A 55,334-nucleotide genomic window follows, 5' to 3' on the forward strand; every position below is an offset into this window, starting at 1 on the left:
GGCGCGCCGACGCCGGTGAGCGCGAGCCCGGCGGCCGGGGCGGCGGTGGCCGCGGACATGATGCCGGAGACCCTGGCGACGCCGTCGACGGTCTGCACGTACCAGGCGTCGTTCTCCGGGGTGAAGGCGTCGTCCGGTCCGCCGAGGACACTCCTGGCCGCGGCGGCCGCCTCGCGCAGGTGCTTGGCCGTCAGCCGCCGGGCCCGGTTCGTCACCGCGGCGATGGCGTCGTCCAGGCGGGCGGCGCGGTCCACCCGATCGAGGTAGGCGGCCTGGCGTTGGGCGTACTCGGGGTGACCGACGTCGTGCGGGATGGCGGCGGCCGCGGTGGTGAGCGCGTCCTGGGCGTCGGCGAGCTGGCCGTTGAGCTTCCTGGCGGTGGTCTCCAGGTTCTCCGCGGTGTCCTGGTTGGCCTTGAGCTGCGTGGCCCAGGTGCCGAGGGCCTCGGCGACCGCGCCCATGGACTCGATGCCGGTGCCCAGCGCCATCGGCAGGTCATCGCCGTGGTCGCTGAACTCCTCGGCGGCCGCGCCGCCCCAGTCGGCGTCGTCGGTGATCTCGCAGGCCCGCTCCAGGCGCGGCACGACGGTGGCCGCGGTGCTGATCGCGCGCGCCAGGGCGACCAGCGCGGCCTGGACGGCCGCGAGCTCACCGGGGGCGGGGTCGAAGCCGAGGGCGGGGAAGGCGCGGGTCATCGGGGGACCTCGACCATGGCGCGCAGCCGGTACTCGTTGGCGTCCTCGACGAGCTGGTAGTTGGCCAGCGCGGCGCGGGTGTTCTCCGCCGCGCGGTCGATCTTGTCGCGCATGTCGCCGAGGTTGGTCCGCCACTGGTCGATGACCTCGGTGACCGCGGCGGACAGCGCGGCCGGGCCGAGGTCGCCGGCGGAGTCGCCGAGCAGGCCGATGACGGCGGTGACCTCGGCGGCGCAGGCGTTGAGCTCGCCGACCCTGGCCGCGATGCCGGCCTCGTCGACGACGTATCCGTCATCCATGGTGATCCTCTCCGGTGGGGGTCGGGCGGTGGTCGGATCTGTGGTCGGACAGGCGAACACCACGCCAGAGTGAACGGCCGCCCACCCGTTCGGGGAAACCGTCACTGCGCACCGGGGCAAACCGACGGCACGCCCCGACAAACCCTCCTGTTGAATAGGGCACCGTGACGGAAGACGAACTGGACGACCTGGTCGTGCACATGTCCGATGTCGGGGTCCGCCGCGGCACCACCAACCTCCTCGCCGGGGTGAGCTGGAGCGTCGAGCTCGACGAACGCTGGGTGATCCTCGGGCCAAACGGCGCCGGCAAGACCACGCTGCTGCGCCTGGCCGCCGCCGAGCTGCACCCGACGACCGGGCGGGTCCACGTGCTCGGCGAGCGTCTCGGCCGGGTCGACGTGTTCGAGCTGCGCCCGCGGATCGGCTTCTGCTCGGCGGCGCTGATCCAGCGGGTGCCGCCCCAGGAACGCGTGCTGGACGTCGTGGTCAGCGCCGGCTACGCGGTGCTCGGCCGCTGGCGGGAGGACTACGACACGCTGGACACCGGCCGGGCCACCGAGCTGTGCAAGGCGCTGGGCATCGCGCACCTCACCGAGCGGGAGTTCGGCACGCTGTCCGAGGGTGAGCGCAAGCGGACCATGATCGCCAGGGCGCTGATGACCGACCCGGAGCTGCTGCTGCTCGACGAGCCGGCCGCCGGGCTCGACCTCGGTGGCCGCGAGGACCTGGTGTCCCGGCTGTCCGAGCTGGCCCGCGACCCGGACGCGCCGGCCACCATCCTGGTCACCCACCACGTCGAGGAGATCCCGCCGGGGTTCACCCACCTGCTGTTGGTCGCCGACGGCGCCGTGGTCGCACAGGGTCTGCTCGACGACGTGCTGACCAGTGCGAACCTGTCCGCCACGTTCGGCCAGGAGCTCGAGCTCGACCGGCTTGGCGACCGGTACTTCGCACGCCGCCGTGCTGGCGACTAGGTTGTGTCCGATGGGTACTGGTCAGTAGGGAGGCGTTTGCCGTGGGTGAGTTCGTCAGACTTGAGGTGGACGGCGGTGTCGGCACCATTCGGTTGGCCCGCCCCCCGATGAACGCGCTCAGCAAGCAGGTCCAGGAGGAGATCCGGGCCACCGCCTTCGAGGCAGGCGAGCGCGACGACGTGCGCGCGGTGATCGTCTACGGCGGCGAGAAGGTGTTCGCGGCCGGCGCGGACATCAAGGAGATGGCCGACATGTCCTATGTGGACATGTCGAAGCGGGCGGGTCGGCTGTCCTCGGCGTTCACCTCGGTGGCCAGGATCGCCAAGCCGACGGTGGCCGCGGTGACCGGCTACGCGCTCGGCGGCGGGCTGGAGCTCGCGCTGTGCTGCGACCGGCGGGTCGTCGGCGACAACGCCAAGGTCGGTCAGCCGGAGATCCTGCTCGGCGTCATCCCCGGCGCCGGCGGCACCCAGCGGCTGGGCAGGCTGGTCGGGCCGAGCAGGGCCAAGGACATCGTCTACACCGGACGCTTCGTCGACGCGACCGAGGCACTGGCGATCGGACTCGCCGACGAGGTCGTCGCCCCGGACGAGGTCTACGCGGCCGCCCGGCGGTGGGCCGAGCAGTTCGCCACCGGCCCGGCGCGGGCGCTGGCCGCAGCCAAGGCCGCCATCGACGGCGGTCTGGAAAGTGACCTGAACAGCGGGCTGCGGTTGGAGAGCGAGCTGTTCGCGGCGCTGTTCGGGACCGAGGACCAGCGCGACGGCATGCGTTCGTTCATCGAGAACGGCCCGGGAAAGGCGACCTTCAGTGGCAAGTGATCCCGCTCCCAACCCGCACGCGACGGCTGCCGAGGTCGAGGCGGCCCGGTCGGATCCCAAGCTGGCCAACGTGCTCTACCACGACTGGGAGGCCGGCACCTACGACGAGAAGTGGTCGATCTCCTACGACGAACGGTGCATCGACTACGCCGTCGGCCGGTTCCGCGCGGTCGCCGGCGAGCAGGAATGGCCCTACCCCAAGGCGATGGAGCTGGGTAGCGGCACCGGGTTCTTCCTGCTGAACCTCATGCAGGGCGGGGTGATCAAGCAGGGCTCGGTCACCGACCTGTCGCCCGGCATGGTCGAGGTGGCGCTGCGCAACGCCGAGCAGCTCGGTCTCGACGTCGACGGCCGGGTCGCCGACGCGGAGCGGGTTCCCTACGACGACAACACGTTCGACCTCGTCGTCGGGCACGCGGTGCTGCACCACATCCCCGACGTGCCGGCCGCGTTCCGTGAGGTGCTGCGGGTGCTCAAGCCGGGTGGGCGGTTCGTGTTCGCCGGGGAGCCGACCAAGATCGGCGACCGGTACGCGCGCAAGCTCGGCCAGCTGACCTGGTGGCTCACCACCAACATCACCAAGCTCCCGCCCCTACAGCGTTGGCGGCGGCCGCAGACCGAGCTGGACGAGTCCTCCCAGGCCGCCGCGCTTGAGGCGATCGTCGACCTGCACACCTTCGACCCGACCGACCTGGAGCGTGTCGCGGTCGAGGCGGGTGCGCGCGACGTGCGGGCGGTGACCGAGGAACTGGCCGCGGCGCTGTTCGGCTGGCCGGTGCGGACCTTCGAGGCGGCCGTGCCCCAGGAGCGGTTGACCCTGGGCTGGCGGCTGTTCGCGTACAAGGCGTGGCTGCGACTGTCCTGGTTGGACGAGAACGTGCTGAGCAAGGTCGCGCCGAGGGATCTGTTCTACAACGTGCTGGTCACCGGGACCAAGCCCTGACCTACGAGTTCACCTCGGCCGATGTCGCGTTCCTGCGCTCACCCGCTGGGGACGCGGCACTGGCCGAGGTCGACCGGCTGGCGCTGACGTCGGCCTCGTACCTTGCCGACGTCGGCACTGCCCGGCGGTTGCTCGGCGACCGCGCGGGCGCGGTGCTGGAGACCGTGCTGTTGCGCCGCCGCGCGGTGTCCAAAGTGGATGATCCGGGGCGGTGGTTGTTCACCGACACCGCGCTGCAGCAGGCGACCCCGGCGCCGGTGGCCCGGTTGCGGGCGCGCCGGTTCGCCGGCCGGGACGTGCACGACCTGACCTGCTCGGTCGGCGTCGACCTGGCCGCGCTGGCACGGGTGGCCGACCGGTGCGTCGGGTCGGACCTCGATCCGGTGCGGCTGCTCATGGCCCGGCACAACGTGCCGAACGCGACCCTGGTGCGCGCCGACGCGCGGCACCCGGTCACCAGGGGCACGGCCGGGTTCGCCGACCCGGCTCGACGCGATTCGACGGGCCGGCGGCGGTGGCAGGCGGGTGACTTCGTGCCGCCGCTGGACTCGCTCGCCGCCGCCTGGCCGGGCGACCTCGCGGTGAAGTGCGCGCCGGGGATGGACTTCGACGCGCTCGGTTGGCCGGGGGAGGTGGAGCTGGTCTCCCTCGACGGCCAGGTGCGGGAAGCCTGTCTGTGGACCGGATCCCTTGCCAGCAGGGGAGTTCGCCGGCGGGCGACGGTACTGCGCACCGGCGGTCCTGAGTGGACGGTCACCGACGCCGACCAGGACGACTGTCAGGTGACCGAGCCGGCCGAGTGGCTGGTCGATCCCGACGGCGCGGTGGTGCGCGCCGGTCTGGTCCGCAACTACGCGGCCAGGCACGGACTGTCCCAACTGGACGAACGGATCGCCTACCTCACCGGCGAGCACCCGCCGCCCGGCGTCCGCGCGTTCCGGGTGCTGGAGTTCGGGCACTACAGCGAGAAGGAACTGCGCCAGACCCTGCGCCGCCGCGAGGTCGGCCGGCTGGAGATCCTCGTCCGCGGCCTGGACGTCGACCCGAACACCCTGCGCCCCCGCCTGAAACTCAAGGGCCCCCACGAGGCGACCGCCGTCCTCACCCGCATCGGCCGCACCCCAACAGCCTTCATCTGCACCGCCGAACTGCAGTGAAGGGTCCCTTCGCTGCACACTGGTGCGATGAAGGACGCCTTCATCGCATGTGCGGGCGCCGGGTTAGTCGGCTGAGCTGAGGCGTTCCAGTAGGAAACCGCGGACCGCGTCCAGGTCGGCGGTCAGCGCGACGTCGACGAGGCGGTCGCCGCGGTCGCCGGTCGCCTCGCGCGCGCCGACCGTGCGCCGGTCGGCGATCACCGCGCCGCGCGCGGGACCCTGGCCGCACTCGACGTCCAGCGGCAACGCGGTGGTCGTCAGGATGCCGGGGCTGATCGCCTCCGCCATGGCCACCGCGTCGTGCAGCACGGTGCCGTCGCGGCCGAGCGCGCGGCGGTAGTGCTCCCGGTAGGTCGCGGTCAGGCCGACCAGCGTGCTGCCCCGAGGACCGCTGGCCGCCAGCCGGTCCAGCCACTCGGTGTCCACCGCGCAGCGATGCGTCAGATCCGTTGGCACCAGCACCGTCGGCACCTCCTCCTCGACCAGCACCCGCCTGGCCGCCTCCGGGTCGCTCCACACGTTGAACTCGGCCGCGGCCGTGACGTTGCCCTCGGCGATGGCCCCGCCCATGATCACGATGCGCTCGATCCTGGCCGCCAGCGACGGATGCACCGCGAGCAGCAGCGCGATGTTCGTCAACGGCCCGATGGGCACGATCGTCACCGGCGAGTCCGCCTTCTCCAGCAGCGACGCCATGAGCGTCACCGCGTCGACCCCCGCCAGGCCCGTTGCCCGCTCCGGCAGCGTGTCCGACCTGCCGGACAACCCGTCCTGGCCGTGCACATACCGGGCGCGGTGGGGATGGGGGAAGGCCAGCGGCCGGTCGGCCCCGGCGGCCACCGGCACGTCCTCGCGGCCGTAGAGCGCCAGCACCCGCAACGCGTTGCGGGTCGTCATGGCCAGTCCGACGTTGCCGAACACGGTGGTCACGCCGAGCAGGTCCACCTCGGGGCTGGCACACGCCAGGGCGATGGCGAAGGCGTCGTCGATGCCAGGGTCGGTGTCGATGATCAGTGCGGTCACGTGTCGCACGGTAGCGGGCAGCGCAAATTCCGTGACCGGCGTCGGCTACGGTCACCTGCCATGACGTCGATGTGGGGATCGCCGGTCGCCGACCGGTTCCGCGGTTGGCAGCGCTCTCGGCGGGATCCGAACCAGGCCAGGTTCCTCACCGTCGACTCGCTTCGCTGGGTGATCCGCAACCGCGCGTGGACGCCGTGGTACCTGGTGCGCTACTGGCGGCTGCTGCGGTTCCGGCTCGCCAACCCGCACATCGTGTTGCGGGGCATGGTGTTCCTCGGCAAGGACCTCGACGTGCACTGCCGTCCCGGCTACGGCCGGATGGAGATCGGCCGGTGGGTGCACATCGGCGACGGCAACGCGATCCGCTGCCACGAGGGCTCGCTGCGCATCGGCGACAAGGCGGTCTTCGGCCGGCAGAACGTGATCAACTGCTACCTGGACATCGAGCTCGGCGAGGCCGCGCTGGTCGCCGACTGGGTCTATATCTGTGACTTCGACCACGTGACGGCCGACATCAACCTGCCGATCAAGGACCAGGGCATCGTGAAGTCGCCGGTGCGCATCGGGCCGGACACCTGGCTGTGCACCAAGGTCACGATCACCAAGGGCAGCCGGGTCGGGCGGGGGAGCGTGATCGGGGCGCACGCCGTGGTGAAGGGCGATGTCCCCGACTACGCGGTCGCCGCCGGCATCCCGGCCAAGGTCGTGCGCGACCGGCGAACGGCCTACGAGGCGGATGCCCGGCGCCGGGCGGCGGTCGCGGACATGTCGCGCAAGGCCTCCGCCGCCCTGCGCCGAACCCTGGGCAGCGGTTAGCCCTACTGGACGGTCCGGGCCTGCCCCGCACCGTTGTCGGCCGGTTTGGGCGAGGGCCCTGAATGCCCCATTCAGGACGGTGAACGTCGCCAATGCCTCATTCAGGGCATTGCGGCCGGGACGGTGCGGAGGGTTAGCTCGCCAGGGGTTCGACGGCCAGGTAGGCGCGGTAGTCGCTGAAGTGGCGGGTGTAGATCTCGGCGCCGTCGCCGAGCGGGCCGTCCACCTCGGTGACGTCCACCAGGTGGCGGAAGCTCCAGGTGATCAGGTCGCCGGTGTCGTCGGGGTAGGTGGTCTCCCGGGACTCCGCGTGCTCGCGGGCGCGCTGGGCCGCGTGCTCGGCCGAGTCGGCCGCCAGCAGTGTCACCGTCTCCTCGAACAACGGCGCGTGGTCGGGCCGTGAGCTGCGCACCTCGTACATGAGCACGGCCGCGAACATCCTCGTCATCGCGATGGTCCCCTTCCCCCGATCGGTCTACGACCACGACCGTAGGCCGAAACGGACGCTCAGGCCATCGGGAAACACCCCTAGTCGACCAGGAAACTAGTCGTGGAACGCGTTTCCGGTGGCGATCTTGGGTCGACCGAGCACCGGATGTGTACGGACGGTAGCGCAGCGGTACACCGATGCGGTGGCCTCGGCGATCGTGGTCCAGTCGAACTCCCGCGCCAGCCGGGCCTTGGCCGCCCGCGCGCGGCGGGCCGCGGCCGCCGGATCGGCCAGCACCGCCCGCACCGCGCCGACGATCCCCGGCACGTCGCCCGGCGCGATCGACAGGCCCGTCTCGCCGTCCACCACCAACTCCGCCAGCCCACCCGCGGTGGAGGCGACCAGTGGCGCGCCGGCGGCGGCCGCCTCGAGCGCGGCGATGCCGAACGGCTCGTAGCGACTGGGCAGCACCACGACGTCCGCCGCCGCGAGCAGGGCGACCAATGCGCGGTCCGGCAGGTGCCCGACGAAGTCCACCGCGCGGCGAACCCGCAGCTTGCGGGCCTGTTCGACCAGTGCGCTCGCCTGCACGCCCCGGCCGGCGAGCACCAGCCGGGCGCCCGGGTGGTGGCGGCGCAGCCTGGGCAGCGCGGTGAGCAGGTCCGGCACGCCCTTCTCCCATTCCAGCCGGCCGAAGTACACGACCAGCGGCCCACCGGCCGGCCGGTGGCGCTCCCGCGCGGCGCGCACGGCGGCGGGGGAGACCCGCCAGCCGCGGGGCTCGATGCCGTTGTGGATCACGCTGATCTCGGCCGGCTCGAGCTCGAACAGCTGGGCGACCTCGGTGCGCATCGCGGTCGAGCAGGTGATCAGCCGATCGGCCCGGTTGGCCAGCCACCACTCCACCGAGTGAACTTGTTGGTTCAGCCGTTGGGACAACCAGCCGCTGTGCCGGCCGGCCTCGGTCGCGTGCACGGTGGCCACCATCGGCACCCTGGTGTGCTCGGCGAGGGTGATCGCCGGGTGGGTGACCAGCCAGTCGTGCGCGTGCACCACGTCCGGCCGCCAGCCACCATCCACAAGGGACAGGCCGGCGCGGATCATGCCGTGCCCCATGGCCAGCGTCCAGGCCACCAGGTCGTGCTCGAACAGCAGGTGGGTCGGGTCCTCGGCCACCCGGATCACCCGCACGCCCTCGACCACGGTGTCGGTCGTCGGGTGGGTGAGCGCGTCGGTGCCCGCCTCGTGCCGGCACAGCACCACGACCTCGTGCCCGAGAGCGGTCAGGTGCCTGGCGAGCGCGTGCACGTGCCGGCCGAGCCCGCCGACCACGACCGGCGGGTACTCCCAGGACAGCATCAGGACTCGCAGCCGGCTCATGCGCACAACCCCCTGGCGTCGAGTTGGCCGAACGGGCCGTCGGTGGCGCGCAACCGCGCCGCGCGGTGCACCGCCCGGTCGTGCTGGCCGGCGCGGATCATGCCGGCCAGTTCACCGAAGCGGTCGCCGTGGATCTTCGCCCGGCGACGGGCGTAGTCGGCGGCGGAGTCCTTGGTGACCATGAACGCCCAGTCGCTGGACAGGGTCAGCAGCGCCTCGCGGACCAGCTGGTCGCGGGCCGGGTCGCGGTGGTCGCGCGCGCCCGCCGGCAGCGCCAGCAACTCGTCCTGCACCGCGGCGCCCTGCGCCACCAGGTCCGACACCTGCTCGCCGTCCCAGACCCGCCAGTCCTTGCCCGATCCCCACGACGAGCTCGGCAGCTCCACCGCCGGGCCGACGTGCCCGGCGTCCACGGCGCCGCGCAGGGTGCTCACCCGCACGCCCACGTCCGGCAGCGCGTCGAGCACGGCCGCGAGCCAGGCCGGTCCCTCGTGCCACCAGTGGCCGAACAGCTCGGTGTCGTAGGCGGCCACGACCAGACCCGGCCTGCCGTGCCGGGCGCGCAGCTCGCGCAGCCGACCGACCACAGTGGACACGAAGTCCTCGGCGTGCCGGCGGATCGCACCGGCAGCCAGTTCCGGCTCGTAGGGCCGTTTCCGTTCCGGCGGCACGTGCTTTCCGGTGACCCGGGAGGGTTTCAGGCCGGTCGGGTGGTCGAAGGTGTGGAAGTCGCGGTAGACCGGGTCGCCGGGGTAGCCGGCCTTGGGTGACCAGACGCGGTAGGTGACGTCGAGGTCCCGGCCGAAGCAGAGCACGTCGGAGTCGCCGACCGGGCGCGCCTCGTGGGTCTGGCCGTGCAGCGCCGGGCCGTCCACCAGGAACCGGCGCACGCCCTCGGCGGCGTAGCCCTCCTCCATGCCGGGGGCGTAGCCGCACTCCGGCGCCCAGATCCCCTGGGGCGCATGGCCGATCCGCGCCCGGGTGTCCGCGAGCCCGGTGCGCAGCGCGAACCGGCGCAGCGGCGCGCGCAGCAGTGGCTGGAACGGGTGGGTCGCCGGGCCGCCGAGCAGCTCGACCACCCTGGCGTCCACCAGTTGGCGCAACACCGGGGAGAAGCCGTGCCGCCAGCGGGTCTCGAACCGCTCGATGGCCCGGGTCGCGGCGCGGTACTCGGCGGCGGCGACCTCGCGCAGCAGCGGGTCGGCGCCCCGCCACCGGCCGGCCGCGTGCTGGGCGCGCAGCGCCCAGTTGCCAAGCCAGTCGTGCATGCCGCGTAGCGCGTAGGGATCGTCGAGCTGCGCGGCGAGCACCGGGGTGACGCCGAGGGTGAGCACGTCGCGACGGCCGTCGTCGGCCAGGCGTTGGATCAGCTCGACCACCGGCAGATAGGAGTGCGCCCACGCCTGGTAGAGCCATTCCTCGCCGACCGGCCACGCGCCGTGGTGGGGCAGCCATGGCAGATGACTGTGCAGCACCAGGCAGAAGGTGCCCTCGTCGGTCATCGGCGAACCGCCACGGCCACGATGTCCAAACCGGACTCCAGGTCCTCGGTGGTCAGCTCGAAGTCCGCCGCCGTGACCCCGGCGACCGCCGCGCGCAGCTCGGCCGGCCACGGCGCGCCGGCGACCGCGACCGCCACCTGCTGGTCGATGATCGACCCGCCGAGCCGGGCCTCCGCCGCGCGCAGCGCGGGACCGTGCCGGAGCACGCCGAGGTACTCCAGGTCGAAACCGCTGTCCAGCACCAGGTCCGCCAGCTCCACCGGCGCGAGCTCTCTGGTGTGGAACGGGTTGAGCGGGGTGTCCCGGCCGGGGGAGAAGGTGATCCGGTTCGGCGTGGTGATCAGCAGCCGGCCGCCGGGTGCGAGCACCCGTCGGCACTCCAGCAGGAAGCCCTCCTGGTCCCAGAGGTGCTCGATCACCTGCAGGTTGGCCACGATGTCCACAGTGGACGTACGAACCGGCAGCCAGGCGAGGTTGCCGCGCACCGCGCGCACCCTCGGATAGGCCCGCGCGACATGGGTGGCCGTCAGCACGTCGTAGTCGAGCCCGAGCACCAGCCGCGCGTCCCGCGCGAGCAGGTCGGCGCCGTAGCCCTCGCCGCACCCGGCCTCGAGCACCACCGCGTCCACACAGTACGACCGCAGCGCCTCGTACGCGGCCTCATGTCGGCGGAACCAGTAGTTCTCCTCCGGCACGCCGGGAACGGTGCGTTCGCCGGTCAGGGGCAAGGGCTCAACTGGCTCAACCACCACCGCGGCAGGTTACTACGCGGTAGCCAGACCGCTACGTCGGCGAGATCGAGATGCCGACCGCGCCGGGCCCGACGTGTACCCCGATGGTGGAACTCACCTCGGTGATCGTGACCTCGCGGGTGTCCGACAGTCGCGGGCGCAGGCGGCTGAGCACCCGGTTCGCCCTGGCGAGGGCACCGAAGTGCTCGATCGCCACGTCGACCGGACGGCCCTGGGCCCGGCGGACCGCGGTGTCGACCAGCTTGCGCAGGGCGCGTTCGGCGCCGAGCACCCGGTCCATCGGCGCGACCTGTCCGTTGACCATCGTCAGCAGCGGCTTCAGCGACAACGCGCTGCCGAGCATGGCCGCGGCCCCGCCGATCCGGCCGCCCCGGCGCAGGTACTCCAGCGTGTCGACGTACATCAGCTCCACGCTGTGCTCCAGGCGCTTGGCCAGCGTGTTGATCACCCGTTGGGCGCCGCCGCCCGCGCCGGCGGTCCTGGCGGCGGCGAGCACGGCGTAGCCGAGGCTCATCCCGGCGGTGCCGGAGTCGATCACGTGCACCGGGATCCGGGACCGCTCGGCGGCCCGCCGGGCGACCTCGTAGGTCTCGGACTGCCGGCTGGAGATGTGCACCGAGACCACCTCGTCGGCGGTGCGCGCGGCGTGCTCGTAGGCCCAGATGAAGCCGGCGGGGTCGGGTGGCGCGGTGGACACGTCCAGGTCCTTCTCCAGCGCCTTGACCAGGAGGTCCTTCGGCACCGCCGGCTCGGCCCGCAGCTGCTTGCCGATCCGGATCTGCGTTGGCACGACCGTGATCCCCCACTGGGCCGCGAGCGACTCCGGGATGGAGGAGGTCGAATCAGTGACCAACGCGATACGGCCAGGCATGTAAACGAGAGTAACTCACCCATTCGGGTGAGCGCGGTCACGACCAGGTGGGTACCTCTGCGTGACGAGGTACGCTACTGGCGAGTAACATGCGGGTGGTCAAGGACACCGTGCCAACGCGTGGCCAGCATGGCACTGTCAGGCAACACTCGTATTCTTCGGTCGCGCATAAGCCGGATGGGCTCGTCATCGGGAGGTCGGAGCAGACCCATGCCAAACATCGTCGTGTTGGTCAAACAAGTGCCGGACACCTATTCGGAGCGCAGGCTCAGCGAGGCGGATCACACGCTTGACCGCGACTCGGCCGACGCGGTGCTGGACGAGATCAACGAGCGGGCCATCGAGGAGGCGCTCCTGATCAAGGAGGCGCACGACGGCGAGGTCACCGTGTTGAGCGTCGGGCCCGACCGGGCAACCGACGCCATTCGCAAGGCACTGTCGATGGGCGCCGACAAGGCGGTCCACGTGGTCGACGACGCGCTGCACGGCTCGGATCTCCTGCAGACGGCCAAGGTGCTGGCCGCCGCGATCGGCACGGTCGAGGACGTCGACCTGGTCATCGCCGGCAACGAGTCCAGCGACGGCGGCGGCGGCGCGGTGCCCGCGATCCTCGCCGAGCTGCTCGGCTACCCGCAGCTCACGCACGCCCGCGAAGTCACCGTCGATGGCACCACCATCAAGGTCACCCGCGAGACCGAGGAGGGCCTGACCCACCTCGAGGCGAGCCTGCCCGCGGTGATCAGCGTCGGCGAGAAGATCAACGAGCCGAGGTACCCGTCGTTCAAGGGGATCATGGCGGCCAAGAAGAAGCCGGTCGAGACCCTCGCCGTGGCCGACCTCGGGGTCGACGCCGGTGAGGTCGGACTCGGCAACGCGTGGTCCACGGTCCTCGAGGCGGCGCCCAAGCCGCCGCGCGAGGCCGGGCAGCGCGTCGAGGACGACGGTGCCGGCGGCAGCAAGATCGCCGAGTACCTCATTGGCCAGAAACTGATCTGAGAGGAAGAGGAACGATGGCTGAGGTCCTGGTCCTCGTCGATCACGTGGACGGCGAGGTCAAGAAGGTCACCCACGAGCTGCTCACCGCGGCCCGCGCGCTCGGTGAGCCGAGCGCGGTCGTGGTCGGCGCCCCCGGCGACGCCGCCAAGCTCGGCGAGGCGCTGGCCGCCTACGGCGCGGCGAAGGTCTATGTCGCCGAGTCCGACGACGCGGTGAGCTATCTGGTCACCCCCAAGGTCGACGTGCTGGCCGCGCTGGTCGCGTCCGCGTCGCCGGCCGCGGTGCTGGTCGCCGCGAGCGCGGAGGGCAAGGAGGTCTCCGGCCGCCTGGCCGCCAGGGTCGGCGGCGCGCTGCTGGTGGACGTGATCGACGTGGCCGGCGTAGGCGACGAGGTCACCGTCACCCAGTCCGTCTTCGGTGGCGCGTTCGTCGTGCAGGCCAAGGCCGCCAAGGGGTTGCCGGTCATCTCGGTGCGTCCCGGTGGGCTGGAGGCCGAGCCCGCGCAGGGCGCGGCCGTCGAGGAGGCGGTCGAGGTCCCCGCGGTCGACCAGGCCAGGTCGGCGAAGATCACCGGCCGCGAGCCCGTCGTCGGCGGCGACCGGCCGGAGCTGACCGAGGCGTCCGTGGTCGTCTCCGGTGGGCGCGGTGTTGGCAGCGCGGAGAGCTTCGACGTGGTGGAGAAGCTCGCCGACGTGCTCGGTGCGGCGGTCGGCGCCTCGCGCGCGGCGGTCGACTCCGGTTACTACCCGGCGCAGTTCCAGGTGGGGCAGACCGGCAAGACGGTCTCGCCGCAGCTCTACATCGCGCTCGGCATCTCCGGGGCCATCCAGCACCGGGCCGGCATGCAGACGTCCAAGACGATCATCGCGGTGAACAAGGACGCCGAGGCGCCGATCTTCGAGATCGCCGACTACGGCGTGGTCGGCGACCTGTTCAAGGTCACCCCGCAGCTGACCGAGGAAGTCGCGAAGCGCAAGGGATAGCCAAGGTTCACCGGCGCGTCACGGTTATGGGCACGTGAGGTTTGCCGGGCGCCGCGTACACAAGTGGGCATGACGCAGGCCCAGTTGCTGGTCAGCACCACAGGTGATGGATCGACGCGGCCCCGGTACTCACTGCTCATGGCGCGCGGTGGGGAGGAAGTCCTTGCCGCGCAACGACTTCGATATCGCGTGTTCGCCGGGGAGCTTGGCGCGAGACTGCGCACCGAGGTCCCCGGCGTTGACGAGGACGCCTTCGACGAACACTGCGACCACCTGGTCGTGCGCGAGGACCGGACCGGCGAGATCGTCGGCTGCTACCGGATGTTGCCGCCGGAGCGGGTCGCCGCCGCCGGGATGTTGTACTCCGAGACCGAGTTCGACTTACGGGCGATCGCCCCGCTGCGGTCCGCGCTGGTGGAGACCGGCCGGTCCTGCGTGCACCCGGACCACCGGACCGGCGCGGTGGTCAGCCTGGTGTGGGCGGGCATCGCGCGATATCTGTTGCTGTCCGGGCATCGCTGGCTCGCCGGCTGCGCCTCGGTCTCGCTGGCCGACGGTGGCTCGCTGGCCGCCGGGGTGTGGGAGACCGTGCGGCACAAGCATCTCGCGCCATCGGCCTACCGGGTGCGGCCGTTGCGGCCGTGGGACCCGGCCGGGGTGGAGCCGCCGGCCAAGGTGGTGCTGCCGCCGCTGCTGCGGGGCTACCTGCGACTCGGCGCGTGGGTGTGCGGGCCGCCGGCGATCGACGCGGACTTCGGGGTCGCGGACATGTTCGTCCTGCTCGGCCTCGACCGGGTGGACCAGCGGTACCTGAGCTACCTGCTCGGCGAGCAGGCATCATGACCAGCCACGGGTGGTTCCCGCGGTCGCCATGCGGGCCGGGCTGTCTGGCCGGTGGAGAGCCGACGGTGGCCAGGATCTGGTACCTGGCGCGGTTGACGGCGGTCGTGCTGGTGGTGCTGGTCAGCCTGCTGGTGGTGCCGTTCCTGGCGCTGATCGGCAGTCGTGGCCGGGAGTTCGTCGTGCGGGCGGTGTTCCGGTCGGTGCTCGCCGGGTTGCGGATCCGGCTGCGGGTGTCCGGTTCGGACGGTCTGGCCGCGCGCGGCCGGGGCGTGCTCGTGGTGAACAACCACACGTCGTGGCTGGACATCGTCGCGGTGAACGCGGTCCGGCCGATGCGGGCGCTGGCGAAGTCGGACATCGCGCGCTGGCCGGTGCTCGGCTGGCTGGTGTCGGCGGCCGGTTCGGTCTACGTGAACCGGGACAGCCTGCGCTCGCTGCCGGCCACGGTCGCCGACCTGTCCGACGCCCTGCGGGCCGGCTCGATGGTGAACGCCACGCCGGAGGGCACGACCTGGTGCGGCCTGGCGACCGGCCGCTTCCGGCCCGCGGTCTTCCAGGCGGCCATCGACGGCGGCGTGCCGGTGCTCCCGGTGGCCCTGAGCTTCCGCCTGCGCGACGGCTCCCCGACCACGGCCCCGGCCTTCATCGGCGAGGAGACCATCGTGGACTCCGTCCGCCGAGTGGCCCGCCTACGCGGCCTGGTCCTCGAGGTCAACGTCCTCACCGAACTGGCCCCCGGCCGCGCCCCCGACCGCCAGACCCTCGCCACCCTCACCGAAACCGCCATCACCCAAGCCCTCCACCCCCACCCCATCCCCCACCCCCGAGCCCAGCCCGCGAGTCCAACGCTCCCACCCCGCGAGTCCAACCCTCCCGCCCCGCGAGTCGAACGCTCCGACCACGCGAGTCCAACGCTCCCGTAGCCGTGCCGGCGTGATAATTGCCACGTTCGCCCGGCTCGGCGGGCTCCGCCGCTGGTGAACAGGTGTGCCGGTCAGCTCCCGACCAGCCGCGCCTGGCTCGTGACCGAATTTCACCAGCGGCGGACTACGCTTGGGACCCGATGACTTATCTAGACCACGCGGCCACCACGCCGATGCTGCCCGAGGCGGCCACGGCGATGACCACGCATCTGAACGAGGCGTTGCTCGCCAGGGGCAACGCCTCCTCCCTGCACACCTCCGGCCGCCGCGCCCGGCGGCTGGTGGAGGAGTCCCGCGAGGAGATCGCCGCCGCCCTCGGCGCCCGGCCGTCCGAGGTGGTCTTCACCGCGGGCGGCACGGAGGCGGACAACCTCGCCATCAAGGGCATCTACCTGGCCAGACGGACCCCCGAGCGGCGCCGGGTGCTGGTCTCGGCGGTCGAGCACCACGCGGTGCTGGAGGCCGCGGAGTGGCTCGTCGAGCACGAGGGCGCCGAACTCACCCTGCTCGAGGTCGACGGGTTCGGCCGGGTGCACGACGACACGCTGCGCGCGGCCATCGCGGGCGACCCCGGCTCGGTGGCGCTGATCAGTGTCATGTGGGCGAACAACGAGGTCGGCACGGTCAACCCGATCCGCGAGCTGGCCACCACCTGTGCCGAGCACGGGATCCCGTTCCACACCGACGCCGTGCAGGCCGTCGGCGCGATCCCGGTCGACTTCGCCGCCTCGCGGGCCAGCGCGCTGGCGATGTCCGGGCACAAGCTCGGCGGGCCGTTCGGCGTCGGGGTGTTGCTGCTGGGGCGGGACGTGCCGTGTGAGCCCGTGCTGCACGGCGGCGGGCAGGAGCGCGAGGTGCGGTCGGGCACGTTGGACGTGACCGGCATCGTCGCCATGGCCGCCGCGGTGCGCACGGTGACCGCCGGCCGGGAGGTCGAGGCGCGGCGGCTCGCCGACCTGCGTGACGAGCTGATCCACGCCGTGCGCGCGGTCGTGCCGGACGTGATCCTCAACGGCGACCCCGGTCAGTCCGATGTGGACGGAGCACCGTCGCGGCTGCCGGGCAACGCGCACTTCACTTTCCCCGGCTGTGCCGGGGACAGCCTGCTGATGCTGTTGGACGCCAAGGGGATCGAGTGCTCGACCGGGTCGGCGTGTACCGCCGGGGTCGCGCAGCCGAGCCATGTGCTGCTCGCGATGGACGTCCAGGCCGACCTCGCGCGCGGCTCGTTGCGGTTCTCCCTCGGCCACACCTCGACCCGGGCCGACGTGCGGGTGGTGGCCAAGGCCATCGGACCGGTGGTGGCGCGGGCGCGCAACGCCGGTCTGGTCGGCGCGCGCAAGCGGGTGGAGGTCTCCGCGCGGTGAGGGTGCCCGAGCGTTGGACTCGCGTGTCCGGAGCGTTGGACTCGCGGGGTGGGCGTGGTGGACTCGCGGGGGTGGGGGTAGGCGTGCGGGTGTTGGCGGCGATGAGTGGTGGGGTCGACTCGGCGGTGGCGGCCGCGCGGGCGGTGGCGGCCGGGCATGACGTGACCGGGGTGCATCTGGCGTTGTCGGCCAAGCCGGGGACGTTGCGGACCGGGGCGCGGGGGTGCTGCACGGTCGAGGACGCGAACGACGCGCGGCGGGTGGCCGACGTGTTGGGGATTCCCTTCTACGTGTGGGACTTCGCGGAGCGGTTCGACGAGGACGTGGTGGCCGACTTCGTCGCGGAGTACGCGGCGGGGCGCACGCCCAACCCGTGCCTGAAGTGCAACGAGCGGATCAAGTTCGCTGCGCTGTTGGACAAGGCGGTCGCGCTGGGCTTCGACGCGGTGTGCACCGGGCACTACGCCCGGCTGTCCGTTGTGGATGGTCAGCCGGAGCTGCGGCGCAGCGCGGACGACGGCAAGGACCAGTCCTATGTGCTCGCCTCGCTTCGGCCAGACCAGTTGCGGCACGCCATGTTCCCGCTCGGCGGCTCGGTGAAGGACGAGGTGCGGGCGGAGGCGGCCGCCGGCGGGCTCGCGGTCGCGGAGAAGCCGGACAGCCACGACATCTGCTTCATCCCCGACGGCGACACCAGGGCGTTCCTCACCCGCCGCCTCGGTGAGCGGCCGGGCGAGCTGGTCGACGACGAGACCGGTGCGGTCCTCGGTGCCCACTCCGGGGTGCACGGGTTCACCGTCGGCCAACGGCACGGGCTTGGACTGCGGGTGCCGGCGCCGGACGGCCGGCCGAGGTACGTGCTGTCCCTGGAACCGGTCTCCGGCTCGGTGCGGGTGGGCAGCGTCGAACGGCTCGCGGTCCGCGAGATCGTCGCCGAGCGTCCGATCTGGCCCTCCGGCGACGAGCTGGCCGGCGAGGTCGACTGCGTCGCCCAGGTGCGCGCGCACGGCGGCACCGCGCCCGCCACGGCGTCGGTCGTGGACGGTCGGCTGGTGGTGCGGCTCACCGGCGAACTGCGTGGGGTGGCGCCCGGCCAGGCCGTGGTGCTCTACCGGGAGGACACCGATGGCGACGTCGTGCTCGGCAGCGCGATGATCGCCGCCACCAGCTGAGCCGGTTGCTCAGTCCGCGCGGTGGACCGGGACGTCGTAGCGCTCGAAGCTCCGGTCGGCGGTGAGGATGGTCAGCTGGTCGAGCTGGGCCTGGGCGATCAGCAGCCGGTCGACCGGGTCGCCGTGGTGGCGCGGCAGGGTGGCCACGTGCAGCGCGTGCCGGTGGGTGACGGGCAGGCCGCGAACGCCGTTGGCGCGCATGCGTTCCGGCACGTAGCTCGCCGGCGGGACGGGCAGTGGCAGCGTGCCCAGCGCGTACTTGACCGACATCTCCCAGGAGCTCGCCGCCGACAGCAGCAGGTCGTTGTCCGGGTGCTTCACCATGGCCATCGACTCGTCGTTGAGCCGCTCCGGGGACACCTGCAGCCACAACCAGGGCTGTGTGTCAATCAGCACCCTCATCGGCGGAACTCACCCAGGACGTCGGCGGGCAGGGGTGCGTCGAAGTCGGCGGGCAGGGTGAACAGGCCACGGTCGCGCCCGAAGACCCTGGCCGGGCCGCGCTGCACCGGCACCAGCCTGGCCACCGGTTTTCCGCCGCTGCTGATGACGATCTCCTCGCCGGCGGCCACCCGCCGCAACAGCGCGGACAGGTTGGTCTTGGCCTCGTGCACGCCTACCTCGTCCACGTCGTCCACGGCCCCAAAACTAAACTAAGTCGTGGACTAAGTCCACAGCGTCCGTCCAGGTCACCAGGTGGACGGCTATGCTCGCCGGCATCGCCGTTCTAGTGGGGAGGGACCGGTTGTGACCGAGCTCCTGCTTGTGCTACTTCTGCTCGCGCTGATCGGGGTGGGCGTGGTGCTCTGGCAACGCGCTCGCGCCAACCGCAAGCCCGTCGCGGCCGACGCGCCGGCCAAGCCCGTCGACCCGCTCGCCGACCACCAGGGCGTCACCGACATCCGCACGGTCCGCGCCGGCGACATGATCGACTACGGCGACAAGCTGTACTTCGTTCGGGGGTCGCTGCGGCTCACCGAGAGTGGTTACACCTGGTCAGAGCACTTCCTCGACGACGCGCGCGGCAGTCGCCTCTGGGTGTCGGTCGAGGAGGACCCCGACCTCGAGGTGTACTTCTGGCAGGAGACCGACCTGGTCGACGCCCCCGGCGGCAAGACCATGGAGGTCGGTGGCGTCACCTACACCAAGGAGGAGGACGGCACCGCCAAGTACACCTCCGAGGGCACCACCACCGTCGCCGAGCGCGGCAGCGTCGAGTACGTCGACTACGAGGGCCCGGACGGCAGGGCGCTGAGCTTCGAGCGGTTCGACGGCGGCAAGTGGGAGGCCGGGCTCGGCGAGGAGATCCCGCTGCCCGCGCTGCGCGTGTACCCGGCCGGTAGTGATCGCACGTGAGAGCTCGTCTGAACACCCCGTTCGCCGACTCGCGAGCCGCTGACCTCAGCCTCGCCTACGGTCTGCGCCCGTTACCGGCGCTGGGCACCCACCTGGTGCGGCTGCCCGGCATCGCGCTCGAGCTACGGGTGCTCGGCGCATCGCACCAGGTGGTCGTGGGGGAGTGGTCGGAGACCGTGGCGTGCCTGCCCGACCGGGACGGCGCGCTGCCCGCAACGCGGGAGTCGGTCGCCGACGGCCTGCGCACGACGTTCGAGGCGCACTGCCACCAGCTGGACCAGGACGCGCTCGCGGCCGAGGTCGCCGAGATCGTGCGCGCCTGCGAGGCTGACGAGTACGCGCTGGTCGGGGAGTTCCCCGGGTCGCGGCTCGCGGTCACGGCGCTGCGTGCCTGGCCGGTGTCCGGTGGCGCGGCCTGGCGGACCTGGCACGCCTATCCCCAGGCGGGTGAGCTGGTGGAGACCGTGAGCGTGGTGAGGGCGGCATGACGAGACGCACGAAGTTGTTCATCGCCGGAGGGCTCGGCGGTGTCGGGCTGATCGTGTTGGTGGTCGCCCTGCTCAGCAGTGGCGGCATTCGCGGGCACCTGGACGACAACTACCGCAAGGTGTCCGCCAACGGCGGCTCGGTCGTGTACTCGTCGACCAGCAAGCCGAAGGCGGTGTACGAGTCGATCCGCTCGTCGGTGAAGCCGGCGGACGTGCAGGTCGACCCGCAGGGCTACTTCATGCGCTACTCCGACGACATCGTGGCGGTCACCGCGAGCGGCAACGGCTCCCGCATCTACCTGGACGACGAGCGGCGCGGCTACGCGCACTGGTTCCCGTTCGTGGTCGGTGTGTGGGGCACCGGGAGCGGGTCCGGTGAGGGCATCCGCGGCGGTGGGCCGGGGGCCGGGAAGTGAGGCGGGCGCTGGCGGGAGTGGCGATCGCGGCGGTCGCCGGGATCGTGCTTCTCGCGGCGCCGGCCACCGCGACCGCTGATGTGATCTTCGACCAGGCCGACGCGGACGAGTTGGTCGCGACGCTCGCGGAGGCCTACGAGGCGCAGGGCGTCTGTTACGGCTGGCAGATCGATGTCGACAACGTCGGCATCCCGGAGTCCAGCTCCGGCTCGAACTTCGGCGCGGGCACCTCGTTGCGGGACGCGAGCGAGCGGAGCAGCTGCGACGCGACCATCGAGTTCCAGGCGAGCATCCGGTGGACCAGTGAGTCCTCGGAGTCCGAGGACTCGGCGAGCTACCAGGTGGAGAGCCTGCCATCGGGGCCGACGACCGCCGACCTGGACAGCCTGGAGCTGATCAGCGAGGACGGCCTGGCCGGCGACAACGTGGACCTGGACGTGTACAAGGCGGTGTCCGCGCTGCCGCTGCTGGCCGCGGACGCCGGCGTGGCCCAGCCGCTGGAGGCGAGCCCGGCCCCGGAGACGGCGGCGCAGGCCGGTGGCGGGGAGGCCACGGGCTCGCCCGGCTCGGACTTCCTGCGGCAGGCCGGTGGCGCGCTGCTGTTCGCCGCGGTGCTGATCCTCGGCGGCGGGGTGTTCGCGTACTGGGCGCTGCGGTCGTCCTCGGCGCGGCGGCGGGCGGCGAGCGCGCCGGTGGAGGCGGGCGGGCCGCCGGAGTACGTGCCGCCGGAGTGGTACGACCAGCGGACCGCGCCCCCGAACACCGGCCCGACCCGGCCGGGCGCCCGGCCTGACCGGCCCGGTTCTGGTCGGTCGCGGACCCCGAGTCGGTCCGAGCCGCCGGCCACGTCCGGTCAGGACAAGCCCGACACGCCGGAGCAACCGCCGGCCACACCGCCCGCACCGGACAGCACCACCGAGCCCGCGCCGGGCCAGCGCCCGAAACCCGAGAGCACACCGGACGGCCACGTGGCCGACCCCACGAACCCCGAGACCCGGCCCGACGAATAGGAGCCACCCACCCATGTCCGACGTCTTCTCCGAAGTCGGCATCGCCGCCACCTACGGCCTGGTCGGCCTGGTGCTGATGGCGGTCGGCTTCGTGCTGGTCGACCTGCTCACCCCGGGCAACCTGCGCGAGCAGGTATGGGTCCAGCGCCACCGCAACGCCGCCATTTTGCTGGCCAGCAACCTCATCGGCGTCGGCATCATCGTCGCCACCGCCATCGCGGCCAGTGAGAACGACTGGGCGGTGGGCATCGTGTCCACGCTGGCCTACGGCCTGCTCGGACTCGTCCTCATGGGACTGTCCTTTGTGGTCATCGACGCGGTGACGCCTGGCCGGCTCGGCGCCATCCTGATGGAGGAGCAGGACCACCCGGCGGTGTACGTCAGCGGCGCGTCGCACCTCGCGGTGTCGGCGATCGTGGCCGTGGCGATCATCTGAGCACAGCGCCGATCGCCACCGCACGACCATGACCAGGCCAGCCAGGAGCACCCGCGCGATGCGTGCCGGGCTGCTGTTCGCCACCTTCGCCTGTGCGGCCTGCGGTCTGGTCTACGAGCTCGCGCTGGTCGCGCAGGGTTCCTACCTGCTCGGCGACTCGATCACCCAGGCCTCGGTGGTCATCGCGACGATGGTGTTCGCCATGGGCATCGGCTCGTTGGCGGCCAAACCGTTGCAGCGCCGCGCGTTGGCCAGCTTCGCGGTGGTCGAGGCGGTGCTCGCGCTGGTCGGCGGGCTCTCGGTGCTCGGCCTGCACGCGGCGTTCACCTGGCTGGACCTGTACTGGCCGGCGTTGATCGTGATCGCCATGCTCGTCGGCCTGCTGATCGGCGCGGAGATCCCGTTGCTGATGACGCTGCTGCAACGGATCCGCCGCCAGGACGCCGGTTCGGCCACCGCGGACCTGTTCGCCGCCGACTACGTCGGCGCGCTCGTCGGCGGGCTGGCGTTCCCGTTCCTCCTGCTGCCGCTGCTCGGCCAGACAAGAGGCGCGCTGGTGGTCGGCATGGTCAACGTGATCGCCGGCTCGTGTGTGGTGCTGTTCCTGTTCGCCAGAACCGTGTCCAGGCAACGCCGGCTCGCGGTGGCCGCCGGCACGCTCGCGGTGCTCGCGGTGCTGGGCATCGCCTTCGCCGGCAGCGACGCGTTCCTGCGCTACTCCCGCGACGTGCTCTACGACGACCCGGTGGTGCACGCGGAAACCTCGGCATACCAGGAGATCGTGCTCACCCAGTCGGCTCCGCTCACCGGCGGTCCGACCGACACCCGGCTGTTCCTCAACGGCGATCTGCAGTTCTCCTCCATCGACGAGTACCGCTACCACGAGGCACTCGTGCATCCCGCGCTCGCCGGGCGGCGGGAACGGGTGCTCATCCTCGGTGGCGGCGACGGGCTGGCGTTGCGGGAGGTGTTGCGCTATCCGGATGTCCGCGAGGTGGTCGAGGTCGAGCTCGACCCGGCGGTGCTGCGCCTGGCGAGCGACGACCCCCGGCTGACCGACCTCAACCGGCACTCGCTCGCCGACCCGAGGGTGCGGGTCGTGCCCGCGGACGCCTTCGCCTGGCTGCGCGACACCGAGGAGCGGTTCGACGCGGTGATCGTCGACATGCCGGACCCCGACTCGACGGCCACCGCGAAGCTGTACTCCCAGGAGTTCTACCTGCTGACCCGGCGCGCGCTGGCCCCCGGCGGGCGGATGGTGGTGCAGGCGGGTTCGCCGTACTTCGCGCCGAGGACCTTCGACTGCGTGCTGGCTTCGATCCGCGCGGCCGGTCTCGGCGTGACCCCGTACCACGTCTACGTGCCGACCTTCGGCGACTGGGGCTTCGCCCTCGTGCAGGACGGCCCCGCGCCGCCACTGCGCATCGACCCGCCGGCGCCGCTGCGGTTCCTCGACCGGCCGAGCCTGGACGCGGCCACGGTCTTCCCCGCCGACCGCCGCCCCGACCCCGCCGCCCAACCGTCCACTTTGGACGACCCGAGGGTGCTGCGGCTCACCACCGAGGAATGGCGCCAGTACTAGCCGCCCGCTCCGGAGTTTCGGCTTGCTTTCGGAAAATCGCCGGAAGTTGGGGGTGGTTTCACGTCAGGAATGATCTTTTTGGTGGGTTGTTTTCGCTGGTGTGGCGGTTTTCAGTGGGTGTTCCAGCGGGTGGCAAGTATCGGGAATTAGGTTGTTGACCTAACGAATGGTTACCCCGCATACTCCGGCCAGCATTGCTGTTCGTACTTGGGTTATCGCGCAGTGTGGCGCAGGGAGGGAACAGCCATGATCGGCAGGACAGCGTTGTTCGCCGGGATGGTGGCCGCCGTGACGGCGGCCACGCTGGTCACGATCGCCAGTCCGGCAAGCGCGGCGACCACGCTCGGCGCGGCCGCGGCAGAACGCGGCAGATACTTCGGGGTGGCGGTCTCAGCCAACCGGCTCGGCGAATCCGACTACGTGACCGTGCTGAACCGGGAGTTCAACAGCGTCACCGCCGAGAACGAGATGAAGTGGGACGCGCTTGAGCCCAACCGCAACCAGTTCAACTGGGGCAACGCCGACCGCGTGTTCAACCACGCCCGCGGCCAGGGCATGGCCGTGCGCGGCCACACCCTGGTCTGGCACTCGCAACTGCCCGGTTGGGTCAGCGGACTGGACACCAACAACCTGCGCTCGGCCACGGTCAACCACATCAACCAGGTGATGGGTCACTGGCGCGGGCAGATCACCGCGTGGGACGTGGTCAACGAGGCGTTCGAGGAGAACGGCAGCCGGCGCAACTCGGTGTTCCAGCAACGCCTCGGCGACGGCTACATCGAGGAGGCGTTCCGCGCGGCCGACGCCGCCGACCCGAACGCCAAACTCTGTTACAACGACTACAACATCGACCGCTGGGACTACGCCAAGACCCAGGGTGTCTACCGGATGGTGCAGGACTTCAAGTCCCGCGGCGTGCCGATCGACTGCGTCGGCTTCCAGGGGCACTTCAACAGCGGCAACCCGCTGCCGAACAACTACCACACCACCCTGGGCAACTTCGCCAACCTCGGGGTCGACGTGCAGATCACCGAGCTGGACATCGCGGGCTCCGGCCAGACCCAGGCCGAGCAGTTCCGCGGCGTCACCCAGGCCTGCCTCGCGGTGGCCCGGTGCAACGGCATCACCGTCTGGGGCGTGACCGACAAGTACTCCTGGCGTCCCGGCGACACCCCGCTGCTGTTCGACGGCAACTACAACAAGAAGCCGGCCTACGACGCCGTGCTGTCCACATTGAACGGTTGACCGCCGGTCCGGCCTCCTGACCGCCGAGCCGCCACAGCTCCGCCGCCGGCACGACTCCCGCCCGTGCCGGCGGCGGACCACTCAGGACACCACCGCGACCCGGGGTCGCGACCGGGCGGGCGTGAGCCCGGTCAGCACGCCGGCGACGATCAGCGCCCCGGCCGCCAGCTGCACCGGGGTGATCCGCTCGCCGAGCAGTACGGCGGCCGAGCCCATGCCGAACACGGGCACCAGCAAGGAGATCGGCGCGACCGTGGACGCCGAGTAGGTCCGGATGAGATAGCCCCACACGCCGAAACCGAACACCGTGGCGATGACGCCGACGAACAGCACCGCGCCGGCCGCCGGCCAGCTGACCGTCCGCAGCGCCTCCCAGCCGCGCGCGGGCCCCTCGACCACCGCCGACAGCGCGAACAGCGGCAGCGTGGCCAGCGCGCTCACCCACACCATGAACCGCAACATGTTCGGCGGGCTCGCCCGCCGGGTGGCGACGTTGGACAGGCCCCACAGCGCGGCCGCGCCGAGCACGAGCAGGAACGCGCCAAGCGGGCTGGTCGCGCCGAGGTCCACGGCGATCAGGCCGACGCCGGCGAGCGCGCACGCGAGCCCGGCCACCTGCCGGCGGCTGAGCCGCTCACCGAGCAGCAGCACCGCGAACACCGCGGTGAAGATCGCCTGGGTCTGCAGGACGAGTGAGGACAGTCCCGGTGGCATGCCGATGGACATCCCGGTGAACAGCAGGCTGAACTTGAGGACCGCCAACGTGAGCGCGACCAGCGCCACCCACCGCCACCGCACGCCGGGATGGCGCAGGATCAGGATCGCCGGCACCGCGGCCACCAGGAACCGCAACGCGGAGAACAGCAGCGGCGGAAAGTGGTCCAGACCGATCTTGATGACGACGAAGTTGATGCCCCAGATCGCGGCCAGACCGAGCGCGAGCAGCAGGTGTCGGGGTGCCATGGAGCCAGCTCACCCGACCGCCGAGACGGAGCACAAGTGCCAGGCCGCGGAGTTCTCCACCCAGCTCGCGCTCGTCGCCGCCGGGCTCGGGGTGGCGGTGGTGCCCCGGCCGGCCGTCGGTGTGGTGACGGTCGAACCGCCGCGGTCCCGCCGGATCTTCGCGGTGTGGCTGGCCGAAGCCGCCCGGCGACCGTCAGTCAGCGCCTTTGTGGACACGTTAGGCCGACAGTGGGCGCCGCGCGGCGGCCGGTGACCCTGCGGTTGTGCTCGCTGGGCCATCCCGGTCACGCTGTGGATTAGTTGTCCCGCAGGCGGTTGCGGCCGTCTATGATCCGTTGACCGTGACCGTTGTCCGATCGGCCGACCCGCAGGCCGAAGTGCTGGCTGGCTTACGGCCGTCAACGGCGCATTTCCTGCGGGCCGAGCTCACCGCGCCGTGGGGTGTCGCCCTGCCGGCGTACGGGCAGCCGACCTTTCTGTTCGTGGCCGCCGGCCGGTGCTGGCTGCGCGGGTCGGGCGATGGCCGGTGGCTCATGCCCGGCGACCTCGCGGTCGTGCCGCACGGTGGCGCGTACCGCATCGGCGACCAACCCGACCGCCCGGCCGACCACCTCGCCGGGTTGGCCCGCCGGCAACTCGGCCGGCGTTCCGCCGCGCTGCGCCACGGCGGGGGTGGCGCGCCGTCGCTGCTGTTGTGGGGTACCGCGGTGCTCGACCAACCGGATGAGCCACTGGTGGCACAGCTCCCGTCACTGATGGTCCTATCAGGACAGTCGGCCGGGTCGCTGGCCGCCGCGATCGCGCACGAGGCCGCGAACGCCACCCCGGGCGCGGAGACGGTGGTCTGCCGGCTGCTCGACGTGCTGATCGTCTACGCCATCCGGATCTGGCTGCGATCCGCGCCACACAACGGCTATCTCGGCGCGCTGCGCGATCCACACCTTGGTCCGGTGCTGGCGCGGATGCACCGCGACCCCGGCGGCACGTGGTCGGTGGCGACCATGGCCGCGACCGCCGGGCTGTCCCGGTCGGTGTTCGCCGAGCGGTTCACCGCGACCGTCGGCCGCACGCCGATGGCCTACCTGACCGAGATCCGGATGCGGATGGCCACCGTGCTGTTGACCGACGGCCTGTCGCCAGGCCAGGTGGCCGCCCGCGCCGGCTACGACTCGGTGGCCGCGTTCTCCCGGGCCTACAAGCGCACGACCGGCTCCTCGCCCGCGGTCATCCGCCGCGCCGAGCACGCGTGAGTCAGGCCGGCGTCCAGTCGGTGTTGGCCCCACACAGGATCAGGCAGGGCAGCGCGGCGTCGACGTGGCCGGCCAGCCACGCGGCGAAGGGCACCGCGCCCGCGGGCTCGACCGCCACCCGGAACTCCTCCCACAACCGGTCCCGCGCGGCCAGGATCTCCTGATCGCTCACCACCACCGGGGTCGCGGCCCGGTGCAGGATCGCGAACGGCAGTTCGCCGACCCTGGTCGCGCCGAGCGCGGAGGACGCCACGGAGTCCACAGTGGAGTCGACCGGCCGGCCGGCCGCCACCGCCGCGTGCAACGCCGCGCAGCCAACGGGTTCCGCGGTCACCACCGGCCGGCCGCCGGCGCCGAGCACGGTCCCGGCCGCCAACCCGCCGCCACCGACGGCGACCACCACGCAGTCCACATCGGACGCATCGGCGACCGCCTCCGCCGCGCAGGTGCCCTGCCCGGCGATCACCAGCGGGTCGTCGTAGGCCGGCACGTAGCGCGTGCCGGGCGCGCTCGCCTCGGCCAGCGCGGCGGTCGCGGCCTCGGCGTAGGTGGTTCCGTGGCGGATCAGCTTGGCCCCGGCCGCCTCGATCCGCCTGGCCTTGGCATCGGGCACCGTCCGCGGCACGTACACCGTGGCCGGCAGGTCGATCGCCGAGGCGGCGGTGGCGACCGCGAGACCGTGGTTGCCACCGGACGCGGTCACCACCCGCTCCGGCGTCGGCCCGCCGAGCACCGCGTTGAGCGCGCCCCGGAACTTGAACGAGCCGGTGCGCTGGAGCTGTTCGAGCTTGAGCACCACCGGCCGGCCGTCGACGGTCGCGCGCAGCAGCGGGGTGCGGCGGGCGTGCGGCGCGATCCGCTCGGCGGCGCGGCGGACGTCGGCCGGGCCGGGCAACGGCGGTTGGGCGTGGGGCATCGTGACATCCTCGTGGTCAGGGAGGTGACAGGTGTGCTCGATGTGGTCGCGTTCGGGGTCGCGTGGTGGCTCGGGCTGTACCTGATCGCCCGCGACCCGACCAAGCCGACCCTACGCCGGGCGGGTGCGGGGCTGCTGAGCTACGCGCTGGCCATCGTGGTCGACGGGCTGGGCGAGCACGGCCCCGCGCTCGCCGCGGCGCACGCGGTCCTGCTGAGCCTGCCGGCGGTGCTGTGGACGGGGGTGCTGATCCGGCTGTCGCTCACCGAGGACGAGCCGGCCATGGTCGACCGCTGGTGGTGGCGCGGGCTCGTGCCGGTCACGGTCGTGCTCGCCGCGGTGGCCGGGATGACCGGCGGGGTGGCGCTGGTCGTGCTGGCGGTGACCGTGCTGGCACCCCTGTGCTGGCGGCTGGTCCACCTCGTGCGCCGCCGGGCCGCCGGCACGCTGCTGGTCGCGGTGTTGCTGGTCGGCCTCGCCGCCGGGCTGCTGACGCTGGGCCTCGGCGTGCTGCCCCGGCCGTGGCTGCTCACCGCCATCGGCGTCGACCTGGTCGCGCTCGGCCTGGTCGTCGCCGTGTCCGACAGCTTCGACGAGGGCCAGACGCTGCGCCGCGACATGCTGCACTCGCTGCTGCTCGCCGGCGGCACGGCGGCACTGTTCGGCGGGCAGGTCGGGGTGGCGATGCTGCTCACCGGCGCCTGGCTCGCGCCGCTGTGCCACGGCGTGGTCGCCGCCGCGATCGCGGTCCAGGTGCTCGCCCGCCCCATCCAGCGGGCCACCGACCGGCTCGCCCTGCCGGCCGGCATGCGGGCCGCCCGCGCCGAACTGCGGGAGGTCGCCGACGCCATCCCGCGCCGCGACGAGACGGTCGCCCTGGCCGAGTTGAGCGACGCCGAGTTCACCCGGCTCACCCGCCGGGCGCTGAGCCACTACGGCGACCTCGGCAAGCTCGTGTCCAGCCCGCTGACCGCGCTGACCGCGATCGACGAGCGGCGGGTCGCGCGGGGTGCGCCGGACACGCCGCTGGCCCGCGCCACCGAGCTCAAGGCGCTGCTGCTGGACACGATCACCCGGCTCAAGCCCCGCGACGGCGAGTTCGGCACCAGCGAGGAGTGGCGGCACTACAACGCCCTGTTCTTCTACTACGTGGTCGGCGTCCGGCCCTACAGCGTGCGCACCAAGCTGACCGACCTCGACCCGGTCGCCCGCCGGGCACTGTCCTGGTTCGCCGACCAGGTGCCCGAGCGCACGCTGCACAACTGGCAGGCCGCCGCGGCGAAGGTCGTCGCGGCGGACCTGCGCGCCGGTCTGCCCGCTGACCTGCGATAACACCTGACTGGCAGTGGTTGGCAGCGGTTGGTGTGGTGCTGGCAGTGCCCGGCGACGGATGGTCGGACCATGATGATCACCGCTACCGAAACGACCACCAAGCCGTTGCTCCGCTTCGCGCTCACCTTCGACGGCGTCGTCACCGGCGTCACCGGCGTGGCGCTCGCCGCGCTCGCCGGGGTGCTCGCCGGCCCGCTCGGCCTCCCGGCCGCCGTGCTGCTGGGCACCGGCCTGTTCTTCGTCGGGTACGGCGCGGCCGTGCTCTACCTGGGCACCCGGCCCACGATCAACCGCCGCGGCGCGCTGGCGGTGGTCGTGATCAACCTGATCTCGGTGCTGGACAGCGTGCTGGTCGCCATGCTCGGCGGGCTGACCACCCTCGGGGTGGTCGTGCTGGTCGTGCTCGCGGTGGCGGTCGCCGCGCTGGCCGGGTTGCAACTGGTTGGCCTGCGCCGAAACTGAGGCCGGGGGAGGGGCACCGGTCCCGCGGGACCGGTGCCCGTAGACGAGACTGACCAGATGCCAACCCAACCCTGGCCGCTCGGCGCGGCGACCGCGATCGGCTCCATGCCGGGGTCTGACCCGCTCGAGGCGTCGACCGTCGTCCTCGGCGAGCTGACCGACCTGCCCTTCCTGCCCGAGCTGCCCGGCCGGGGGCTCGGCGCGGACACCGTCGGGCGCACCGCGGGCCTGCTGGTCGACATCGCCGTCGAGGTGGTGCCCTCCGGCTACCGGGTGGCCGCCCGGCCCGGCGCCGAGCACCGCCGCGCGGCCGACCACCTGCGCCGCGACCTGGACGCCTTCGAGCAGGCGCTCGAGCGGGCAGGCGGCACGCCACCGGTGGTGAAGGTGCAGCTCGCCGGGCCGTGGACGCTCACCTCGGAGGTCGAGCTGGCACGCGGGCACCGGATCCTCACCGACCCCGGCGCGCTGCGCGACTTCACCGAGTCGTTGGCCGAGGGGCTCACGGCGCACGTCGCCGAGCTCCGTCGGCGCACCGGCATCCAGGTCATGGTCCAGCTCGACGAGCCGTCGCTGCCGTCGGTGCTCGCCGGCATGCTGCCGACGCCGTCCAAGCTGGGCACCGTGGCCGCGGTGGCCGAGCCGGACGCGCGCGACCTGCTGGCCGAGGTGATCGACGCCGCCCGCGCGGCCACCGGCCAGCCGGTGATCGTGCACTGCTGCGCGCCGCGCCCGCCGGTGGCGTTGCTGCGCTCGGCGGGCGCGGACGCGGTCGCCGTGGACGCCACGCTGTTCGCCGGCACGCCGGCCGCGTTCACCGACCAGCTCGGCGAGGCCATCGACGCCGGCGGGGTGCTGTTCTTCGGCCTGGTGCCGAGCACCGAGCCGGCGACCCCGCCGACGCTGGCCGAACTCGCCGCCCCGGCGCTGGAGCTGGTCGACCGGCTGGGCTTCCCGAGGGAGGTGCTCGCCGCCCAGGCGGTGCCCACGCCCACCTGCGGGCTGGCCGGCGCGTCGCAGCGCTGGGCCCGGCGCGCGCTCGGCCTGGCCACCGACCTCGGCAAGGCCTTCGTCGAGCCCCCCGAGTCCTGGTCGAAGGGCGCCACCGACTGAACTCGTGTCCGGTCCTGGCCAACTGCCCTGAATGCCCCATTCGGGACGTTGAGCGTCGTCAATGCCTCATTCAGGGCATCGCGGCGGGGCGGCGGAAGGACAGGGTGACCAGTAGGGTCGCCGCCGCGAACACCGTCGACATGGTGAGTGCCGAGGTGGTCACGTCGACCGCCGAGGCGCCGGTGGCCGCCCCGGCGACGGTCACCAGCACTGCGATCCCGATGGTCCCGCCGACCTGCTGCATGGTCTGCAACGCCCCACCGGCCGCGCCGGTGTCGCCCGGCGCCACGGTCGACATGATCGCCACGTTCAGCGGGGTGAAGGCCAGCCCGCCGCCGACGCCGAGCAGGATCATCGGTCCGAGCAGGCCGGGGACGTACTCGCTGTGCTCGGTCAGCCGGGTCAGCCACGCCAGCGCGGCCACCATCAGCAGCGCGCCGGTGACCGTGATCGGGCGTGGCCCGTGGGTGGGCAGCCACCGGGGCACCAGCCGGGACATGGCGAACATGCTGGCGGCCAGCGGCAGGAACGCGAGGCCGGTGTCCAACGCGCCGTACCCGCGAACCTCCTGCAGGTACTGGGTCAGGAAGAAGAACGTTGGCATCAGCGTCATCGTCCCGAGCAGGACGCTGAGGTAGCCGGCGGCCCGGTTCCGGTCGGCGAACAGCCGTAACGGCATCAGCGGCTGTCTGGTCCGCGCCTCGACCACCACGAACCCGGCCAGCAGCACCACTCCCGCGACCAGCGGGACCAGCGTCGGCGCGTGCCAGCCCTGTTCGGCGGCCTGGATCAGCCCGTACACCAACGATCCCGTGCCGGCCGTCCCGACCAGCGCGCCCGGCAGGTCGAGCCGGGCAGGGTGGCGGGCGGGCTCGACCAGGTAGCGCGTGGCCAGCGCCAGGATGGCCAGCCCGAGCGGGATGTTGATCAACAGCACCGCCCGCCACGACAGCCACTCGGTCAGCAGGCCGCCGATGATCAGCCCGACCGCGAAGCCGGCGCTGGTCACGCCGGAGAACACCGCGAGAGCGCGGATGCGGGCCGTCGGCGCGGTGAAGGTCGTGGTGATCAGCGCGATCGTGCTCGGCCCGGCCGCCGCGGCGCCGAGCCCCTGGAGCATCCTGGCGACCAGCAGCAACGTGGCCGAGTCGGCCAGCGCGCCGAGCAGCGAGGCGGCGGTGAACACCGCGACGCCGCCGAGGAAGGTCCGGCGCTTGCCCACCAGGTCGCCCATGCGGCCGCCGAGCAGCAGCAGGCCGCCGAAGACGAGGGTGTAGGCGTTGATCACCCAGGACAGGCCGGCCGGCGTGAAGCCGAGTTCGGTCCGGATCCTGGGCAGCGCCACGTTCATCACCGTGGCGTCGACCGTCAGCATCAACTGCGCGGCGACGATGATCGTGAGCGCGAGTCCCGGCCGGCGCAGGTCCGGGGGCGACAACGTGAGCTGTGTCAAGGCAGGTTCCCCTAAGCGGAGAGAGTCTCCGGATGGACTCGGGTTAGCATATGGAGACTCTCTCCGGATGCGCAAGACTATCCGGAGAATCTCTCCGGTTGAAAGTGGGTCGGCGTGGCCGATGACGTGCCGCGGCAGATGCGGGCGGACGCCCGCCGCAACTACGAGCGCATCGTGGCGACCGCGCGGGCCGCGTTCACCGAGCACGGCGTCGACGTGCCGCTGGACGATATCGCCCGGCGGGCCAAGGTGGGCGCCGGCACGCTGTACCGGCACTTCCCGAACCGGGACGCGTTGATCGAGGCGGTCTACCGGGATGAGGTCAGCCAGCTCGCCGCCCGCGCCCGCGAACTGGTCGACCAGCTGCCACCGGCAGCAGCGGTGGCCGCGTGGCTGCGCGAGGAGGTGCGCTGGGCGCGGGAGAGCAGCGGGCTCGCCGAGACGCTCAAGGCCGCGATGGACCGGGACTCGGACACGTTCGCCTACTGCAAGCGGGAACTCCGCGCGGCCCTCGGCACGCTGCTCGCCCCGGCGCAGGCCGCGGGGGTGGTCCGGGCCGACGTCGAACCGGCCGACCTGCTGCGTCTCGGGCACGCGGTCGCCTCGACCACCGTCTACGCCGACGAGGCGGGGGTGGACCGGCTGCTGTCCGTGGTGCTCGCCGGCCTGCGGACCACAGCGGGCACCATGGAGTCGTGAACTGGTTCCGTCGCCGCCCCGCCGCCGCTGCCCCCGACCGACCGGACTTCGCGACGCTGGCCGAGCGGTTCTGGCACGGCTGGCTGGACAACCTGCCCGAGATCGCGGCCGCGCTCGGCGACCGGGAGCCCAACCGGGTGGAGAACCTGCTCTGCCAACTGGTCGCCGACCTGCACCCGGAGCTGCACTTCTCGCTGGAACGCGGTCAGCGGGCCATTTACGCGCTGGTCGTCACCGGTCAGGAGGACCCCCGGCTGCGCCCCTACACCGACGCCTGGCGCGCGGCCGCCCCGCCGGAGGACGCGATCTGGGAGTACCACGACGCGGTGCCGCCGGTGCCCGACCCGACACTGGTGACCGTCAACCTCGGTGAGCACCGGATCCGGCTGGCCGACGTGCGGGTGGTCGCCCAGGTCGACCGGGAGGAGGGCGTGGTCGACGTCGCCGTGCACCACCCGGCGATGCCCGAGCTGGAGCCGAACGCGCGCTCGGCGATGACCTACCTGCCGCTGGACGCCGCGCTGGGGGAGCGGCTGGCGGCCGAGCGGCTGCGCCGGGTGGAGACCGCGCAGAGTGAGCCGGAGGACACGATCGGGCTGCTCGAACTACGCGATCTGGTGCACGAGTTGGCGGGCCTGCGACCACCGCCGCCGGCGCCGGGAAATGTCGGACCCGACGACTAGTCTTGCCTACCGTGACCAGTGTTGATGGCAGTGAGCAAGAGGGCATCGAGGACGTGCCGACGCCGGTTCGGGAGCGGCATCTCGCCCTGGCCGAGGAGATCGACGGCCACCGTTTCCGCTACTACGTGCTCGACTCCCCGACCATCGCCGACGGCGAGTTCGACACGCTGTGGCACGAGCTGCTGAGCATCGAGGAGCGGCACCCCGGCCTGGTCACCCCCGACTCCCCGAGCCAGCGGGTCGGCGGCACGTTCTCCACCGAGTTCGTCGCCGTCGACCACCTGGAGCGGATGCTCAGCCTGGACAACACCTTCGACGCCGACGAGCTCGGCGCCTGGGTCGACCGGGTGGAGAAGGAGCTCGGCCCGACGCCGTACCTGTGCGAGCTCAAGATCGACGGCCTGGCGATCAACCTGCTCTACCGCGACGGGCGCCTGGTCCGCGCGCTCACCAGGGGCGACGGTCGCACCGGCGAGGACGTCACGCTCAACGTGCGCACCATGCGCGGCGTGCCCGACCAGCTCACCGGCACCGCCGAGTTCCCGGTGCCCGGGCTGGTCGAGATCCGCGGCGAGGTGTTCTTCACCGTCACCGACTTCACCGAGCTGAACGCGAAGCTGGTCGAGGCCGGCAAGCCGGCGTTCGCCAACCCGCGCAACACCGCGGCGGGCTCGTTGCGGCAGAAGGACCCGAAGGTCACCGCGAGCCGCCCGCTGCGGCTGATCTGCCACGGCCTCGGCCGGCGCGAGGGCTTCGAGCCGGCCCGCCAGTCCGACGCGTACCGGGCGCTGGCCGCGTGGGGCCTGCCGGTGTCCGCGCACGCGAAGGTGATCACGACGCGCGCCGACCTGTTCGCCCATATCGAGTACTGGGGCGCCCACCGCCACGACGTCGAGCACGAGATCGACGGCATCGTGGTCAAGGTGGACGAGGTCTCCGCGCAGCGGCGGCTCGGCTCGACCTCGCGCGCGCCCCGCTGGGCCATCGCCTACAAGTACCCGCCGGAGGAGGCGACCACCACGCTGCTGGACATCCAGGTCAACGTCGGCCGCACCGGCCGGGTGACCCCGTTCGCGGTGATGGATCCGGTGAAGGTGGCCGGCTCGACGGTCGCGCTGGCCACGCTGCACAACGCGAGCGAGGTCAGGCGCAAGGGCGTGCTGATCGGCGACCGGGTGGTGATCCGCAAGGCGGGCGACGTGATCCCGGAGGTGCTCGGCCCGGTCGTCGACGCGCGCACCGGCACCGAGCACGAGTGGTCCATGCCCGACCGCTGCCCCTCGTGCGGCACGTACCTGGCCTACGAGAAGGAGGGCGACGCCGACATCCGCTGCCCCAACGCGCAGGGCTGTCCCGGCCAGCGCACCGAGCGGCTGTCCTACATCGGCGGCCGGTCCGCGCTGGACATCGAGGTGCTCGGCTACGAGGCGGCGGTCGCGCTGATCGACTCCGGCGTGCTCGGCGACGAGGGCGACCTGTTCGACCTCGACGAGCAGGCGCTGCTGTCGGTGGAACTGTTCCGCACCAAGGCCGGCACGCTGTCGGCCAACGGCCAGAAGCTGTTGCACAACCTGGACACGGTCAAGCAGCGTCCACTGTGGAAGGTCCTGGTGGCGCTGTCGATCCGCCACGTCGGGCCGACCGCGGCGCGCGCGCTGGCCCAGGAGTTCGGTTCCCTGCCCAGGATCATGGCCGCGACCGACGAGGAGCTGGCCGCCGCGGAGGGCGTCGGCCCGACGATCGTGGCGGCGGTGCGCGAGTGGTTCGACACCCCGTGGCGGCGCGAGATCGTCGAGAAGTGGGCACGCGCGGGCGTGCGGATGGCCGAGGAGCGCGACGAGTCGATTCCCAGGAACCTGGACGGGTTGTCGATCGTGGTGACCGGTTCGCTGCGCACCTTCTCCCGCGACGAGGCCAAGGAGGCGATCCTGGCGCGCGGGGGCAAGGCGGTCGGCTCGGTGTCGAAGAAGACCGCGTTCGTGGTGGTCGGCGAGGCCCCCGGCAGCAAACACGACAAGGCGATCCAGCTCAAGGTCCCGGTGCTGGACGAGGACGGCTTCGCCGTCCTGCTCGACCAGGGCCCGGAAGCGGCCACCGCCACAGCCACGATCGGGGAACAAGCAGATGAGTGAGCCACGCGGCTCTCAACCGCACCTAAGGGGAGCCATCGACACGTGCGGCACAGGAGGAACACAGCTCAACGTGACTACGGCAGTTAACCCCGGGGAGGCGGGCCGGTTCGTGGTTCGGCGGGCGGGGGCCGACGAGGTGCCCGAGGTCGGCCGGCTGACGGTGCGGACCTACGTGGCCGAGGGCTTCGTCGCGGCCGAGGACGACTACGCGGCGACCCTGGCCGACGCGACCTCGCGGTTCCACGACGCGGAGTTACTGGTCGCGGTGGACCCGGACGGCTCGATCCTCGGCACGGTCACGATCGCGCCACCCGGTTCCCCGCTGGTCAACGTGGCCGAGCCGGCGGAGTTGGAGTTCCGCATGCTCGCGGTGGCCTCCTCGGCGCGCGGCCGGGGCGTGGGTGAGGCACTCGTGCTGGCGGTCATCGACCGGGCGGCGGAACTGGGCCTTGGCGCGGTGATGCTCAGCAGCCAACAGGGAATGACCGCCGCCCACCGCCTCTACCGCCGGTTCGGCTTCCAGCGCACGCCGGAGCGGGACTGGAGCCCGAACGGCCACGAAGTCCTGCTCACCTTCCGCCTCGACCGCTGAGTGGTCCAGTTAGCGGGTCCGACTGTGGACCTGTTCGGTGTGCCACCAGGCGGGCAGGGTTGACCCCATGGACACCGCGACCCGTTACGTACACGGCTATTCCGCGCTCGAGGCCCGCCGGCTGGACGACCAGGCCGACACCCTGGCCCAGCTGCTGCACGGCGACACCGGCTACCCGCCGGGGAGCACGGTGCTCGAGGTGGGCTGCGGCGTCGGCGCGCAGACCGTCCACCTGCTCGCGTCCAGCCCCGGCGCCGAGCTCACCGCCGTCGACGTGTCGGCCGACTCGCTGGCCGTCGCGCGGGCGCGGGTCGGCGAGCGGGTGCGCTGGCAGCAGGCCGACCTGCACGCACTTCCCTTCGCCGACAACGAGTTCGACCACCTCTTCGTGTGCTTCGTGCTGGAGCACCTGCCCGACCCGACGCGGGCGTTGCGCGCACTGCACCGGGTGTTGCGTCCCGGCGGCACGATCACCGTGATCGAGGGCGACCACGGCTCGGCCTACTTCCACCCGCACAGCGAACTCGCCCAGCGCACGATCGACTGCCTGGTACGCCTCCAACCCGGCGACGCACTGCTCGGCCGCCAACTCCACCCACTGCTGACCGCCGCCGGCTACCACGACGTGACCGTCACCCCCCGCGTGGTCTACGTCGACGACTCCCGGCCGGCACTGGTGGACGGCTTCACCCGCAACACGTTCGTCGCCATGATCGAGCCGGTGCGCGCGCGGGCCATCGCCGCCGGGCTGATGACCGAGCAGGAGTGGGCCACCGGCATCGCCGACCTCCGCCACACGGCCGATCCCGGCGGCACGTTCAACTACACCTTCTTCAAGGCCACCGCGATCACTCCGCACCGAGGACCGGCGTGAGGTCCGGGCGTTTGGCCACCCGGCCGTCGCCGGAGGACTGGCCGCGTAGTCGGCGCATGATCCACGGGCCGGCGAAGCTCGCGGTCCAGCGCAGTTCCGTGTCCACCCGCCGCCAGGCCGTCGGCTTCGGTTGTGGGGTGAGGGAATCCGTCCACGTCAGGTCGCTGCCGGGTAACTCGAGCGCGTGCGCGGCCGCGGCCGCCATCCGTGCGTGCCCCAACTCGTTGAGGTGCAACCGGTCCGCACTCCACAGCCGAGGGTCCGTACAGATCGGATAGGCCGTCAGATCCACCACGGTCACCCCGTGCGGCGCGGCCGCCGCCCGGATCGCCGCGTTCAACGCCACCGTCCGCGCCGACAGCAACCGCCCGGCCGGCGCCAGTCGCGCCGGATCGGGGAACACCACCGTCAGTACCCGCGCCCCGACCCCGACCAGCGCCGCGAACATCGCCGCCAGCTCATCGGCCACCGCCGAGGGATCGAACCGCCGGCGCAACAGGTCGTTCACGCCGGCCATCACCGAGGCCAGGTCCGGGCGCATGGCCACCGCCGAGGCCAGCTGCTCCTGGCGCACCTCCCAGGCGCGCCGCCCGCGCACCGCCAGGTTCGCGTACCGCAGCTCCGGGTTCGCCGCCGCCAGCGCGGCGGCCAGCCGGTCGGCCCAGCCAAGGTACTCGCCGCGCCCCGGGTCCCAGTCCATCATCCCCTCGGTCTGGCTGTCCCCAAGAGCTACATACCGCTCGTACATCGCGCCTCCCGTGCCCGCAGTACCGTCGCCACCTCCGCGCACCAGTCCCGGTGCTCCCGCTCGAACCGCAGCCCCCGCAGGCAGGTCAGGTACGGGCCGATCCGCTCGCCATCGCGCAGGAACCGCTCCTCGGACAGGTCGCCACGCATCCTGGCCAGCAGGTCGCCGAAGATCCGGATCTTGGCCTCGGCCATCACCACCCGCTCGTCGAGCTGGGCGAGCACGCCGGGGACCGCGACCGCGTCGATGCCCTGGACCTTCACCAGGAGGTCGTCGCGGATGAACGACGGTTTGGCCGGGGTCGCCGCCCAGCGGGTCAGCTCCGCCACCCCCGCCGGCGTCACCGTGAACAGCCGTTTGGTCGGGCGGGTTTCCTGGACCACCTCGCGGCCGGCGACCAGCCCGGCGCGCTCCAGCTTGGTCAGCTCCGCGTACAGCTGCTGGGGCAGCGCGTGCCAGAAGTTCGCCACGCCGACGTCGAACGCCTTCGCCAGCTGGTAGCCGCTGTACTCGCCGTCCAGCAGCGCCGCCAGCACGGCATGTCGCAGGGCCACGCCCCGACCATAGTCACATTGTTGACTAATCAGAATGTGACTAGCCCGACAGCACCACCGCGATGATGCCCGCCAGGTGCGCGAGCCGGGCCACCTCGGCCGCCCGGAACTGCGGCCCGCCCGGCCTGCCGACCAGCAGCACCCGCTCCGGCTTGCCCAGCGGCGTGGCCGCCAGCTCGGTGCCCAGCTCCCGCCAGGTCTCGGGCACCCAGCTCTCCTCGCCGTCGAGCACGGTCGCCCGGCCCAACGGCAGCCACGGCAGGTCCAGCACCTTCAGCTGCGGGGCCGCCGTGCTCGCGGTGAGCGTTCGCGCCCCCTCGTCACCGGGGCCGACCACCATCGCCCAGCCCGCGCGCACGATCCGCGGCACGCCCTCGGTGAAGATGGCTAAGCCCTGGTCCGGTTTGCCGGCGACGTCCTCCACCAGCTCAAGCTCGCGGTGGGTGTCCAGCACGCCGGCGTAGGGTCGAACCGCGTCGACCTCGACATTGCTCACCGACTCCGCCGCGGTGATCAGCGCGTCGGGCAACCGGCCCTTCGGCAACTCGACGACGAGGTCGTCGATCGCTTGGCCGGAGTTTCGTTCCACCACGTCCACGCTCAGGATGTCTGCCCCGATCTCACCGAGCGCGGTCGCGACCGCGCCCAGCGCCCCCGGGACGTCCGGGAGCTGAACCCGGATCAGGAAGGACAAGGCGAACGCCTCCTAGTCTCGTGCCGGCCGACGATTCTCGCAGACGCGAGATGCGCCCCGCGCCTGCCGTCCACGTGCCGGGATCCGCCGACAGCGGCACCGGCCAGCTTTGCAGCCCGAACAACCCGTTCGGGTCGCGCCAGGCACTCGAAATAGACTCGGTCCACCAAACTCAGCACATACGCAGGGAGTTCGTCCAGTGCCCAACATCTCCCGCGAGGAGGTCGCCCACCTCGCTCGCCTGGCCAGGCTAGCTGTCACCGAGGACGAACTGGACAAGTTCGCCGGTCAGCTGGACGTCATCCTCCAGTCGGTGGCCAGGGTCGGCGAGGTGGCGGCCGAGGACATTCCGCCGACCTCGCACGCCGTTCCGCTGCGCAACGTCTACCGGGCAGACGAGATCCGCCCCGGCCTGACCCAGCAGCAGGCACTGGCCGGCGCCCCCGCCGTCGAGGACGGACGCTTCCGCGTCCCCCGCATCCTGGGAGAAGAAGCATGACCCCGTTGGTTCGGAAGACCGCTGCTGAGTTGGCCGCGAAGATCCACGCCGGCGAACTGTCCTCGGTGGAGGTCACGCAGGCCCACCTGGACCGGATCGCCGCGATCGACCCGACCGTGCACGCCTTCCTGCACGTGGACACCGAGGGCGCGCTGGCCGCGGCCGACGCGGTCGACCAGGACGTGGCCGCCGGCCGGCCGGTCGCCTCGCCGCTGGCCGGGGTGCCGCTGGCGCTCAAGGACGTGTTCGCCACCAAGGACATCCCGACCACCTGCGGGTCGCGGATCCTGGAGAACTGGGTCCCGCCCTACGACGCGACGGTCACCAGCAGGCTGCGCGCGGCCGGCATCGTCGTGCTCGGCAAGACCAACATGGACGAGTTCGCGATGGGCTCCTCCACGGAGAACTCCGCGTTCGGTCCCACCCGCAACCCGTGGGACCTCGACCGGATCCCCGGCGGCTCCGGCGGCGGCTCGTCGGCCTCGCTGGCCGCCTTCGAGGCGCCGCTGGCGATCGGCACCGACACCGGCGGCTCGATCCGCCAGCCCGCGTCGGTCACCGGCACGGTCGGCGTCAAGCCGACCTACGGCGGGGTCTCGCGCTACGGCCTGGTCGCGTTCTCCTCCTCGCTCGACCAGGGCGGGCCGTGCGCGCGCACCGTGCTGGACGCGGCGCTGCTGCACGAGGTGATCGCCGGCTACGACCCGGCCGACTCCACCTCGATCGACGCGCCGGTGCCGCCGGTGGTGGCCGCGGCCCGTGCCGGCGCCGGCGGTGACCTGCGCGGGGTGCGGATCGGCGTGGTGCGCGAGTTCACCGGCGAGTGGTACCAGGCCGGGGTGCTCGGCGCGTTCGAGCAGGCCGTGGCCCAACTGCGCCAGCTCGGCGCGGACGTGGTCGAGGTCTCCTGCCCGCACTTCGACTACGCGCTGCCCGCCTACTACCTGATCGCGCCGAGCGAGGCGTCGTCGAACCTGGCCAGGTTCGACGCGATGCGCTACGGCCTGCGGGTCGGCGACCAGCAGGGCAACAGCGCCGAGCAGGTCATGGCGCTGACCCGCGAGGCCGGCTTCGGCGAGGAGGTCAAGCGGCGCATCATGGTCGGCACCTACGCGCTGTCCTCCGGCTACTACGACGCCTACTACGGCCAGGCGCAGAAGGTGCGCACGCTGATCTCGCGCGACTTCGAGCGGGCCTTCGCCGACGTCGACGTGCTGGTCTCGCCGACCACGCCGACGACCGCGTTCCGCATCGGCGAACGGATCGACGACCCGGTGGCCATGTACCGGGCCGACCTGTGCACGATCCCGGCCAACCTCGCCGGCACGCCCGCGATGAGCGTCCCGGCCGGACTGTCCGATGAGGACGGTATGCCGGTCGGCCTGCAGGTCATGGCCCCCGCGTTGCAGGAGCAGCGGATGTACCGGGTGGCCGCCGCCTACGAGTTCGCCAGGGACGCCGCCGACGGCGGCTCGTTGATCAACCGCGTGCCGGAGCTGGAGGTCGCCCGATGAGTCTGTCCACTGTGGACCTTCTGGACTACGACGAGGTGCTCGAGCGCTTCGACCCGGTGCTCGGGCTCGAGGTGCACGTCGAACTGTCCACCAACACCAAGATGTTCTGCGGCTGCCCGACCGCGTTCGGCGCCGAGCCCAACACCCAGGTCTGCCCGGTGTGCCTGGGCCTGCCCGGCGCGCTGCCGGTGGTCAACGGCAAGGCGGTCGAGTCGGCGATCCGGATCGGACTCTCGCTTGGCTGCGAGATCGCGCAGTGGTGCCGGTTCGCCAGGAAGAACTACTTCTACCCGGACATGCCGAAGAACTTCCAGACCTCGCAGTACGACGAGCCGATCGCGTTCAACGGCTCGCTGAACCTGGAACTGGCCGACGGCACGGTGGTCGAGGTCGGCATCGAGCGCGCGCACATGGAGGAGGACACCGGCAAGTCGCTGCACGTCGGCGGCGCGACCGGGCGCATCCACGGCGCGGAGCACTCCCTGCTGGACTACAACCGGGCGGGCGTGCCGCTGGTCGAGATCGTCACCAAGCCGATCGTGGGCACCGGCGCCCGCGCGCCGGAGGTCGCCCGCGCGTACGTGACCGCGCTGCGGGACCTGTTGCGCGGGCTGGACGTGTCCGACGTGCGGATGGACCAGGGATCGCTGCGCTGTGACGCGAACGTGTCGCTGATGCCGCGCGGCACCACGGTGTTCGGCACCCGCACCGAGACCAAGAACGTCAACTCGCTGCGCAGCGTCGAGCGCGCGGTGAGCTACGAGATGACCCGCCAGGGCGCCGTGCTCACCGCCGGCGGCGAGATCGTGCAGGAGACCAGGCACTTCGACGAGTCGACCGGCAGCACCTCGGCCGGGCGGCGCAAGGAGACCTCCGAGGACTACCGCTACTTCCCCGAGCCGGACCTGGTGCCGATGGCGCCCTCGGTGGAGTGGGTCGCGCAGCTGCGCACGACGCTGCCGGAGATGCCGTGGGAGCGCCGCAAGCGCATCCAGGCCGACTGGCGGCTGTCCGACCTCGAACTGCGCGACCTGGTCAACGCGGGCGCGATCGACCTGGTCGCGGCCACCGTCGACGCGGGCGCCACCCCCGACCAGGCCCGCTCGTGGTGGGTCAACTACCTGTCCCAGGAGGCGAACTCCCGGGCCGTCGAGCTCGCCGAGCTGCCGATCACCCCGGCCCAGGTCGGCCGGGTGGCCGTGCTGGTCACCGAGGGCAAGCTGACCAACAAGCTGGCCAGGGAGGTCGTCGACGGCGTGCTCGCCGGCGAGGGTGCGCCGGACGAGATCGTCGAGCGGCGCGGGCTGGCCGTGGTCTCCGACGACACCGCCCTCTACGCCGCGATCGACGAGGCGCTGGCCAGCCAGCCCGACGTCGCGGACAAGATCCGGGGCGGCAAGGTGGCTGCGGCCGGCGCGATCGTCGGCGCGGTGATGAAGGCGACCAAGGGCCAGGCGGACGCCAAGCGGGTGCGCGAGCTGATCCTGGAACGCTGCACCGGTTGACGGTGCGATTCGGCGTACTGGGACCGCTGCGCGCGGTCGGGCGGGACGGCGAGTGGCTGCGTCTGCGCGGCGACCGGCAGCGCACGCTGCTCGCCATGCTGCTGTTCCACGCGGGCGAGCAGGTGCCGACCGAGCGGCTGGTCGACGCGCTCTGGCCGGACCTGCCGCCCAAGTCCTACGCGTCGAACCTGCACACCTACGTCTCCCGGTTGCGGGAGCGCATCGGGCCGGTGATCGACCGGGCCGGCAACGGCTACCGGCTCGACGTCGACCACGACGACCTGGACCTGCTGGTGTTCACCACCGAGGCCCGGCTGGGTCGCCGCGCCGCGCGCGCTGGCGACCCGGCCGCCGCGGCCAGACACCTGCGGGCGGCACTGGCCCAGTGGCGCGGCCGGCCGGTCGCCGACCTGCACGTGCCGGCACTGGACGCCGACGTGACCAGGCTGGAGCTGGAGCGCCTCGCGGTGTTCGAGGACTGCGTCGCGGCCGAGCTGGCCGAGGGCCGGGACGCCGAGCTGGTCGGTGAACTACAGGCGATGGTCGCCGAACACCCGCTGCGCGAGCGGCTCACCGCGCTGCTGATGGTCGCCCTGCACCGCTGCGGCCGGCGCGCGGACGCGCTGGAGGCCTACCGGCGCGCCCGCGCCACCCTGATCGAGGAGACCGGCATCGAGCCGGGCGCCGAGCTGCGCGGCGTGCACACCGACGTACTGCGCGGTGAGGACGGCGCACCGGGCGACGAGCCGGACTGGCCGGTCTGCCAGCTGCCGGCCGACGTCGCCGACTTCTCCGGCCGGGACCGGGAGGTCGACGGGCTGGTCGCGTTGTTCGCGCACGCGCCCCTGGTCGTGCTCACCGGTGAGCCGGGGGTCGGCAAGTCGACGCTCGCGGTCCGGGTGGCCCACCGGCTGCGCGCCGCGTTCCCCGACGGCCAGCTCTACGCCCACCTCGCCGGCGCCACCCGGCCGCGCGGCGTCGACGGCGTGCTCACCGACCTGCTCCGCTCGCTGGGTGTCACCGGCCCGGCGATCCCCGACGACCTGCAGGCCAAGGCGGCGGTGTTGCGCAGCCGGCTGGCCGACCGCCGGGTGCTGGTCGTGCTGGACGACGCCGCCGACCCCGCGCAGGTCCGTCCGCTGCTGCCGGGCACCTCGACCAGCGCGGTCCTGGTCACCAGCAGGCAGCGGCTGTCCGGGCTGGTCGGCGCGCACCGGGCCACCGTCGAGCCGTTCACCGACGCCGAGGCCGGCCGGCTGCTGGCGCGGATCGCCGGCGAGCGGGTGACCGGCCAGCCGGCCGACGCCGCCAGGATCGTCGCCGCGTGCGGGAACCTGCCGCTGGCGTTGCGCATCGCCGGCACCCGGCTGGCGCTGCGGCCCCAGCTGGGGATCGGCACGCTGGCCGACCGGCTGGAGGACGAGCTGTGCCGGCTCGACGAGCTGACCGTCAGCGACCTGCAGGTCCGCTCCAGCATCGCGCTGAGCTACCGCGCGCTGAGCCAGGCCGCCCAGGAGACCTTCCAGCTCATCGGCATCGTCGACCTCGACGACCTGCCGGCGTGGGCGATCGACGTGCTGCGCCGGGACGCCGACGGGCCGGTCGAGGAGCTGGTCGAGTCGAGCCTGCTGCAACCGGCCGGGGCCGACGGCACCGGCGAGCCGCGCTACCAGATGCACGACCTGGTCCGCGCCTACGCCAGGGAGCTGGCGCTGCGCGCCGACGGGCTGGCGGCCAGGCGCGCGGCCAGCGACCGGTTTGTGGGCGCCGTGCTCGCGCTGGTCGACTCGGCCGCGCGCCGGCTGCCCAGGGTCGCGCCGCTGCCCGACCTGACCGGCGAGCCGGTGACCTCGCCGCTGGCCGGGGACACCGAACGGCGGCTGCTCGCCGAGCCGGACGCCTGGTTCGCCACCGAGCGGCCGGTGCTCGTGCAGGGCATCGGCGTGCTGTGCCGGGTCCACCAGTACCGCGCGGCCTGGCTGATCTTCGAACGGTTCGCCAGACACCTGTGGCTGCACGGGCACTACGCGGACCTGCGGACCTGTGCGCAGACCCTGACCAGGGCCGGGGACCCCGAGGTCGCGGCCAGGGCGGCGGCGGTGCTCGCGTTGCTGCTGCACGTGCGCGGCCAGTACACGGAGGCGGTCGCGGCCTACCGGTGCTGCGCGGCCCAGTTGGCCGAGCTCGGCGACCGGCAGGCACTGGCCTGGGTGCGGACCAACCTGGCGAACTGCCTGATCGGGCTCGGCGAACCGGAGGAGTCGCTGCGGCTGGTCGACGAGGCCGAGGAGCTGTTCGCGACCCTGCCGGCCGACGAGCTCGGCGCGGCGTCGGTGCCCAGGACCAGGTCGGCGGCACTGAACCGGATGGGCAGGCTGGTCGAGTCGGTGCGCATCGACACCGCCGCGGTCGCCAGGGCACGAGCGGCCGGCACGTCCCGGCGGGTGGCGCCCGCGCTGCAGAGCCTGTCGTGGAGCCTCGCGCTGACCGGGGCACTGGACGCGGCGGCCGACGCGGCGCGGGAGGCGGTGTCGCTGCTGCGCTCGACCACCGCGCGGTCCGCGCTGGCCAGGGGACTGCGCACACTCGGCGCGATCCACGCCGGCCGAGGGGAGCGGGCGCTCGCGGTGGCGGCGTTCGAGGAGAGCCGGGCGATCGCGCGGGAGATCAACGAGCTGCCCCGGGTGCTGTCCGGCACCCGGGCGATCGCCGCGAGCTGGGTGGGCGACGGGCGGGCGGCCGAGGCGGTGCCCGAGCTGCGCCGGTGTGTGCGCGAGTACCGGGCGATGGGCAGCCTGTCCTCGGCGACGGTCACCCTGCGGCTGCTGGCGGCGGCGCACGAGGCGCTGGGGGAGCGGGGCGCCGCCGCGGCCGCGCTGGCGGAGGCCGAGACGCTGGCCGACCCCCGCGACGCCAACGCCCAGACCCTGTACGTGCTGCTGCTGAACCTGACCAGGCCTGATCGGGGGCGGGAGCCGGATGTCCCCTGCGTGTCCGGCGCCCGTTCCCCGTCAGCTACCTGACCGCCGTGGCGTACTCGCCACCGGCGGGCAACCACGTGCACACGAGTGTGCTGCTCCTTGGATGGAACGAGGGTTGCCGGTGATCGCCCAGACGGCACCCCTCGTTGGCCGTGGCTGATCACCGGGTGACCACGTTACGAAAGCCCGCCATACGGAACGCACACAGAGGCGGCTAGTCCGGGCCGCCGCTGCCGCTGCTGTTGGTCATCAGGATGGTCACCGCGCGGTCGTCGCTGGACACCGGCTGGCCGCCGGCGCCCTTGTTGATCGTGCCGCCGATCGCCACCTGCTCGTTCACCAGATCCATGCCACTGAGCAGGCCGAAGCCGTCTTCTTTGGCCAGGTTGACGACCGGTTTGCCGGAGAACGAGCCGTCCTCGGCGATCGGCAGGGTCTGCAGGCTGCCGGTGCGCGCGGTCGCCACCCACAGGGCGTTCGGCGTGGACGCGCAGCCGGCGACGCCCGGCCGGTCCGGCCAGCTCCACGCCGGCGCGGACATCGGCTCGCCCGGCTGGAGCAGGTAGAGCAGGTCGCGGTCGGCGCCCTGGTCGGTGACCCACATCCGGGAGCCGTCGAGCGAGGCGCACACGCCGCCGGGGGTGCGCAGGCCGCTGGCGATCACCGCGGTGGCCGGGTCGGGGTTGTCCGGCGCGGGGCGGCCGTTGGCGTCCAGTCGCAGCACCTTGCCGGCGAGGGACTTCGGGTCGGCGGCCAGCGCGGGGTTGCCCGCGTCGCCGGTGGCCAGCAGCAGCGCGCCGCGATGGTCGACGGCCAGTGCGCCCCGGTTGCCGGTGGCGCCGCGCGGGATGCCGGTGAGCACCGGCTTCGGGGTGTCGCCGGGGGCGATGCGCACCAGCCGGTTGTCGGTCGGCGTGCTGAGGTAGGCGAAGATCAGCTGGTCCTCGGCGTAGGTCGGGGACAGCGCGAGCCCGGTCAGACCGCCGTCGGTGGATGCGTCGACCGGGGCCACCGCGACGACCTCCGGCGCGACGTCCTTCTTCACCCGCAGGATCCGGCCGGTGGTGCGCTCGCCGACCAGCGCGGACGGGTCCCGGCCGTCGCCGGGCAGCGCGGCGACCGCGGTGAGCTGGTTGAGGCAGGTGGCGATCACGGCGGGGTGGAAGTCGGTGCAGCCGTCCGGCGGCGGGACCTGCGACGGCGGCGGTTGTCCTCCGGCGCCGCCGGGGCCGCTGCTCGATCCGCCGTCCGGGTTCTGCGGCTCCGGGGCGGCCTGCGGCTGGATCTCCTCCTGCGGGCGCCAGTCCTCCGGCTGCTCGGCGACCGTGGCGCAGCCAACGGTGACCAGTACACCACCGACGGTCACCGTCGCCATCAGCCTTCGCCACCAGACCGCCATGTCCCCAAGCTAGGTGACCACGAGTGAATCGCACGTGAGAGGCTGGGCGATCGTGACGATCACTGTCCTGGTGCCCGACGATGAGGGCGTGGCCGCGCTGGCCGGGATCGACGGCATCACCGTGGTCCGCTACGACCCCGAACGGCCGCTGCCCACCGACGCCGACGTGCTCGTGCCGAGCTTCCTGTCCGAGGTCGATCCGGCCGTGTACGTGGCGCAACTGCCGAGCCTGCGGCTGATCCAGCTGCAGACCACCGGCGCGGAGAACTGGGTCGGCCGCATCCCGGAACGGGTGCTGCTGTCGACCGCGCGCGGGGCGCACGGCGGAAGTACGGCGGAATGGGCGCTCGGCGCGCTGATCGCGGTCTACCGGGAGCTGATCCCGTTCGAGTGGGCCCGGCAGGCGCGCGACTGGACCCGCCGGCCGACCGACACGTTGCAGGACAAGCGGGTGCTGGTGCTCGGTGCCGGTGACCTCGGCCAGCGGATGCGGCGCAGGCTGGAGGCCGGCGACGCGACCGCGACGTTGGTCGGCACCCGGGCCAGGGCGGGGGTGCACGGCATCGACGAGGTGCCCGACCTGCTCGGCGAGCACGACGCGGTGGTGCTCATGGTGCCGCTGACCGCGCGCACGACCGGGCTGGTCGACGCGGAGTTCCTCGCGCGGATGCCCGACGGTGCGGTGCTGGTCAACGCCGCGCGGGGCAAGGTCGTGCACACCGAGGCGCTGTTGGCGGAGCTGACCAGCGGGCGGCTGCTGGCGGCGTTGGACGTCACCGACCCCGAGCCGTTGCCGGCGGATCACCCCCTGTGGACCGCGCCCGGGCTGTTGCTCACCCCGCACGTGGCCGGCAGCGTGTTCGACGTCCGCAGGCGGGCGTATGCGGTGGTGGCCGAGGAGGTCGCCAGGTTCGCGAGTGGTGCGCGGCCGGCGAACCTGGTGCACGGCGAGTACTGACATCGACCGTTCGGGTGATTACTCCCGGCAATGCCCTACCCTGCGCGGGGTGACTACTGACGACAACCGCCCTCGGGCCGCGGGCGGTTACGCGGATAGCGGCCGATACAACGCCGACACCGAGGATCTGGGTTTCGCCGGCCAGTCCTCGTCGGACTCGTCGATGTACGACGATGCCGGCTACTCCTCGCCGACCACGATGATCCCGGGGAGTTCGACTTTCGACAACGATGACGACGACGACTTCGGCAGTGCGTTCGACGAGCCGGACCGGCGCGTCAAGTGGCACGGCGGGCTTGACTTCGGCCTGTTGGTGCTGCGGCTGGTGCTCGGCGGGTTGTTCGTCGTGCACGGCCTGGACAAGTTGTTCGGGTGGTTCACCGACTCCGGTGGCATGGACGGCATCGAGCAGATGCTCACCGGATTCGACTTCACCGAGCCGAAGATCCTCGCCTGGGTGCTGGCGCTCAGCGAGACCGTTGGCGGTGCGCTGCTCGTCGTCGGCCTGTTCACGCCGGCGGGGGCGGCCGCGGTGCTCGCGGTGATGGCCAACGTCATCGTCGTGAAGGGCGACTGGAACCTGTTCCTCGGTGGCGTCGAGCTGGAGATGGTGTACGCGGCGGCCGCGTTCGTGCTGCTGTTCACCGGTCCTGGCCGGGCCTCGATCGACCGTAATACGCACTGGTGCCGCAAGCCGTCGATCTACGGGATCGTGTTCCTGATCATCGCCGGTGGGGCGTCGGTGGTGACCCTGCTCGTGTTCCGCTGAGCCGCGGGCGGAGGATGGGGTAGTGCCATCCGCGCTACCTGACGGCGACGCCGCGCCCCTGGACGGGTCGCTGCCCGAGTCCGCCCTGCGCGGGCTCGGGCGCCGGCCGTTCGGGGTCTATGTGCACGTGCCGTTCTGCGCGACCAGGTGCGGTTACTGCGACTTCAACACCTACACCGCGGCCGAGCTGGCGGAGTCACCGGCGTCGCCGAAGTCGTGGTTGGACGGTCTGCGCCGCGAACTGGACCTGGCGGCCGGCGTGCTGGTCGAGCCGCCGCCGGTAGCCACGGTGTTCGTCGGCGGTGGCACCCCGTCCCTGCTCGGTGCGGAGGTCCTGGCCGAGGTGCTGGCCGCTGTCCGGACCACGTTCGGCCTGGCCCCCGATGCCGAGGTGACCACGGAGTCCAACCCCGAGTCGACCTCACCGGAGTTCTTCGACGGCATCCGGGCGGCCGGGTACACGAGAGTGTCGCTGGGGATGCAGTCGGCGGCGCCCGGTGTGCTGGCGGTCCTCGACAGGACTCATACGCCGGGCAGGGCCGTCGCCGCCGCGAAAGAGGCCCGCGAGGCCGGTTTCGAGCACGTCAACCTGGACCTGATCTACGGCGCGCCGGGCGAGCGCCCGATGGACCTGGCGGCCTCGTTGGACGCGGTCCTTGCCGCAGGTGTTGATCACGTGTCGGCCTACGCGCTGATCGTTGAGGAGGGCACGGCCCTGGCCCGCCGCATCCGGCGAGGCGACCTACCTCCACCGGATGACGACGTGCTGGCGGCGAGGTACGAGCAGGTGGACGCGGCGTTGTCGGCGGTGGGGCTGCACTGGTACGAGGTGTCGAACTGGGCGGCGGGCCCGGCGGCCTGGTGCCGGCACAACATGGGGTACTGGCGCGGGGCGGACTGGTGGGGTGCCGGGCCGGGGGCGCACAGCCATGTCGGCGGGGTGCGTTGGTGGAACGTCAAGCACCCGGCGAAGTACGCCGAGCTGTTGGCGAGCGGCCGGTCGCCCGCGGCCGCGCGGGAGACGCTGACGGTGGCGGACCGCCAGCTGGAGCGGGTGATGCTGGAACTGCGCCTGGTCGACGGCCTGGTGATCGACGCGCTGGACCCGGACGGCCAACAGGAGGCCAGACGAGCGGCGGCGGAAGGCCTGCTCGACCCGGCGGCCCTGGCCGGGGTCAACGGCCGGTTCGGTCGGTGCGTGCTCACTCCACGCGGCCGCCTCCTCGCTGATGCCGTGGTCCGCCGCCTGACCTGAGCTTGTCCGGTCGCGGCCAAGGCCCCCAGCCCGCTGAATTCCGGGCAGCCGGCCGCCGTGGTCAGTGCCGGTCCAGGCGGACGCGCAGCGAAATCTCCGCGAACGGGTGAGGATTGATGGCACTATGCCCGCCAAGGACCACATGAAGCGCGTGACGATGTCGATCGTTGGCTGTCTGGTGCTGCTGATCGGCGTCGCGTTGCTGGTGCTCCCCGGGCCGGGCCTGCTGCTCGTCCTCGCCGGGCTGATCATCCTCGCCGGCGAGTTCCCGAAGCTGGAACAGTACGTCGACCCGGTGCGTGACCGGGCGATGAAGGCCGCCGAGGACAATGTGTCCTCGCCGCTGCGCATCGCCGGCTCAGTGCTTGCCGGCGTCGGGCTCATCGCCGCGGGCGTGGTGTGGGGGTCGCGAGTGTTCCCGTGGCTGCCCTTCCCCGGCTGGAGCACCGGGTCGAGCCTGATCGTCTCCGGACTCGTGCTGTTCGCGTTGCTGGCCTGGAGCTACCGGAAAGTCCAGGCGCGGCGCGCTAACCAGCCCGGTTCCACGCCACCGTGAACTCCGGCAGGGAGATCCTGCCGTCCCGATCGGCGTCCGCGTCGGCGAAGATCGACTTGAGCTCGGGCTCGGTGATCTCCTCGCCGCGAGCGGACATGGCGGTTAGGAATTCCTGTTCGGTGATCTGACCGTCCTCGTTCAGGTCGAGTTCGGCGAACGTCCTGGCGAGTTCCTCGTGCACTGGCAAGCCTCCTAGTTGCCGCGAAGGGGACGCACGTCCGGCAGTTCGGTGAGGTCCTGATCGGCCTTCACCGACAGGAATCCGGTGAATCCCCAGCCTTCCAGCCGAGTGAGCTGGGCCGGGAACTTACCGCTGCGCCGAACCGGCGACACCACCGCGTCCCGCTCGGTCCGCAGCCTGCGGGCCACCGCAAGCGCAGTGGCCACCGGAACGTCCGCCTCGAAGAGCACCGCGAGGCGCTCAGCTGGGGGAGCGGCGGACACCAGGTCGACGATCCGTTCGAAGCCGATCGAGAACCCGCACGCCGGCACCTCGGTGCCGAGAGAGCGACCGACCAACTCGTCGTAGCGCCCGCCACCAGCGATCGAACCCGCCGCGTCCGGGTGCGAGATCTCGAAGATCTGCCCGGTGTAGTAACCCATGCCGCGCACCAGGGTCGGGTCGAACGACCACCGCGTGGCGTCCGGCAGCTCGGCCAGACAGGCAATCGTGGTGGCCAGATCCTCCGCGACGGCCGCCGGCAGGTTCGGCACCGCGTCGGCGAGCACGTCGACGACCTTGTCGGTGGACAGGTCGCCCAGGGCGTCGAGCTTGTCCCTGGCCGCGCGCACGACCTCCCCGGACAGACCGCGTTCCCCGGTCAGTTCCGCCTCGACCCCCGACCAGCCGATCTTGTCCAGCTTGTCGACCGAGACGAAGAACCCGGCCTTGGCCGCAGACGGGACGCCGGCCGCACTCGCCAGGGCGGCGAGGAACCGCCGGTCGGACAGCCGCACAGTCGTGCCGGTGAGCCCCACCGCGGCGAGCGCCGCGGTGGTCGCCTCGATCAGTTCGGCCTCCGCGAGCACGCTCTGCTCACCGAGCAGGTCGATGTCGCACTGGTAGAACTGGCGGTATCGGCCCCGCTGCGGACGCTCCGCCCGCCACACCGGACCGAACTGGAACGAACGGAACGGCTGCGGCAACTCGGCCCGGTACTGGCTGTAGAACCGGGTCAGCGGCACGGTCAGGTCGTACCGCAGCCCCAGGTCCACCAGGTCGGCGAGCGCACCGGAGGACACCTGCTCGTCGAGTCCGCGACGCAGGATGCGAAACAGGAGCTTCTCGTTGTCACCCCCCTGCCCGCCAGTCAGCCGCTCGATCCGCTCCAACGCCGGGGTCTCGATGCGCTGGTAGCCATACCGCCGGTAGATGTCCTGGATGACGCCGAGCACCCGGTCACGGGTGGCGACGGCCGAGGGCAGCAGGTCACGGGTACCCCTCGCGGGGCTGTTGTCCATCTTCACGAGAAGGTCCTAGTTTCGGTTGGCCGGTGGTCAGCTCGGGACGATCAGCAGGGCCGATGGCTGAACACGAGAACCTCCGCACGGAACTGTCATGGACAGTCCCGATTCTCGCACGCACCGCCGATCGAATAACGCACTCCCTTGCTCCACCACCCCCGGACCGATCATCGGCCGACTCGACCGCGATCCAGGAACCTCACCGATTGCCCGGCAGTCCCGCCAGAAACACGTTCAGCCCGAACTCGTACCGTTCGGCGACCGAGGTCGACCCGGGTATCGAGTCGAGGCCGAGCAGGTTGGGGAACGTCGCCGACCTGGACCTCATGTAGTTGCGAATCTGGGCTCCTCTCTTCTCGATCTCGTCACTGATCTCGTTCGTGTGCACGGCACCGGCCTCCATGGCGAACGCCGCCACCCACTGGGACAGCAGTCCGAAGGCCAGCGCACCCTCGATCTGCGACAGTCCGCCCTTGCGGAAGACGGCGATCACGCCCTCCGTGAGGAGTAGTGAGTTCGGTCCGGTCGGTCCGGTGGTCTCCATCGCCACTCTGGCGATGCCCGGGTGGGCCGTCAGCACCTCGTACTGTGTCCGGGCGATCTCCCGTATCTGTTCCTGCCAGCGCTGCGGGTCGGGCTCTGGCAGCGGGACCCGGCCGAGTAATCGGTCGAGCATCAACTCGTGCAGTTCGTCCTTGTTGCTCACGTGGGCGTACAGGGAGGCCGCGCCAGTGTCGAGTTCCTGGGCCACCCGCCGCATGCTGACCGTGTCGAGACTCTCCTGACCAAGCATCGACAACGCCGTGTCCACGATCAGGTCCTGACTCAACGCGCGGCGCACGGGCCGCTCCTCCGCTCGGGGCCAGGTCATCGACACCACCTCCTTCTCCTGACAACGAACACTGTACTTGACACGAACGACGTTCGCAAGTAGAACAGAATTCGTCGAGCGAACATCGTTCGAAGCGAGGTGGGTCGGGTCCAGCGCCCCGTCCGCCGACCTGCTGTTTGACAACTCAATAGTGAGGTCCAGGCCCGGTGTACATCTGTTCGGCACCAGTTCGACCGATCGCCGTCCCCAACTCCGTAAACTTGCGGTGAGGACGGAGGTGACAGCTTGGTGAGCACGGATGAGCGGCGCTTCGCGGTGCTGCGCGCCATAGTCGCGGACTACGTCTCCAACCAGGAACCAGTGGCGTCGAAGGCGATCGTCGAACGGCACAACCTCGGAGTCTCCAGCGCCACCGTGCGCAACGACATGGCCTCCCTCGAGGAGGACGGCTACATCGCGCAGCCGCACACCAGCGCGGGCCGGATCCCCACCGACAAGGGCTACCGGCTGTTCGTCGACCGGTTGTCCGAGGTCAAGCCGCTGTCCGGCGCGGAACGACGGGCGATCAGCTCGTTCCTCGACGGCGCGATCGACCTCGACGACGTCCTGCGCCGTAGTGTCCGCATGCTGGCGCAGCTCACGCGGCAGGTGGCGATCATCCAGTACCCGACGCTGACCCACTCGCTGGTCCGCCACATCGAGCTGGTCCAGCTCACCCCGGCCCGCGTGATGCTCGTGCTCATCACGGACAACGGTCGGGTCGACCAGCGGATGATCGATCTCGGCGATGTCGTCACCGATGACAGCGTCGCCCGGCTGCGCACCATGCTGAACTCGACCCTGGTCGATCACCGGGTCACCGACGCGGCGGCCAAGGTCGCCGACCTGATCGAGGAGGCGCCATCAGAACTGCGCGACGCGATGACCCGCGTCGCGACCGTGCTGGTGGAGTCGCTGGTGGAACATCCGGAGGAGCGGCTCGTGCTCGGCGGCACCGCCAACCTGACCCGCAACGCCGCCGACTTCCCCGGTTCCCTGCGTCAGGTCCTCGAGGCACTCGAGGAGCAGGTGGTCGTGCTCAAGCTGTTCGCGGCGGCCGGCTCGCCGGGCACGGTCATGGTGCGTATCGGGGAGGAGAACGAGGCCATGGAGATGCGCAGCACCTCGGTCGTCTCCATCGGCTACGGGGCACACGAGACGCTGCTCGGCGGTATGGGTGTGGTCGGCCCCACACGGATGGACTACCCCGGCACTATCGCGGCCGTTCGGGCCGTTGCCAACTATGTGGGAGACATTCTGGCCGGGCGCTGACGCCCGACCGGAAACGAACGTAGGGATTCATGCGAACCCAGGTGCAAGGTGCACCCGGGCAGGAGGACGGGACAACGGTGGCGAGGGATTACTACGGCACTCTCGGGGTGCGGCAGGACGCGACATCCGAGGAGATCAAGCGTGCCTACCGCAAGCTCGCGCGCGAGCTGCATCCGGACGTCAACCCGGACGAGGCGGCGCAGGAGAAGTTCCGCGAGGTGACCGCGGCCTATGAGGTCCTGTCCGATCCGCAGAAGCGCAAGATCGTCGACATGGGCGGCGATCCACTCGGCAACGGTGGTGGCGGCGGTCGCGACCCGTTCGCCGGCTTCGGGCTCGGCGACATCATGGACGCCTTCTTCGGTGGCGGGGGCGCTGGTGGCGGTCGTGGCCCGCGCAGCCGGGTACAGCCTGGCTCGGACGCGCTCATTCGTATCGAGCTGACGCTGGAGGAGTGCAACACGGGAGTCAGCCGGGAGCTGACGGTCGACACCGCCGTGCTGTGCGACGTGTGTCGTGGCTCCGGCTGTGCCGAGGGCACCTCGCCACAGGTCTGCGACACCTGCGCGGGTCGTGGCGAGATCCAGTCGGTGCAGCGGTCCTTCCTCGGCCAGGTCGTCACGGCGCGTGCCTGCCCGGTGTGTCGGGGGATCGGCGAGGTCATCCCCGACCCGTGCCGGCAGTGTGGCGGCGACGGTCGGGTCAGGGCCCGGCGCACGATCACCGCGAAGGTCCCGCCGGGCGTGGCCGACGGCATGCGGGTACGGCTGTCGGGCCAGGGCGAGGTCGGTCCTGGCGGTGGCCCGGCGGGCGACCTGTACGTCGAGGTCGTCGAGCGACCGCACCCCACGTTCGAACGCAACGGCGCCGACCTGCACTGCACGATCCGGATCCCGATGACCACCGCGGCACTCGGCTCGGTGCTGCCGATGGACACCCTCGACGGCACGGTCGACCTGGAGCTGGAGCCGGGCACCCAGCCGAACACCGAGCTGGTGTTGGCCGGGCAGGGGTTGCCTCGGCTGCGCTCCTCCGGGCGGGTCGACGGTCGCGGCGACCTGCACGTGCACGTCGAGGTCGACATCCCGGCGAAGCTCGACGCCAAGCAGACCGAGCTGCTGCGCGAGCTCGCGAACCTGCGGGGCGAGGAGGAACACGTGGTCGCGTCCACCAACGGACGGGCCGGCGGGATCTTCTCGCGGCTGCGCGCGCGGCACCGTTGACCGCTCCGGTTTTCCTCGTGCCGGCGTTGCCCGCCGGTTCGTCGTTCGTGCTCGACGGGCCGGAGGGCCGGCACGCGGCCGCGGTGCGCCGGCTCGAACCGGGGGAGCCGCTGGTCATCGCGG

Annotated in this window: 59 protein-coding genes (1 of these 59 running past the window's edge); 39 read left to right on the top strand and 20 right to left on the bottom strand. The window is 72.0% G+C overall.

Annotated elements, in window-relative coordinates; all coding sequences use genetic code 11:
* On the bottom strand, positions 1-695 hold a 695-nt coding region (locus ACYVIP_RS02895), incomplete at its 3' end, for a hypothetical protein (protein WP_460391653.1).
* Positions 692-994 carry a hypothetical protein gene (locus tag ACYVIP_RS02900; RefSeq protein WP_460391655.1) on the bottom strand — a complete coding sequence of 101 codons (303 nt, stop codon included), beginning with the start codon at positions 992-994 and terminating at the stop codon, positions 692-694. The genes ACYVIP_RS02895 and ACYVIP_RS02900, both read right to left, overlap by 4 nt.
* A gap of 200 nt (positions 995-1,194) precedes the next feature.
* Here ACYVIP_RS02900 and ACYVIP_RS02905 point away from each other — a divergent pair, with 200 nt between their 5' ends.
* Genes ACYVIP_RS02905 through ACYVIP_RS02920 form a run of 4 tightly spaced genes read left to right on the top strand, consistent with a single transcriptional unit; the run spans position 1,195 to position 4,889 of the window.
* On the top strand, positions 1,195-1,968 hold the full coding sequence (locus tag ACYVIP_RS02905; protein ID WP_460391935.1) for an ABC transporter ATP-binding protein: 774 nt from the start codon (positions 1,195-1,197) through the stop codon (positions 1,966-1,968).
* A 41-nt stretch (positions 1,969-2,009) separates the two neighbouring features.
* The gene (locus ACYVIP_RS02910) at positions 2,010-2,789 is read left to right on the top strand and encodes an enoyl-CoA hydratase/isomerase family protein (protein ID WP_460391657.1); all 780 of its coding nucleotides are present in this window, start codon (positions 2,010-2,012) and stop codon (positions 2,787-2,789) included.
* Positions 2,779-3,732: a class I SAM-dependent methyltransferase gene (locus ACYVIP_RS02915; protein WP_460391659.1), complete on the top strand. Its 954-nt coding sequence runs from the start codon at positions 2,779-2,781 to the stop codon at positions 3,730-3,732. Before ACYVIP_RS02910 ends, ACYVIP_RS02915 begins: the two co-directional genes overlap by 11 nt.
* The gene (locus tag ACYVIP_RS02920; protein WP_460391937.1) at positions 3,729-4,889 is read left to right on the top strand and encodes a THUMP-like domain-containing protein; all 1,161 of its coding nucleotides are present in this window, start codon (positions 3,729-3,731) and stop codon (positions 4,887-4,889) included. Before ACYVIP_RS02915 ends, ACYVIP_RS02920 begins: the two co-directional genes overlap by 4 nt.
* 63 nt (positions 4,890-4,952) lie before the next feature.
* Here the strand turns inward: ACYVIP_RS02920 and ACYVIP_RS02925 are convergent, their stop codons facing one another.
* The gene (locus tag ACYVIP_RS02925; protein ID WP_460391661.1) at positions 4,953-5,912 is read right to left on the bottom strand and encodes a nucleoside hydrolase; all 960 of its coding nucleotides are present in this window, start codon (positions 5,910-5,912) and stop codon (positions 4,953-4,955) included.
* A gap of 60 nt (positions 5,913-5,972) precedes the next feature.
* Between ACYVIP_RS02925 and ACYVIP_RS02930 the strand changes: the two genes are divergently transcribed.
* Positions 5,973-6,728 carry an acyltransferase gene (locus tag ACYVIP_RS02930; protein WP_460391663.1) on the top strand — a complete coding sequence of 252 codons (756 nt, stop codon included), beginning with the start codon at positions 5,973-5,975 and terminating at the stop codon, positions 6,726-6,728.
* 133 nt (positions 6,729-6,861) lie between these two features.
* Here the strand turns inward: ACYVIP_RS02930 and ACYVIP_RS02935 are convergent, their stop codons facing one another.
* The 5 genes from ACYVIP_RS02935 to ACYVIP_RS02955 form a co-directional block, all read right to left on the bottom strand.
* Complete coding sequence (locus tag ACYVIP_RS02935; protein WP_460391665.1) at positions 6,862-7,176, bottom strand: DUF4288 domain-containing protein; 315 nt, start codon at positions 7,174-7,176, stop codon at positions 6,862-6,864.
* A gap of 96 nt (positions 7,177-7,272) precedes the next feature.
* Complete coding sequence (locus ACYVIP_RS02940; protein WP_460391939.1) at positions 7,273-8,529, bottom strand: glycosyltransferase family 4 protein; 1,257 nt, start codon at positions 8,527-8,529, stop codon at positions 7,273-7,275.
* A 5-nt stretch (positions 8,530-8,534) separates the two neighbouring features.
* Positions 8,535-10,040 (bottom strand): 1,4-alpha-glucan branching protein domain-containing protein, encoded by a 1,506-nt coding sequence (locus tag ACYVIP_RS02945; RefSeq protein WP_460391667.1) that lies wholly within the window; start codon positions 10,038-10,040, stop codon positions 8,535-8,537.
* Positions 10,037-10,792: a class I SAM-dependent methyltransferase gene (locus ACYVIP_RS02950; RefSeq protein ID WP_460391669.1), complete on the bottom strand. Its 756-nt coding sequence runs from the start codon at positions 10,790-10,792 to the stop codon at positions 10,037-10,039. The genes ACYVIP_RS02945 and ACYVIP_RS02950 overlap by 4 nt, the downstream gene beginning before the upstream one ends.
* A 31-nt stretch (positions 10,793-10,823) precedes the next feature.
* Complete coding sequence (locus tag ACYVIP_RS02955; RefSeq protein ID WP_460391671.1) at positions 10,824-11,663, bottom strand: DegV family protein; 840 nt, start codon at positions 11,661-11,663, stop codon at positions 10,824-10,826.
* Positions 11,664-11,873: 210 nt separating this feature from the next.
* On the opposite strand from ACYVIP_RS02955, the gene ACYVIP_RS02960 reads away from it, so the two are divergent.
* The 6 genes from ACYVIP_RS02960 to mnmA all read left to right on the top strand — a co-directional run bounded on the left by ACYVIP_RS02960 (position 11,874) and on the right by mnmA (position 17,947).
* Complete coding sequence (locus ACYVIP_RS02960; protein ID WP_460391673.1) at positions 11,874-12,659, top strand: electron transfer flavoprotein subunit beta/FixA family protein; 786 nt, start codon at positions 11,874-11,876, stop codon at positions 12,657-12,659.
* A gap of 14 nt (positions 12,660-12,673) precedes the next feature.
* A complete protein-coding gene (locus ACYVIP_RS02965; protein ID WP_460391675.1) occupies positions 12,674-13,642 on the top strand; it encodes an electron transfer flavoprotein subunit alpha/FixB family protein in 969 nt (322 codons plus the stop codon).
* Between the two features lie 69 nt (positions 13,643-13,711).
* Complete coding sequence (locus ACYVIP_RS02970) at positions 13,712-14,485, top strand: GNAT family N-acetyltransferase (RefSeq protein ID WP_460391677.1); 774 nt, start codon at positions 13,712-13,714, stop codon at positions 14,483-14,485.
* Complete coding sequence (locus ACYVIP_RS02975) at positions 14,482-15,408, top strand: lysophospholipid acyltransferase family protein (protein WP_460391679.1); 927 nt, start codon at positions 14,482-14,484, stop codon at positions 15,406-15,408. Before ACYVIP_RS02970 ends, ACYVIP_RS02975 begins: the two co-directional genes overlap by 4 nt.
* Before the next feature lie 140 nt (positions 15,409-15,548).
* Positions 15,549-16,775 carry a cysteine desulfurase family protein gene (locus ACYVIP_RS02980; protein ID WP_460391681.1) on the top strand — a complete coding sequence of 409 codons (1,227 nt, stop codon included), beginning with the start codon at positions 15,549-15,551 and terminating at the stop codon, positions 16,773-16,775.
* Between the two features lie 83 nt (positions 16,776-16,858).
* Positions 16,859-17,947 carry a tRNA 2-thiouridine(34) synthase MnmA gene (gene mnmA, locus ACYVIP_RS02985; protein WP_460391683.1) on the top strand — a complete coding sequence of 363 codons (1,089 nt, stop codon included), beginning with the start codon at positions 16,859-16,861 and terminating at the stop codon, positions 17,945-17,947.
* A 9-nt stretch (positions 17,948-17,956) separates the two neighbouring features.
* Here the strand turns inward: mnmA and ACYVIP_RS02990 are convergent, their stop codons facing one another.
* Together ACYVIP_RS02990 and ACYVIP_RS02995 are read right to left on the bottom strand one after the other, a co-directional pair.
* The gene (locus ACYVIP_RS02990; RefSeq protein ID WP_460391685.1) at positions 17,957-18,349 is read right to left on the bottom strand and encodes a type II toxin-antitoxin system VapC family toxin; all 393 of its coding nucleotides are present in this window, start codon (positions 18,347-18,349) and stop codon (positions 17,957-17,959) included.
* The gene (locus ACYVIP_RS02995) at positions 18,346-18,585 is read right to left on the bottom strand and encodes a type II toxin-antitoxin system Phd/YefM family antitoxin (RefSeq protein WP_460391687.1); all 240 of its coding nucleotides are present in this window, start codon (positions 18,583-18,585) and stop codon (positions 18,346-18,348) included. Before ACYVIP_RS02995 ends, ACYVIP_RS02990 begins: the two co-directional genes overlap by 4 nt.
* Positions 18,586-18,694: 109 nt before the next feature.
* Here ACYVIP_RS02995 and ACYVIP_RS03000 point away from each other — a divergent pair, with 109 nt between their 5' ends.
* The 7 genes from ACYVIP_RS03000 (at position 18,695) to ACYVIP_RS03030 (ending at position 24,480) form a co-directional block, all read left to right on the top strand.
* A complete protein-coding gene (locus tag ACYVIP_RS03000; RefSeq protein ID WP_460391689.1) occupies positions 18,695-19,303 on the top strand; it encodes a DUF4178 domain-containing protein in 609 nt (202 codons plus the stop codon).
* Positions 19,300-19,791: a DUF2617 family protein gene (locus tag ACYVIP_RS03005; RefSeq protein WP_460391691.1), complete on the top strand. Its 492-nt coding sequence runs from the start codon at positions 19,300-19,302 to the stop codon at positions 19,789-19,791. Before ACYVIP_RS03000 ends, ACYVIP_RS03005 begins: the two co-directional genes overlap by 4 nt.
* The gene (locus ACYVIP_RS03010; protein ID WP_460391693.1) at positions 19,788-20,207 is read left to right on the top strand and encodes a DUF4247 domain-containing protein; all 420 of its coding nucleotides are present in this window, start codon (positions 19,788-19,790) and stop codon (positions 20,205-20,207) included. The genes ACYVIP_RS03005 and ACYVIP_RS03010 overlap by 4 nt, the downstream gene beginning before the upstream one ends.
* The gene (locus ACYVIP_RS03015; RefSeq protein ID WP_460391695.1) at positions 20,204-21,217 is read left to right on the top strand and encodes a hypothetical protein; all 1,014 of its coding nucleotides are present in this window, start codon (positions 20,204-20,206) and stop codon (positions 21,215-21,217) included. The genes ACYVIP_RS03010 and ACYVIP_RS03015 overlap by 4 nt, the downstream gene beginning before the upstream one ends.
* A 13-nt stretch (positions 21,218-21,230) precedes the next feature.
* A complete protein-coding gene (locus ACYVIP_RS03020) occupies positions 21,231-21,653 on the top strand; it encodes a DUF350 domain-containing protein (protein WP_460391697.1) in 423 nt (140 codons plus the stop codon).
* 28 nt (positions 21,654-21,681) lie between these two features.
* Positions 21,682-23,235: a polyamine aminopropyltransferase gene (locus ACYVIP_RS03025; protein WP_460391699.1), complete on the top strand. Its 1,554-nt coding sequence runs from the start codon at positions 21,682-21,684 to the stop codon at positions 23,233-23,235.
* Positions 23,236-23,481: 246 nt separating this feature from the next.
* Positions 23,482-24,480 carry an endo-1,4-beta-xylanase gene (locus ACYVIP_RS03030; protein WP_460391701.1) on the top strand — a complete coding sequence of 333 codons (999 nt, stop codon included), beginning with the start codon at positions 23,482-23,484 and terminating at the stop codon, positions 24,478-24,480.
* Between the two features lie 81 nt (positions 24,481-24,561).
* Here ACYVIP_RS03030 and ACYVIP_RS03035 read toward each other — a convergent pair whose 3' ends face one another.
* Positions 24,562-25,443, bottom strand: a complete 882-nt coding sequence (locus ACYVIP_RS03035; protein WP_460391703.1) for an EamA family transporter — start codon at positions 25,441-25,443, stop codon at positions 24,562-24,564.
* Here ACYVIP_RS03035 and ACYVIP_RS03040 point away from each other — a divergent pair.
* Complete coding sequence (locus ACYVIP_RS03040; RefSeq protein WP_460391705.1) at positions 25,442-25,696, top strand: LysR substrate-binding domain-containing protein; 255 nt, start codon at positions 25,442-25,444, stop codon at positions 25,694-25,696. The genes ACYVIP_RS03035 and ACYVIP_RS03040 overlap by 2 nt on opposite strands.
* Positions 25,697-25,784: 88 nt before the next feature.
* Positions 25,785-26,693: an AraC family transcriptional regulator gene (locus tag ACYVIP_RS03045; protein ID WP_460391707.1), complete on the top strand. Its 909-nt coding sequence runs from the start codon at positions 25,785-25,787 to the stop codon at positions 26,691-26,693.
* A gap of 1 nt (position 26,694) precedes the next feature.
* On the opposite strand, the gene ACYVIP_RS03050 is transcribed toward ACYVIP_RS03045, so the two are convergent.
* A complete protein-coding gene (locus tag ACYVIP_RS03050; protein WP_460391709.1) occupies positions 26,695-27,609 on the bottom strand; it encodes a serine/threonine dehydratase in 915 nt (304 codons plus the stop codon).
* Between the two features lie 33 nt (positions 27,610-27,642).
* Here ACYVIP_RS03050 and ACYVIP_RS03055 point away from each other — a divergent pair, with 33 nt between their 5' ends.
* From ACYVIP_RS03055 to ACYVIP_RS03065, 3 genes are all read left to right on the top strand, one after another.
* The gene (locus tag ACYVIP_RS03055) at positions 27,643-28,941 is read left to right on the top strand and encodes a hypothetical protein (RefSeq protein ID WP_460391711.1); all 1,299 of its coding nucleotides are present in this window, start codon (positions 27,643-27,645) and stop codon (positions 28,939-28,941) included.
* Positions 28,942-29,010: 69 nt separating this feature from the next.
* The gene (locus ACYVIP_RS03060) at positions 29,011-29,403 is read left to right on the top strand and encodes a hypothetical protein (RefSeq protein WP_460391713.1); all 393 of its coding nucleotides are present in this window, start codon (positions 29,011-29,013) and stop codon (positions 29,401-29,403) included.
* A 57-nt stretch (positions 29,404-29,460) separates the two neighbouring features.
* The gene (locus ACYVIP_RS03065; RefSeq protein ID WP_460391715.1) at positions 29,461-30,516 is read left to right on the top strand and encodes a methionine synthase; all 1,056 of its coding nucleotides are present in this window, start codon (positions 29,461-29,463) and stop codon (positions 30,514-30,516) included.
* A 70-nt stretch (positions 30,517-30,586) separates the two neighbouring features.
* Here ACYVIP_RS03065 and ACYVIP_RS03070 read toward each other — a convergent pair whose 3' ends face one another.
* On the bottom strand, positions 30,587-31,969 hold the full coding sequence (locus tag ACYVIP_RS03070) for an MFS transporter (protein ID WP_460391717.1): 1,383 nt from the start codon (positions 31,967-31,969) through the stop codon (positions 30,587-30,589).
* 114 nt (positions 31,970-32,083) lie between these two features.
* Between ACYVIP_RS03070 and ACYVIP_RS03075 the strand changes: the two genes are divergently transcribed.
* The 5 genes from ACYVIP_RS03075 to ACYVIP_RS03095 all read left to right on the top strand — a co-directional run bounded on the left by ACYVIP_RS03075 (position 32,084) and on the right by ACYVIP_RS03095 (position 36,949).
* Positions 32,084-32,668 carry a TetR/AcrR family transcriptional regulator gene (locus tag ACYVIP_RS03075; protein ID WP_460391719.1) on the top strand — a complete coding sequence of 195 codons (585 nt, stop codon included), beginning with the start codon at positions 32,084-32,086 and terminating at the stop codon, positions 32,666-32,668.
* Positions 32,665-33,351 carry a hypothetical protein gene (locus ACYVIP_RS03080; protein WP_460391721.1) on the top strand — a complete coding sequence of 229 codons (687 nt, stop codon included), beginning with the start codon at positions 32,665-32,667 and terminating at the stop codon, positions 33,349-33,351. Before ACYVIP_RS03075 ends, ACYVIP_RS03080 begins: the two co-directional genes overlap by 4 nt.
* A gap of 11 nt (positions 33,352-33,362) precedes the next feature.
* Positions 33,363-35,483 (top strand): NAD-dependent DNA ligase LigA, encoded by a 2,121-nt coding sequence (gene ligA / locus ACYVIP_RS03085; protein ID WP_460391723.1) that lies wholly within the window; start codon positions 33,363-33,365, stop codon positions 35,481-35,483.
* Between the two features lie 70 nt (positions 35,484-35,553).
* Positions 35,554-36,075: a GNAT family N-acetyltransferase gene (locus tag ACYVIP_RS03090; protein WP_460391725.1), complete on the top strand. Its 522-nt coding sequence runs from the start codon at positions 35,554-35,556 to the stop codon at positions 36,073-36,075.
* Positions 36,076-36,142: 67 nt separating this feature from the next.
* Entirely contained in the window at positions 36,143-36,949 is an 807-nt protein-coding gene (locus ACYVIP_RS03095) for a methyltransferase domain-containing protein (protein WP_460391727.1), read from the top strand.
* Here the strand turns inward: ACYVIP_RS03095 and ACYVIP_RS03100 are convergent.
* Genes ACYVIP_RS03100 through ACYVIP_RS03110 form a run of 3 tightly spaced genes read right to left on the bottom strand, consistent with a single transcriptional unit; the run spans position 36,924 to position 38,945 of the window.
* Positions 36,924-37,697, bottom strand: a complete 774-nt coding sequence (locus tag ACYVIP_RS03100; RefSeq protein WP_460391729.1) for an SGNH/GDSL hydrolase family protein — start codon at positions 37,695-37,697, stop codon at positions 36,924-36,926. The genes ACYVIP_RS03095 and ACYVIP_RS03100 overlap by 26 nt on opposite strands.
* On the bottom strand, positions 37,679-38,251 hold the full coding sequence (locus ACYVIP_RS03105) for a PadR family transcriptional regulator (RefSeq protein WP_460391731.1): 573 nt from the start codon (positions 38,249-38,251) through the stop codon (positions 37,679-37,681). Before ACYVIP_RS03105 ends, ACYVIP_RS03100 begins: the two co-directional genes overlap by 19 nt.
* 40 nt (positions 38,252-38,291) lie before the next feature.
* Positions 38,292-38,945 (bottom strand): ACT domain-containing protein, encoded by a 654-nt coding sequence (locus ACYVIP_RS03110; protein WP_460391733.1) that lies wholly within the window; start codon positions 38,943-38,945, stop codon positions 38,292-38,294.
* 199 nt (positions 38,946-39,144) lie between these two features.
* Here ACYVIP_RS03110 and gatC point away from each other — a divergent pair, with 199 nt between their 5' ends.
* Genes gatC through ACYVIP_RS03130 form a run of 4 tightly spaced genes read left to right on the top strand, consistent with a single transcriptional unit; the run spans position 39,145 to position 45,486 of the window.
* On the top strand, positions 39,145-39,444 hold the full coding sequence (gene gatC / locus ACYVIP_RS03115; protein WP_460391735.1) for an Asp-tRNA(Asn)/Glu-tRNA(Gln) amidotransferase subunit GatC: 300 nt from the start codon (positions 39,145-39,147) through the stop codon (positions 39,442-39,444).
* Positions 39,441-40,958: an Asp-tRNA(Asn)/Glu-tRNA(Gln) amidotransferase subunit GatA gene (gatA, locus tag ACYVIP_RS03120; protein ID WP_460391737.1), complete on the top strand. Its 1,518-nt coding sequence runs from the start codon at positions 39,441-39,443 to the stop codon at positions 40,956-40,958. The genes gatC and gatA overlap by 4 nt, the downstream gene beginning before the upstream one ends.
* Positions 40,955-42,463 carry an Asp-tRNA(Asn)/Glu-tRNA(Gln) amidotransferase subunit GatB gene (gatB, locus tag ACYVIP_RS03125; protein WP_460391739.1) on the top strand — a complete coding sequence of 503 codons (1,509 nt, stop codon included), beginning with the start codon at positions 40,955-40,957 and terminating at the stop codon, positions 42,461-42,463. Before gatA ends, gatB begins: the two co-directional genes overlap by 4 nt.
* 2 nt (positions 42,464-42,465) lie before the next feature.
* Entirely contained in the window at positions 42,466-45,486 is a 3,021-nt protein-coding gene (locus ACYVIP_RS03130; RefSeq protein WP_460391941.1) for an AfsR/SARP family transcriptional regulator, read from the top strand.
* A gap of 172 nt (positions 45,487-45,658) precedes the next feature.
* On the opposite strand, the gene ACYVIP_RS03135 is transcribed toward ACYVIP_RS03130, so the two are convergent.
* On the bottom strand, positions 45,659-46,843 hold the full coding sequence (locus ACYVIP_RS03135) for a PQQ-dependent sugar dehydrogenase (protein ID WP_460391741.1): 1,185 nt from the start codon (positions 46,841-46,843) through the stop codon (positions 45,659-45,661).
* A 52-nt stretch (positions 46,844-46,895) separates the two neighbouring features.
* Between ACYVIP_RS03135 and ACYVIP_RS03140 the strand changes: the two genes are divergently transcribed.
* From ACYVIP_RS03140 to ACYVIP_RS03155, 4 genes are all read left to right on the top strand, one after another.
* Entirely contained in the window at positions 46,896-47,801 is a 906-nt protein-coding gene (locus ACYVIP_RS03140) for a 2-hydroxyacid dehydrogenase (RefSeq protein ID WP_460391743.1), read from the top strand.
* A gap of 49 nt (positions 47,802-47,850) precedes the next feature.
* Positions 47,851-48,570: a DoxX family protein gene (locus ACYVIP_RS03145; RefSeq protein ID WP_460391745.1), complete on the top strand. Its 720-nt coding sequence runs from the start codon at positions 47,851-47,853 to the stop codon at positions 48,568-48,570.
* 22 nt (positions 48,571-48,592) lie between these two features.
* Positions 48,593-49,825 carry a radical SAM family heme chaperone HemW gene (gene hemW / locus ACYVIP_RS03150; protein ID WP_460391747.1) on the top strand — a complete coding sequence of 411 codons (1,233 nt, stop codon included), beginning with the start codon at positions 48,593-48,595 and terminating at the stop codon, positions 49,823-49,825.
* Between the two features lie 142 nt (positions 49,826-49,967).
* Entirely contained in the window at positions 49,968-50,381 is a 414-nt protein-coding gene (locus ACYVIP_RS03155) for a PGPGW domain-containing protein (RefSeq protein ID WP_460391749.1), read from the top strand.
* Here ACYVIP_RS03155 and ACYVIP_RS03160 read toward each other — a convergent pair.
* The 3 genes from ACYVIP_RS03160 to ACYVIP_RS03170 all read right to left on the bottom strand — a co-directional run bounded on the left by ACYVIP_RS03160 (position 50,353) and on the right by ACYVIP_RS03170 (position 52,716).
* The gene (locus ACYVIP_RS03160; RefSeq protein WP_460391751.1) at positions 50,353-50,562 is read right to left on the bottom strand and encodes an EF-hand domain-containing protein; all 210 of its coding nucleotides are present in this window, start codon (positions 50,560-50,562) and stop codon (positions 50,353-50,355) included. The two genes, ACYVIP_RS03155 and ACYVIP_RS03160, sit on opposite strands and share 29 nt — an antisense overlap.
* An 11-nt stretch (positions 50,563-50,573) precedes the next feature.
* Positions 50,574-51,842: a histidine--tRNA ligase gene (locus tag ACYVIP_RS03165; RefSeq protein ID WP_460391943.1), complete on the bottom strand. Its 1,269-nt coding sequence runs from the start codon at positions 51,840-51,842 to the stop codon at positions 50,574-50,576.
* Positions 51,843-52,044: 202 nt separating this feature from the next.
* Positions 52,045-52,716, bottom strand: coding sequence for a TetR/AcrR family transcriptional regulator (locus ACYVIP_RS03170; RefSeq protein WP_460391753.1), 672 nt, complete (start codon positions 52,714-52,716; stop codon positions 52,045-52,047).
* 246 nt (positions 52,717-52,962) lie between these two features.
* Here ACYVIP_RS03170 and hrcA point away from each other — a divergent pair, with 246 nt between their 5' ends.
* The 3 genes from hrcA to ACYVIP_RS03185 form a co-directional block, all read left to right on the top strand.
* Positions 52,963-53,988 carry a heat-inducible transcriptional repressor HrcA gene (gene hrcA, locus ACYVIP_RS03175; RefSeq protein ID WP_460391755.1) on the top strand — a complete coding sequence of 342 codons (1,026 nt, stop codon included), beginning with the start codon at positions 52,963-52,965 and terminating at the stop codon, positions 53,986-53,988.
* A 77-nt stretch (positions 53,989-54,065) separates the two neighbouring features.
* Positions 54,066-55,211, top strand: coding sequence for a molecular chaperone DnaJ (gene dnaJ, locus ACYVIP_RS03180; protein ID WP_460391757.1), 1,146 nt, complete (start codon positions 54,066-54,068; stop codon positions 55,209-55,211).
* Positions 55,208-55,334, top strand: partial view of a 16S rRNA (uracil(1498)-N(3))-methyltransferase gene (locus tag ACYVIP_RS03185; protein WP_460391759.1) — the 5' end (the start) only. 611 nt of this gene lie beyond the right edge of the window; 127 of the gene's 738 nt are visible here — the first part of the coding sequence; it begins with the start codon at positions 55,208-55,210; the stop codon falls past the right edge of the window. The genes dnaJ and ACYVIP_RS03185 overlap by 4 nt, the downstream gene beginning before the upstream one ends.

The organism is Actinophytocola sediminis (assembly GCF_054779715.1).

Bases quoted from the DNA above. Each gene is read 5' to 3' on its own strand.
- ACYVIP_RS03050 (WP_460391709.1), bottom strand. From the start codon at position 27,609: ATGCCCCACGCCCAACCGCCGTTGCCCGGCCCGGCCGACGTCCGCCGC.
- ACYVIP_RS03065 (WP_460391715.1), top strand. From the start codon at position 29,461: ATGCCAACCCAACCCTGGCCGCTCGGCGCGGCGACCGCGATCGGCTCC.
- ACYVIP_RS03170 (WP_460391753.1), bottom strand. From the start codon at position 52,716: ATGACCTGGCCCCGAGCGGAGGAGCGGCCCGTGCGCCGCGCGTTGAGT.
- ACYVIP_RS02905 (WP_460391935.1), top strand. From the start codon at position 1,195: ATGTCCGATGTCGGGGTCCGCCGCGGCACCACCAACCTCCTCGCCGGG.
- ACYVIP_RS02960 (WP_460391673.1), top strand. From the start codon at position 11,874: ATGCCAAACATCGTCGTGTTGGTCAAACAAGTGCCGGACACCTATTCG.
- ACYVIP_RS02965 (WP_460391675.1), top strand. From the start codon at position 12,674: ATGGCTGAGGTCCTGGTCCTCGTCGATCACGTGGACGGCGAGGTCAAG.
- gatB (WP_460391739.1), top strand. From the start codon at position 40,955: ATGAGTCTGTCCACTGTGGACCTTCTGGACTACGACGAGGTGCTCGAG.
- ACYVIP_RS03060 (WP_460391713.1), top strand. From the start codon at position 29,011: ATGATGATCACCGCTACCGAAACGACCACCAAGCCGTTGCTCCGCTTC.
- ACYVIP_RS02955 (WP_460391671.1), bottom strand. From the start codon at position 11,663: ATGCCTGGCCGTATCGCGTTGGTCACTGATTCGACCTCCTCCATCCCG.
- ACYVIP_RS02900 (WP_460391655.1), bottom strand. From the start codon at position 994: ATGGATGACGGATACGTCGTCGACGAGGCCGGCATCGCGGCCAGGGTC.
- ACYVIP_RS03030 (WP_460391701.1), top strand. From the start codon at position 23,482: ATGATCGGCAGGACAGCGTTGTTCGCCGGGATGGTGGCCGCCGTGACG.
- ACYVIP_RS02970 (WP_460391677.1), top strand. From the start codon at position 13,712: ATGACGCAGGCCCAGTTGCTGGTCAGCACCACAGGTGATGGATCGACG.
- ACYVIP_RS02990 (WP_460391685.1), bottom strand. From the start codon at position 18,349: ATGAGGGTGCTGATTGACACACAGCCCTGGTTGTGGCTGCAGGTGTCC.
- ACYVIP_RS03020 (WP_460391697.1), top strand. From the start codon at position 21,231: ATGTCCGACGTCTTCTCCGAAGTCGGCATCGCCGCCACCTACGGCCTG.
- ACYVIP_RS02975 (WP_460391679.1), top strand. From the start codon at position 14,482: ATGACCAGCCACGGGTGGTTCCCGCGGTCGCCATGCGGGCCGGGCTGT.
- ACYVIP_RS03095 (WP_460391727.1), top strand. From the start codon at position 36,143: ATGGACACCGCGACCCGTTACGTACACGGCTATTCCGCGCTCGAGGCC.
- gatA (WP_460391737.1), top strand. From the start codon at position 39,441: ATGACCCCGTTGGTTCGGAAGACCGCTGCTGAGTTGGCCGCGAAGATC.
- ACYVIP_RS03135 (WP_460391741.1), bottom strand. From the start codon at position 46,843: ATGGCGGTCTGGTGGCGAAGGCTGATGGCGACGGTGACCGTCGGTGGT.
- ACYVIP_RS03010 (WP_460391693.1), top strand. From the start codon at position 19,788: ATGACGAGACGCACGAAGTTGTTCATCGCCGGAGGGCTCGGCGGTGTC.
- ACYVIP_RS03155 (WP_460391749.1), top strand. From the start codon at position 49,968: ATGAAGCGCGTGACGATGTCGATCGTTGGCTGTCTGGTGCTGCTGATC.
- ACYVIP_RS02935 (WP_460391665.1), bottom strand. From the start codon at position 7,176: ATGACGAGGATGTTCGCGGCCGTGCTCATGTACGAGGTGCGCAGCTCA.
- ACYVIP_RS02930 (WP_460391663.1), top strand. From the start codon at position 5,973: ATGACGTCGATGTGGGGATCGCCGGTCGCCGACCGGTTCCGCGGTTGG.
- ACYVIP_RS03035 (WP_460391703.1), bottom strand. From the start codon at position 25,443: ATGGCACCCCGACACCTGCTGCTCGCGCTCGGTCTGGCCGCGATCTGG.
- ACYVIP_RS03165 (WP_460391943.1), bottom strand. From the start codon at position 51,842: ATGGACAACAGCCCCGCGAGGGGTACCCGTGACCTGCTGCCCTCGGCC.
- ACYVIP_RS03100 (WP_460391729.1), bottom strand. From the start codon at position 37,697: ATGTACGAGCGGTATGTAGCTCTTGGGGACAGCCAGACCGAGGGGATG.
- ACYVIP_RS03040 (WP_460391705.1), top strand. From the start codon at position 25,442: ATGGAGCCAGCTCACCCGACCGCCGAGACGGAGCACAAGTGCCAGGCC.
- ACYVIP_RS03025 (WP_460391699.1), top strand. From the start codon at position 21,682: ATGACCAGGCCAGCCAGGAGCACCCGCGCGATGCGTGCCGGGCTGCTG.
- ACYVIP_RS02945 (WP_460391667.1), bottom strand. From the start codon at position 10,040: ATGACCGACGAGGGCACCTTCTGCCTGGTGCTGCACAGTCATCTGCCA.
- ACYVIP_RS02980 (WP_460391681.1), top strand. From the start codon at position 15,549: ATGACTTATCTAGACCACGCGGCCACCACGCCGATGCTGCCCGAGGCG.